Source organism: Actinoplanes philippinensis (genome assembly GCF_900113015.1).
GTDB classification, from domain to species: domain Bacteria; phylum Actinomycetota; class Actinomycetes; order Mycobacteriales; family Micromonosporaceae; genus Actinoplanes; species Actinoplanes philippinensis.
In genome coordinates this window covers 113250-170108 of the sequence record NZ_FONV01000017.1, presented here as the reverse complement: position 1 = coordinate 170108, position 56859 = coordinate 113250, and the positions used below count along the sequence as shown (strand labels likewise).

Genomic DNA, 56859 nt, shown 5'->3' with positions numbered 1-56859 from the left:
AGCCACATCGACGGCCGGTGCTCGACACCGTCCGGACCGACGTACGTTCGGCCGACTGTGCGCGCCTCCACCTTCTGCCGGGGCAGATCCGGCACGTCCTGCCGCCGCTTCGTCGACCGCACCCGCCGAGGCCCGCCGTCCTCGTCGCCCTGGGCGTCACGAGACCGGCCCGGAGCGATGCTGCCCCGCAACCCCTCCGCGGCGATCTCCTGCTCCACCGCGCCGATCGCCGTGTCGATGCGTTCGAGCTCCGCCGCGCGATCGTCGGGGTCCATGGTCGTGAGCTGGAGCGCGGCCCGCTCGAACTCGAGATGCGCCCGCGCGGTGATCAGGTCCCGCTGACGGGGTGTGGCCGGCGCTGGACCGGGCAACGGTTCGTCGGCCCGGTGCCAGCCTTCGCGGATCTGCACCTGCCGTAGCCGTCGTGCCCGTTTGGCGCAGGGCGGGCATTTGGCTTCCAGGGTGGCACCGCAGGGCAGGTCGACGAGTTCGGTCCTGCCGGTGGCCAGGTCGGTCCGGCGGAGCGCCACCGGATGGATGCAGACGCCGTGGTCGATGGCGAGGTCTTTGAGGGCGTCGACGGCGCGGGGGAGGGCGAGGCGGGCGGCCCGGGAGCCCGGCCGAGGCGTCGGTGGCTCGGCCGGGATGGGCAGGGTGGTGACGGTCATCGGGTCACCTGCCCGATGACCGGCACCCCGTTGGGCCGGGTGATCGGCCGGACCGGCACTGTCGGCACCACGGCAGGCACAGGCGGCGGAGCCGGGACGGTGGCCGGGACCGGGGCGGCGACCAGCTCAGGAGTCGTTGCCGGGCTGGTGAAGACGAGCTTGACCAGGGCCATGAACGCCAGCGCGGGCACCGCGGACAGCAGCCACCCCGACGGACTTGGCTGCGCCACGGCGAGCTGCGCGGACAGCGACAGGGTGCCGGCGGCGACGAGCAGGAACAGCGGGTAGCCGATCGGCCCATCGGTCCGGCGCCGCCGCTTGATCGTCAGCAGCGCCGCCACCGGGACGAGTTCGGAGATCACGGCGTTGACCCAGCCGAACGCGTCCGGCGTCCCGGCCGGGGCGTGGCGCATGGTCCAGTCGTGCACGTGGGAGAACGACGCCCACCCGGCAGCCAGGGCGACGGTGGTGAGGATCACGGTCAGGGTCAGGCCCTCCACGCGATCGGCGTTGAGCTTCACGCCGCACCTCCCGCAGTCTTCGCGTCGACCAGCCGCAGCCGGCCGTAGTCGTGGGCCATATCCCGTACGGTGTCGTCGTCGCAGTAGGTCAGCCGGACCCGCATCGGCGTCGGGTCGCCCTCAAGCACGACGTAGCCGGTACCGGGCTGGGTTTGGGGGATGCGGTCGCAGAGGGCGCCGCGGTCGCGCATGCCGTCGCCGAGGACCATGTCGACCTCGCCCGGCTCCGACAGCCGCAACCCGATCCGGGTCGGGAACAACCCACGGGCGGGCAGCACCTCTTTGCGGGGGTCCTGGATCGCGGCGACGACGTGGACGCCGACGGCGCGGCCCTGGGTCAGGACGATGCCGAGCGCGGCCTTGATCCGGTCCTTGAGCTGCCGCTCGGTCAGGTAGGCGGTCAGGTTCGCCAACTCGTCGATGACCAGCACGATCAACGGCTCACTCACCGTCGGAACATGCTGACGCGTCTGACCCGCCAACCTGGCCGCACGCTCCTGCGCAGTGGCCGCCGCCTGCTCGATCATGGCGGCCATCTCGGCGAAGTCCCGAGAGGCGAACCGAGCGAACAACGGCCGGCCGATCCCCAGCTCCATGCCGCCCTTGGGGTCCAGGCCCCACAGCTCGACCAGACCATCAGCTACGCCACCGGACAGCGCGCGGACGATCGACCAGATCACCGAGCCCTTCCCCGACCCGGTGGCACCGACGATCAGGACCTGCGTCCCGAACAGCCGCAGCCGGTATTCCTCGCCGTCTTCCTGGACGCCGATGGGCAGGGCGGTGAAGTCCGGCCGGTCCGGCACTGGCAACGGTTCGACCGTCTGGTGGAGGGAGTCGCCGCGCATGAGGACCAGGACCACGGTGGCGTAGGTCGGGCCGGGCATGGCCTTGACCTGCCGCACCCCGAACGTGTGCGCCAGCCGCTCGGAGGCTTTGGCGAAGTCGTCCGGGATCTGCCCGGTCACCATCCGCACCGTGACCTCATCGCAGCCCGCGCGGCAGCGCACGCGGCGGATCTGCGGGATGATCGTGCGCTTGTCGTAGGAGACCGACAGTTTCGCGGTGACCATCGCGGCCATCCACCGCCGCCTGTACACCAACCTGCGGACACGGGCGAGGATCGGCCACCAGCCGAACCGCAACCAGCTTGGCCGATGCCCGTACGCCCAGCCGAGCGCGACGACCGTGGTGCCGACGGCGAGCCCGGCGAGAGTCTGCCAGCCGTGGGCGAGGTAGAGCCAGGTCAGGCCGGTGGCGGGGAGGGTGGCGTACCAGTGGCGGACGTAGGTGGCGACCAGCCAGGACAGGGCCTTGATGGTCTCCCAGAAGACGACTGCCCAGATCGGCAGCCGGAAGACCGGAGTGCGGACGTTGAGCGGAGCGACCGGGATGGTCTCGCCGCGGATGATGTTGATCAGCGGCATGGTCAGCTCACCGCCTTGTCGTCACCGGCGTTGAGGGTGGCAAGGACTTCGCGGATGCTGGCGATGCGTTCGGCGTCGGTGACGTTCGGGATCAGCAGCGCCCACGCCTCGATCCGGCCGATCGCCCCGGCATAACGGCTGACGTGCTCCCAGCCGGAGAGCGCGTGCTCCCGCAGGGCCTCCTCATCGGCGGCGTCTTCGCAGTCGTCGCAGCGGTCGATGTCCGCGGTCAGGGGCTTGGTCTGGCTGCATCCGATGCAGGTACGCCATACGGTGTTGCTCGGTGTGGTGACGCGGGCAGCGTCGACTACCTTGGCCATTACAGCCGTCTCCTTTTGCAGGTGGGTGGTTGAGCGCCCGGGGCGGGGATGACTTCTTGGCGGTTGTTGGCCCCGCTCCCGGACGCGACTTCTCTGATCAGGCGGCCTGCGCACGGCTGGCCTGCTGCTGCGGTGCGGTCATGGCGCTGGCCTTGATCGACCAGGCCAGCCGCGACCGGCACTTATTGGCGCCGCCCTTGCAGCGCTGCGAGTCCACGTACGGCGTCAACATGACGTCGGTGAACTCGACCATCGGCGGGTAACCCGGCACCGCCGACGCGGGCGGAACTGGCTGCTGCGCGGCTACGACCTTGACCTTGAACTCCTTGGACGCGCCGAACTTCCCGGCCTCCGGGTCCAGGTCGAGGACCCGGACCAGCCAGACCCGTTCGCCGGTGTCCTTGTCGCGGAGCTGGTCGTCGCCCTGGCCGCGCTTGTCGAAGTCGGTGGCCGGCTCCACCCCAAGGCAGAGCACGCCATGCGGCGCCACGTAGTCCCACGGCACCGGCACCTTGATCGAGTTGGGAACCACTTAAACCTCCGTCAGAGTGTCAAGTCGTCAACTTGACTTGTCGTGTTTAGACGAGTTTAGCTCGCGCACGGCGATCGTCAAGGGCATCGATAAAGTTACTTGGGCTTGTGGCCTTCGAGGTTGAGGCTTCTGGGTGCCCGTCGATGAGGGATGCGGGCTGGCTGGGGTGCGTTGTGGGGCTGGTGGATTTGGAAGCCCGATAACACTGTCCTCCGGCGGTGGCCAAGCTCTTGGTTATGGCTCGTCGAAGGCTGATCGACGGTAGGACGCAGGCCCCGCTCGCCGGGAATTCTTGGATTGGTGCAGCGATGTTGCTGCTGGCGTCCAGGAGCCAAGTGCTGGCGACCGTCGAGAGCTCCCGCCTGGGTGGGAAATTTGTCCCTATATGGCAGATTTTTGCAGTTTTATGGCCTACTTTAGAAGGCGGGTAAGATTCGTCAACCGTCAAGGAATAGATTATGCGCACGACTCTTAAAACCTTCGCGACAGTTGCGGCTGCCATTGTTGTGATCGCCTTGCAGCCTGATCCCGCCGCGTCCTCGACGTCGGGGTGGGCAACGGGCGCAAGACCAGGCCCAAAGGCTATCTACAACATGGTCACCAACGAATGTGTAGACATTCCGAACTTCGGTCCCGGAACCATCGACGGGCCAGTTCTGCAGTATTACTGCAACTTGACAAATTCCGATAACCAGTTGTTCTACCTCGACTATGCGGGAACAAACTCGTCGAGCCGCACGCTTTACACCATCCGCAATGTGAAGGATGGGCTCTGCCTCGACGTCCCGGGCTTCGAGCGGGTATCCGCGGGCACGCTGGTAAGCGAATACCACTGCGATCGTTCGAGTCGCGACAATCAGGCGTTCTACTTGGGGTCAAACGGCTGGATCGTGAACGACAAGAGCGAACTCTGTCTTGACGTCGATGGGGTTCGTAGCGGTGGGCCAGGTGCTCGCATCACGCTCTACCACTGCCGACTCGATGACGATCACCGATGGAAGATCATTGATGGCGTGGCGTGATTCAGAAATTCTCTCGTAGAATTCTTGACGTGACTTTTAATCCAGCCCCATTGCCGATCAGCGGAGTGGGAAGGTGCTTTCGATCTCTTGCCGGTTGGCGGGGATGATGCTGTCGATGGCGAGCAGTGGCGTGCCGGTGCGGTCGTAGACGGTGACCAGCAGGGTGAGCACGGCGTCGTGGCTGGTGATGCCGAGGAGTTCCGCTTCTTCGTCGGTGGGCAGCCGGGCGGAGATCCGTTCGGTGGCGTGGTCGACGGTGACGGCTTTACGGCTGGTCAGGTGTTTGAGGACGCCGTCGGGTAGGGGTTCGCGGCGGCTGAGGTCGGTGCCGGCGGCGAGTTCGACGGGGATGTAGACGGCGGTTAGTTCGCAGGCGCCGACTTCGGCGGTGACCAGGCGGCGGCGCACGATGACCGGGGTGTCGGGTTCCAGGTCGAGAGCGGTCGCGGCCCGGTTCGGCGGCAGGATCGCGCCGACGCGCAGCAGGGTGACGGTGCCGTCCTCGCCCTGGTCGATGAGTTGCCGGGTGCGGTCCGGAGTGTGCTGGCCGCTGGCGGTGGGGGGCCGGCCTTTGACGTAGCGGCCTTTGCCTTGCTGGGATTCGATCCAGCCGTCTTGTTGCAGGATGCCCAGGGCACGCACGACGGTGGGGCGTGAGGTGTCGAACTCGGCGGTGAGCTGGGTTTCGCTGGGGATGGCGGTGCCGGGTGGGTAGGTGCCGTCCTCGATGCGCTCTTGCAGCGCGTTGACGACGACCGCGTATTTCGGCGGCGGCACGTTGATGGCCACTCGACTACTCCGCCCACTCATTGAGGCAACAACTCGACTTGTCAACACAGTAAAGCAAGATGCAGGCCGAAGGAACACCGCTGGGATGTCACCGCCACCACCAGGCCACCGCCCTGCGGTTCGACCATGACGGCGTCCAGCACGGTCAGGGGAGGCGGCGGATCATCGAGAGGATGACCGCCAGGTCCGACCGGGCAATCCACTGCATGATTCGCTGGCGCTCATGCTCGCGGCGCTCGATCCGGGCCGCCAGCTGGTCCAGGTCGACGCCGACCAGGGGCAGTTCACCGAGCCGATCATGGACGGCATAAAACGAGTCCCGCGGGATCCGCACGTAGCGCACCCATCGCTCGTTCATCGCGTGCAGGACCTGCCAGCCCGGAAACCGTGCCTCCAGCGCGAGCTGGGCTTTCAGTTGCCGGCGCAGGTCTTCGGCACCTGGCCACTCGTCCAGGCTCATCGCATCCATCGCAGGAACCGGTCGAACAGGTCCGCGGGATGCTGGCCGTCCAGCCCGGCGACCTTCTCCAACTCGTCCCACATCCGCATCGCCAACTGAACCCGGTCCGGAGTCGAGGCGACCAGGTAATCCCGCGCCGGCGTGCACGGCCACGGCAACGTGCACGCGAGACAGGCGTACGTCGCCGGGTCCGGCTGATGAGCCGCTCCCGCGGCCAGGGGATCGGTCATGCCGACCGCCGCCGCGGGCCGCCGGCCCGGTACTCCTGCGCCGGGGTCAGCCGCCCGACCCGCCCGACCTGAGGAAACACCTCGGTCGGCCGCGCCCAGCCCGGCGGTTGCGGCGCAGGCCGGGAACGGATCTGCGCGAGCCGCAACTCCAGACACGGCCACGGCAACCCACACGTACAACGGGAACGACGAAACCAGATCCGACGGGCTTTACGGTGCATCACGGCTTCCTCCGCTCGCAGTGGAGCCCGGCACAACCCACGAGCGCCTCAATGACCCGGAGTGGAACTGTCAGCACGAGCAGGGCGTGGAAATGCCGGAACAACAGATCGGCGATTCTCAGGACAGCGATCCGCGTGACCGGGACGTCCGAGCGGGGCGCATCGTTGAACAATCGGGGCAGGCCCGACGCACCATCCGCATGACCATCTCGTCGGTACGGATCACCCGACGCTGCGACGCAAGCCGCCAGCCGCGGCCCTCGCAACCACGACACGATCCAGAGATGTGTTCGTTGACCTGATCGCTCGTCATGCGTACAGCCTCGATCGAATGACCCTTTACGCCCATCGCAGCGCGGTATCCCTTGACGGGATGGGCTATCGGTGGTCCACGATGGATCTCTACGCGACATTGCCGCAGTTTCGGGGGGAAACTTCATTGAGGTCCGAGATTCCGGGCTCCTTGTGGAACCGGCCCGAGATGGTCACCGCCTTGCGTTCCCGCGCGATGGGCCGTGTCCTCCAACTCGTGCGCCAGCACGCCGGCCTCTCGCAGACCGCGATCGGCAGCCTGATCGGCATGAGCCAGGGCAAGGTCAGCGGCATCATGGCCGGCAGCCAGCACGTCACAACCCTTGAGGTGTACGAACGAATCGCCGACGGCCTCCAACTGCCCGACTCGGCCCGCACCACCCTCGGACTCGCGCCCCGCCATATCCCAGCCGGTGATGGTTCCGCCTCTAGATCACCGGGCACTCTGCGTCCCGCGCGTAGCGTGGAAAGAGATCGGCGACCGGAGGAGGACAACGCCGTGCGACGTCGCGAGTTCGTCGGCCTGACCGGAGCCGGCCTCTTCGGTGCCATCCTGGCCAGCGCCGACGTGGCCCCCGTACCCGCCACCGGCAGCACCCTCAACGACCTGGCCACCGTTCTGACCGAGCACCCGATAGCGCCCGCCGGCCCCACCGACCTGAACCGCCTGTCGGCCACGGTCGGCACCGCCAAGCGCGACTACCAGGCATGCAAGTACGGAGACGTACTCACCATGCTCCCGCCGTTGTTGCGATCACTGCGTGCCGCATCCGTCGCCGTCAACGACACTCACCGGCGTGAGGCGCATGCCCTGTCGGCGGAGGCGTACCACGTCGCCGCATCCATCCTGATCAAGCACGGTGACAAGGGCCTGGCCTGGCTCGCCGCCGACCGCAGCGTCCACGCCGCCGAGCAGACCGAGATCCCCCTGATGATCGGCTCCAGCGCCCGGATCATCACGCACGCACTCATGGACGGCGGCCACCACCGAGCTGCGGCCACCAACGCCAGCACCGCGGCCCAGCGCATGAACGCAGCCTTGACGCAGCCCACCGACGACGACCTCTCGGTCTACGGCTCCCTGCTGCTACGCGGCGCCATCGCAGCCGCCCACGACGGCAACCGGCACACCACCACCGAACTACTCGACGAAGCCGAACAAGCCGGCCACCGTCTCGGCCACGAAGGCAACCACATGTGGACCGCCTTCGGCCCCAACAACGTGCTCTGCCACCGCGTCAACGCCGCCATCCGACTCGGCGACGCCGGAACCGCCATCGACTACGCCCGCCGCGTCGACCTAGATGCCCTGCCCATCAACGAGCGCAAGGCAGCCCTGCTGCTCGACGCCACCCGAGCGTTCCTGATGTGGAGCAAACACGAGCAGGCCCTGCACATGATCCGCGCCGCCGAACAGATCGCCCCCGAAGAGATCACCCGGCGCCCCAACACCCGCCGACTCGTCGGCGACCTGGTCGCCACCGCCCCGATCAGCATCCGCCGCGAAGCCCGCGAATTCGCCGACAGCCTGGGAATCGCCGCATGACCACCGACCCGAAAGTCCTCTACATCATCGTCTGCGCCGCCGGCCCCGCCGGCGAGGTCGGCACTCTGGTCAAACTCGCGCAGGACGACGGGTGGACCGTCCAACTCATCGCCACCCCGCCAGCCCTCGACTTCATTGACATCCCCGCCCTGGAACAACAGACCGGCCGCCCCGTCCGCAGCCAGTACCGCAAACCAGGAGAACCACGAAGCCCACGAGCCGACGCCATAATCGTCGCCCCCGCCACCTACAACACCATCAACAAATTCGCCCAGGGCACCTCTGACACCTACGCCCTCGGCCTCCTCGCCGAAGCCCCCGGACTCGGCATCCCGGTCGTCATCCTGCCCTTCGTCAACAGCGCCTTAGCCTCCCGCGCACCCTTCCGCCGAAGCATCCAGCAACTCCGCGAAGAAACCGGAATCCGCGTGCTGTACGGACCTGAAGAGTTCGAACCCCACGAACCAGGCACCGGAGGCAACGCCTCGGCGACCTACCCCTGGCAGTTGGCACTACAACACGTCTAATCCGCTCTGTCATGCCCCCCCCATGAAGGACGCGACGTTAACTCACATGCCGAGTTGAGTGCGTCGCAAGAACCTCAGTCGGCGGCTTGATGGGAGTAAGGTCGCCGGATCCCATTGGCTTCCAGCGCCTCCTCGTAGAAGCGCAACACACTCGCCATTTCCTTGACGGCGTCTTCAAGATCGCCCCATGAGTCAGCGTCATCCCGAGCATCGTGTAGCCGGCTCACGGCATCCTGGAGCTGGCGGTACAACTCGGCGAAGGTGTCGCCTTGGACGTGAACTCCTGGGAATGCCCGGCCATCCAGCTGTGTCACCGCAAAGTTCCCGCGACGAGCCAAGACCCGCGCATGCTCCTCATCCACCTGCTGATCATCGCACCAGGATGCGACATCCTGGTGTCAGGACGAGGTTCACTCAACTGCCGCGAGTCGCGCGTTGCCACCCAGCGTCCGCATTTGCGCAATCGCTATCTGAGGCGCTTTCGTCGTGCAGCCAGTCGTTGCAGGAGGTCCGCGTATGCCTCTTGGGGCGAGTCTCCGCCGCCGGTCTCGTCGGCCCGTTCCGCGAAGAAGCCGGCGCACGTCGCGTCATCGGCATTCCAATCAGGCGACAGATCCTCTGGCCAGCACGCGAAAGCTACCCAGGTCCCGGGCTCATAGAGCCCGCCGTAGCGCGCTCGAACAATCGTCACCCGCTCTGGGTTGTAATCCACGCGTTCCACAATGCCAGATCCGATATGACCGGCTTCGTGGACTTGGCGCGAGCTGCACTCTCCTGCCGCTAACAAAGCGCGTTGTCGACACCTGCACCAGGTCAGACGCGTGTCTGTCGGGTGGGTCGTGCAGGCTCACATTGACCCTTCGTACTGCCGAGTTGTGCTGTTATGGATCAAGGCGCCGCGCAAGCGCGGCGCTGGCCGGATGCGCTCGGCCTGCTGGCGGGCTCCGCCCGGCATCGGCCGGCGCACCGGCCACTTCTCATTGTGTCCGGTGTTGATCTGGGCGAGAACGGCGACCTGACCTGAACGACGGGCTGCACGCGCCGAGACGCCAGCAACGCTGAGTCGTTACCGCCGATGGTGGATAGAACCGTATCCACAGTTCAGCGCTGGGTCTTCTTACGCTGGTGCTGTCTGCTGCCGTGCCAGATGCTCGACGAACTCGGCTGTGATCGCGTCGGCTGTGGCGACCAGATCGGTCATCAGCTTGTCAGGATGGGCTTCTTCTGTCTCTCGTGCTTCGTACAGCTTGACCGTGATCAGGGCGTTCCCGATGCGGATCGTCTGCCTCAGTTCGTCGACCTCCGGCGGCACCCGGTCATCGCCAGCGTCGACGATCACGACAGCGGCGCCGGACGGCGTCGTGCGTTCGGCGGCCCGGACCGCACCCGAAGGATCCGTTCGTGCCATGTTCAGGGACTGGTCGCGAGTTTTAGTGAAATCACGCTCGGCATATTCGTACGCGGTGTCGTGGGGTGTCGAACCGTCCAGATGGATGCGGATGTTCACGGTGACCCATGGAGCACCTGTCGGTGGGCGCCAGCCGCAGTCGACCCAGTCGATGATGGCGCTCTTCTCCGGGAGGAGCATCCATTGGCCCGTCCGGGACCCGGTGAATCTCGTGGACTCCGGAGAACTGAGAACCGGGCACTCCGTTCCCAACGATGAAAAGTACGAAGGCAGGCTGGTCGTCGTCGACGACGACGCTGGGTTGGGCTGTTCATGGGCGGTGCAGCCTGTTAGGGCCCCCAGTGCCACCCCCACAGAGAATATCGACCAGTACCGAATCATGCCGGAATTCTATCGATGGTCCGCTTGTCGATGGACACCGCGGCCTGCTCGTCAACGAACAGCCGATCGCGCATCCGGCGACCCACTTCTAGCGCCCACGAACCACCAACTTCGAAGACCATCGGTACGAATGATTCACGAAGGTAGCGTGCTGCCGCACGCCGAATGGTCACCGTGAAGTTGCTGCCGCGCCGCTTCGCGGCTTGCCACCGGGAATGGTGGTTCTGGTGGCGAGTGGTGCCGGGGCGCTGCGCGACGCAGGGCTAACCGTGCCACAAGATCAACGGGACCACATCGGGACCACATGAGCCCGCAAAGTGCTGTCAGACGTCAGAAGATGATCTAAAGGAACGCCAGCTCAGGGGATGATTTGACCGTACCTTGATCCATGATCTTGGATTGGGGGTTCAAGTCCCCTGGGCTCCACCACCCATTCTCGAACGCCGTCCGGATGCCGGGCGGCGTTTCTTGTTCCCGAGCCGGTTCTCGTGCTTCCTGCCCGAGGGCCCCTCCGCTTCTCGTTCGGAGGCTTCAGCTTTCTTGTCCATGGGGGCTCAGCCTTGTTCCATGGGGGCTCAGCGCAACGGTGAAGGCCTGGCGGCCGCCGGCCCTGCAGTCGGGATACCGGCAGGGCACTCCGGCTCGCAGCGGGCCCTGTCGGCCGGAAACTGCGAAAAATCTCGTCGCGCCTGCTCACTCACCGTGGAATGGCAGGTGTCAACCATGACGGGGGCGTTACGCACCTTCGATCTTTGATCTACTAGGTAGGTGAAACGCCGCTCGGTCCTGCTCCTTCCGCCGCTTGCCGCCCTCGCCGGGTGTGGTTCACCCGGTGTCGCCGAGCCGCGTCCGTCCACCGCCGCCCCGCTGGACTACAGCTGGCCGGATCGGCATCCCGGCCTGACGAGCGGGTTCTGTTTCACTCTGGTGCGCGGGATCACGCCGTACCCGCTCATTGAGAAACTGCACGGCGAGGAGCTGGAACGGGTGGAGTGGCCCCGGGTCCTCGGGCCGGGCGACGGCGAAGCCGGAGTGCGGACCAGGTTCTTCGTCGGCATGATCCGGACCGGCAACTGGACGGTCGTCGTGGAGGACAACGGCTCCCTTGGCGTCACCCCGCAGATCGTCCAGCCGCTGTCCGCCAAGCGGTGGGTATTCGGATACCGGGGTGGGGGCGGAAAACCGGGGCGTCTCATGATCTACCGTGACGGAGATCTCGCACTTGATCTCGACACCTCGGCTCCGGAGCGCGCCATCGGCAGCAAGGTCGACGAGATGCGGCCGGATCTGCTGGCAGCGGGCTTGTCCGGCAAGAACGGGCCGGCTGAACCGACGCCGGCGGCGCTCACCTTCCTCGCCGCCCGCACCCATATCAAGCTTGCTGAGGAATGGCTGAAGACTTTGTCATATCTGCTGGTAGCCGTTCCGAAGCCATAGATGTGTATTCGACCGTTAACGGTATGTGCCGGGTTATCCACAGAGGAATGACGAGAGCCTGCGCGGCACCGTTCATGCGGTTAGCCTGCATGTCGTGGATGAACGAAGACGGGCCGCCGCCGTGATCGTCCGAGACGGCCGTGTGCTGATGGTGCACGAGCGCAGCCGGCGATCCGGTGGCGGAGAGTGGTGGACCCTTCCCGGTGGCGGCCTGCGCCCCGGTGAGACGGCCGAGGAGGCTCTGCGGCGCGAGGTCTTCGAGGAGACCGGCCTTGTTGTCAGCAACGCCCGCTATGTGCTTGAGATGCCCTACCCGTCGGGCATGACGTCGGTCTTCGCGGTGACCGTCGCCGACGGCGAGCCGCGGGTCGGGCGAGATGACGGCTTCGGGCCCGAGCAGCTCGGGGTCGACTGGCTGCCGGTGCCCGAGCTGCCGATCGAGACCAACGGTGTGCCGGTGCCGCCGTTGATGGTGGTGCTGCCGACGCTCGACGGTCAGACCGACGGGGTCGAGTCCGCGAGCGGATCCCTCGCATCGACGGCCGGTGCGGGGGCGGGCGCCGGACGCGACGGGGACGTGACGGCCCGGCGGCGTTCCATGACGAAGTAGAAGCAGGCCGCGGTGTATCCGGCGGCCAGCAGGGCGCTGATGGCGCGCACCGGCAGTGCTGGGAACGGGGTCGTGGTGGTGGCGGCCGCGATGAGTGCCCAGCAGCCCAGCAGGATGGTGTTGACGGTGTCCGTGTGATACCAGACAACCTGCGATCGGCGGCGGGCCTGACGCTGGATCTCGACGACGAGAGCGTGCGCCATCACCAGTGCCAGCAGGCCCAGCAGCAGGACGGCGAAGATCGAATGATGGCCGCCGGAGACGGCTACCAGTGCCGTGGCGCCGGTCATCAACGCGAGGCCACTGACGGTCCCTACGCGCGCTTGCCGACGATCCTCCACAACCCCTGACGGTCGGCATGATCCGGTCGAATCTGAGCGCTTTCGCGGCTCTTTCTGGCGTGGGGCGCTGTCATGGCTGTGGAAATGGCTGCGTCTGGTGCTTTTCAGGACTACTGTCCGGTGGGCGTTATCGTCTCTTGCCGCCGGGGCGCTGTTGAGCGCCATGACAATTGATTCATTACTGTCGATATTGTCGCGCGATGTAGGTGTTCCTTCGGCGTGGAACGGGCGTTGTGTAGTGGTCCTGGCTCGCTGCGACCTTGGCTGGTGCCTGTGCGTTGTCTCGGTTGTCGGTGTAACCATTTCCCATCGGGTTGTTCCTCGGTTCGGTCACTGCCGTGATCCGAGCCGGTGGTCCGGCGTGCCGTGATCAACGGCGTGGGTGAGGATGGCGAGATGATGGGAAGCCTCCAGACCGAACCCGCCCAGTCCCGACCTGATCTGCTCGCCCCGCCGGTCGCCAAGGCGCTGGCGGTCTGGCCGCCCGAGGGGCCCATCGACGCCGACCAGGTGCTGGTGGCGCCGATCGATCCGGGGCTGGCGGACACCGCGGCTTTCTGTGAGGCGTACGGTGTGAGCCTCGCCGAGTCCGCCAACTGCGTGATCGTGGCCGGCAGTCGGAGCGGGGTCACCAGATACGCGGCATGCATCATCCTCGCCACCACCCGGGCCGACGTGAACGGTGTGATCCGGCGGCATCTCGACGTGCGTAAAGCCAGCTTCGCGCCGATGGACGAGGCGGTGTCGCTGACCGGGATGGAGCATGGCGGGATCACCCCGATCGGGCTTCCGGTCGACTGGCCGATCCTCGTCGATTCCCGTGTCGTGGCCGCGCCGCACGTGATCATCGGTTCGGGTGTGCGGCACAGCAAGATCGCCATTGCCGGCCCGGCTCTCGGCGCTCTTCCCGGTGCTGAGGTCATCGACGGCCTGGCTCGTCCGGCACCTCCAGTATTGTGACGATCATCTATGTCGTTTCACGTGAAACGTCATAGACCGGCGTTGGCGCTCTCGCGACGGGCTATCTCTTCAAGGGCGGACAGCAGAGTCGCGGTGTCGTGAGCGCCTGGGAGGGCGTACTTCCCGTCGATCACGAACGTCGGGACGCTGCTGATGCCGAGCGCCCGGGCCTCCTCGATGTCGGTGTTGACCGCGATGGTGGCAGCCTCCGACTCGAGGTGGGCCAGCGCAGCCGCGGAGTCCAGCCCGATCGAGCCGGCGACCCCGGCGATCGCCAGTAGGGAGCCGATGTCGATGCCCTCCGAGAAGTGGGCCCTCTGCAGCGCATCGAGCATGTCGGCCTGCCGGTCCTGTGTCGCGGCCCAGGCGATCAGCCGGTGTGCGGCGAACGTATTGGCGGCGACAGCCCGATCGAAGTCGAGCCTCAATCCCTCACTCGCGGCCATCGCCGTCACTCGCGTGAACAATTCCTCGGCGCGCTCCGGCCCGCCGAGCGTCTCAGTCATCACCTGCCTGACCGGGATTGGCTCGGGGACCGGTGCGGCGTTCAGCTGGTAGGCCCGATAGGTGACCGTCACGGCGCCGTCGAACAGCCGCAGCGCCCTCTCGAGTCGTGCCTTGCCGATGTAGCACCACGGGCAGGTCACATCGGACCAGACCTGAATGTCCACGTCACCCCGCCTGATGCGGAACGACCTGCTCGGCGACCTGACGCTTGAGCCGGGCCAGGATCGCCGTGCCCCCGCGCACCCGCAACGGACTGATCGCCTGCGCCAGACCCATCCGAGAATAAAGATCATCGGGTACGGCCAGAACCTCCGCCGCTGACGCCCCCGCCAAGCCCTCCGCCAGGATGCCGGCGAACGCGCGCGTGGTCGGCGCCTCGGGCGGGCAGTCGAACAGCGACGTCACGCTGCCGTCCGGCTGCACGATCGCCTTGAGGAAGAACTGGGTCTGACACTCCGGGACCTGCTCCATGCCCTCATGGCCGGCCAGCTCCGCGGGCAGCGGTGGCATCGCATCGGCGAACTCGAGCAGCATCTCGAGCACGACGTCACGAGGTGCGGTCGCGAACTCATCGACGATCTCAGCAAGCTTCGGCGGCATGTCACTCACACCATCGACCCTACGCGCCGATCTCCGGACCACCCGCCGTGCGCTGCCTCACCCCGCCGGATCCCGTGGCATGCGGCGGGCGCCCGCGTCGGCAGGAGCGGCGGGCAGCCGGCGGTAGGGGCGCCGAGTCATGCATCCCGGAACGGCAGCAGGCCCGTGGAGGCGGGAGTGGCGGGCTCGTGACGGTAGGGAGTAGGGCGGCGGGCCCGGGTCAGGCGGCGGCTGAGGAAGTCGGCAGCAGTGCTATGTCGCTGAGACTCAGGATGCCGACCAGCTTGCGGTCGGCGTCGCAGACCAGGAGACGGCGGACGCCTCGATCTCGCATGGCCTGCACCGCCTCCTCGACCGTTGCGCTCTGCTCGATCATCAGCAGCTCGCGGGTGGCGATCGCGCCCAGGGTCGTCGTGGCGGGGGAGAGCTTCTCGGCGATCGCCCGGACCACGATGTCCCGGTCGGTGACGATGCCGGCCATGGCTGGGCCCTCGGTGACGACGACATCGCCGATGCCCTGGTCGCTCATCACCTGAGCGGCCTCGACGAGCGGAGTGTCCTCGGGAAGGTAGATGACCCGCCGCGTCATCGCGTCCGCGACCAACCTGACCATTGCTCTGCTCCTCGCCCGCCGTTGCCTCACGGGGTTACCCGAGCTCCGTCGTGATTACACCAGCCACGTCCACAAGGGGCACTTCCCTCCGGTCCTGTGTACGCCGGTCGCGTACTTCCACGTACCCCTCGGAAAGACGGCGGCCGACCACGACGCACCGGGAGATGCCGATGAGCTCGGCGTCGGTGAATTTGACGCCCGCCGAGACGTTGGGCCGGTCGTCGACGAGGACCCGCAGCCCGGCCCGCGACAGTGAGCCGGCAAGGGTGAGGGCCGCCTCGACCTGGCCGTCCTTGCCGGCCGCGACGATGTGCACGTCGGCCGGGGCGATCGCGGCCGGCCAGGTGAGCCCGCGATCGTCGTGGTGCTGCTCGGCGATGGCCGCGACCGCCCGGGACAGGCCGATCCCGTAGCAACCCATGGTCGGTCGGGCGGGCTTGCCGTCGGCGCCGAGCACGTCGACCTTGAAGGCGTCGGTATAGCGGCGGCCGAGCTGGAAGATGTGCCCGATCTCGATGCCTCGGCGCATCGTGAGGCTGCCGTCGCCGCAGGCCGGGCAGGTGTCGCCGGGACGGACCTCGGCCGCCTCCACGGTGCCGTCGGGTGTGAAGTCGCGCCCGCAGACCACGTCGGTGGCGTGTTTGCCGGGCTCGTTGGCGCCGGTCAGCCAGGCGGTGCCTGGCGCGACGCGAGGATCCGCGAGGTAACGGATCTTGATGTCCTGCGGCCCGATATAACCTTTCACCAGGTCGGGACGGGAGTCGAAGCCGTCGAAGAGGACCGCGGTCGCCGGGGCCAGCGCCGCGTTGAGCCGCTTGAGGTCGACCTCACGGTCGCCGGGCAGGCCGATCGCCAGCAACTCGGGCTCGCGGCCGGGATGCTGCACGGTGACCACCACGTTTTTCAACGTGTCCGCGGCGGTCCAGTCGGTGCGGCCGCCGAGCGCCCGGGTGTTGGCGAGGTCGACGAGGGAGGCGATGGTGGGCGTCTCGGGAGTGTCGTGCACGGCGAGCGGGGGCGCGGTCACCTCGCGGGCGGGCGGGGCCGGGGTGACGACCGCCTCGGTGTTGGCCGCATAGTCACAGGCCGTGCAGCCGACGTAGGTGTCCTCGCCGACCTCGGCCGAAGCCAGGAACTCCTCGGACGCCGAGCCGCCCATCGCACCGGACACGGCAGAGACGATCGTGTGCTCCAGGCCGAGCCGCGTGAAGATCCGCTGGTAGGCGGCACGCATCCGGGCATATGCCTCGACCAGGCCGTCGTCGGTGAGGTCGAAGGAATAGGCGTCCTTCATGAGGAACTCGCGGCCACGCAGCAGACCGCCCCGCGGGCGTGCCTCATCGCGGAACTTCGTCTGGATCTGGAAGAGGATCAGCGGAAAGTCCCGATAGGACCCGGTCATGTCCTGTACGAGAAGCGTCACCATCTCCTCGTGTGTGGGCGCCAGCAGATGATCGGCGCCGCGCCGGTCCTTCAGCGTGAAGATGTCGTCGCCATACTCGGTCCAGCGGCCGCTCGTCTCGTAGGGCTCTCTGGGCAGCAGCGCGGGGAACGAGATCTCCTGGCCACCCGCTGCGGCCATCTCCTCCTGGACGATCGCGGCGACCCGATCGAGGACCAGCTTGCCGAGCGGCAGCCAGGTGTAGCCGCCCGGAGCGGCGCGACGGACGAACCCGGCGCGCACGAGGAGGCGGTGACTCGGCACCTCCGCGTCCGCCGGCTCCTCACGCAGGGTCTTGAGCAGCAAGGTGGACATCCGAAGCAACATGGAGCGAGCCTAGGCACCGGGTACGACGAAATCATCCGGTTATCCACATGTCACCAGCGTCACGGTCCGGGACCCGGCGGCAGAGCCCGGCGATCCGTGGCCTGGCCGCGATCGGCTGCGGATTAGCGCTAGCGTGACAGGCATGTCCGTTCCGAACGATCCGGCGCAGGCGCTTCAGGCGTACGCGCACCCTGACAAACTGGTCACCACCGAGTGGCTCGCCGCGAATCTGGACACTCCCGGCCTGGTCGTCGTCGAGTCGGACGAGGACGTGTTGCTCTACGACACCGGCCACATCCCCGGCGCCGTCAAGGTCGACTGGCACCTGGAGCTGAACGACCAGGTCAGCCGGGACTACCTGGACCCGGCGGCGTTCGCTGAGCTGTGCGCGGCCAAGGGCATCGGCCGCGACGACACGATCGTCTTCTACGGCGACAACTTCAACTGGTGGGCGGCGTACGCGCTGTGGGTCTTCAGTCTCTTCGGCCACCGCGACGTGCGGCTGCTTGACGGCGGCCGGCAGAAGTGGGCGGCCGAGGGCCGTCCCCTGACCAGGGAGAAGACGGTCCGCCCGGCAGCCGACTATCCGACACCGGTCCGCAACGACGCCGAGATTCGCGCCTTCCGTGACCAGGTGATGGGCCACATCTCCACCGGGCGGCCGCTCGTCGACGTGCGCTCTCCTCAGGAGTACACCGGTGAGCTCACTCACATGGAGGCTTATCCACAGGAGGGCGCGCTGCGCGGCGGGCACATCCCGGGCGCGGTGAGCAAGCCGTGGAAGTCGGCGGCCAACGAGGACGGCTCGTTCAAAGCGCACGACGAGCTGATCAAGATCTACCGGGACGAACTGGGGCTGGAGACGGCGGACGACATCATCGCGTACTGCCGGATCGGTGAGCGGTCCAGCCACACCTGGTTCGTGCTGCGGCACCTGCTCGGTTATCCGCAGGTCCGTAACTACGACGGCTCCTGGACCGAGTGGGGCAACCTGGTCCGCGCCCCGATCGCCAAGGGGACGGAGCCCGGCGGGCTCAGCTGATCTCACACCTGTCCTTCTCTGGCGGCGCCGCTTTTCCACAGGCGGCGCCGCTTTCGTGAACCAAATCCGGGGCCGTCGGCGATAGTCCAGATGTGCGACGGAGAAGACAGCGACCGATACCCCCGGTCAGCGAGCAGAGCAGCGATGCCGAGCTGCTGCAGGCCATCGCCGCCGGGCAGACGGCGGCGCTGCGCCTGCTGCACCACCGGCACGCCGGCTGGCTGCGCGCCCGGCTGCGACGGCGCTGCAGTGACCCCGATGCGGTCGACGCCGCGATTCAGGACACGTTCGTCGCGGTCTGGAAAGACTCCCATCGGTATGAGGAGACGACCGCCGACGCCGCTGCCTGGCTCTGGACCATCGCCGTCCGGCGACTCCTTTCCACGTTGCGCGGGCCGGCCCACCGCTGGCTGAGCGGCCCCACCGACGAGATCCCCGACACCGCCACCACCCCGTCCGCCGAAGAGCTGGTGCTGCTCGGTGTCGAGCACGGTGCCCTGGGCCCGGCCCTCGACCGGCTCTCCCCCGAGCTCCGCCGGCTCATCGAGGCCACCGCGCTCGACGGGCTCTCGGTTCGGGAGGCGGCAAAACTGCTCGGCATCGCCGAGGGCACCGCCAAGACACGTCTCATGCGCGCCCGGACCCGGCTGAGGGAGCTGCTGACATGACCACCGACTGGCATCTCGACCCAGGCCTGATCGAGCAGTATGAGACCGGTGCTCTCGAGCCGAGCCGGATCATGGCGGTGGAGGCGCACCTCCTGGCCTGCGCCGACTGCCGGGCGCTCATCCCGGCCGACGACGCCTGGCTGGCCGACAGCTGGTCGGCCGTCTACGACGACATCCATGCCCCGCCGGTCAGCCCGATCCAGCGGCTTCTCGCCCGTGCCGGGCTGCCCGAGCACCGCTTCCGCCTGCTCACCGCCACCCCGGCGCTGCGCTGGTCGTGGCTGCTGGCGACGGCAGCCGTGCTGATGCTCGCGGTCGCCGCCGCCCGGTTCAGCGGCGACGGCACCCTGCTGATCGGCCAGGCGTTCCTGATGGCGGCGCCGATCCTGCCGGTGACAGCGGTCTCCGGTGCCTACGGTCCACCCGCCGACCCGATGCACGAGATCACCGGCACCACGCCGGCCGCGGGTCCGGCGCTGGTGCTGTGGCGGGCCGTCTCGGTGATCGGAGTGGCCGTCCTGATGGCGACCGTCGCGGCGGTCCTGCTGCCCGGCCCGGGGTGGTATGCGGCGGCCTGGCTGCTGCCCGCCCTGCTGCTCTGCACCGGCACGCTGGCGCTGGCCACCGTCGTGTCGCTGCCGACCGCCGCCGCGGTTCTCGGCGGGCTCTGGGTCACCGGCGTGCTGGCCGCCGTCGGCACGAGTCAGGAGCAGGTCGTGGCATCGATGTTCGGTCCCACCGCACAGCTGGCCTACCTACTGTCCGCGGCCCTCGCTGCCGCCGTTCTGATCCTGCGGCGCCGCCGCTTCGACCTCGGGGAGAGCCGATGACCACCGTCACCGTTCAGGGCCTGGGCAAACACTACGGGGCGACGGTCGCGCTCGATGCCGTCGACCTGACGATCGAGGTCGGGGTGACCGGTCTCCTCGGGCCGAACGGCGCCGGCAAGAGCACCCTGCTGCGCTGCCTGGCCACGGCGATGGCCCCCGATGACGGGACGATCCGGGTGGGAGGGCTCGACCCCGCCGTGGCGGCACAGCGGACCGAGGTGCGACGGCGGATCGGCTATCTGCCGCAGAATCCCGGGCTGTATCCGAACTTCACGGCGTACGACCTGCTCGACTACGTCGCCGTGCTGAAGGAGATGACGGACAGCCGGCGGCGTAAGGCCGAGGTGCGGCGTGTGCTGGACGAGGTCGAGCTCACCGATCGAGCCAGGACCAAGGTTCGCAAACTGTCCGGCGGCATGCGTCAGCGACTCGGCCTCGCCCAGGCGCTGCTCGGTGACCCGGAGCTGGTGATCCTCGACGAGCCGACCGTGGGGCTCGACCCCGAGCAGCGGATGTTGTTCCGAGCCTTGATCTCCCGGCTCGGGGAGCGGCGGACCGTGCTGCTCTCCACCCACCAGACCGAGGATGTCGGCGCCCTGTGCGAGCGGGTCGTGGTGATGAGCGGCGGCCGGGTGGTCTTCGACGGCAGTCCCCGCGAGCTGGCCGTGATCGCCGAGGGGCAGGTGTGGCTCTCCGAGCGGCCACCGGTGGGCAATGCGGCGTACTGGCGGAATGCCGACGGCTTCTATCGGACGATCGGGCGGCAACCGGATGGTGCCGAGGCGGCCAGGCCGTCCATCGAAGATGGGTATCTGCTGTTGCTCGGTAACGCGGTGACCACCGAGGTGGCCCGATGACCGCCATCATGGAGCGTTCCGCGCATCGGGTTCCCACCCCGCTGGCGGCGACGACGGCACTGGGCCGGGCCGAGGCCGGTCGGTTGGTGCGAAGCCCGTTCTACTGGGGCGGGGCGCTGCTGGCGACGGCTCTCGGCGTCGCCTGGTCCTGGACGAGGATGCCCACCTGGGCCACCTTCGCGGAGAACAGCGGCATGAGCTCCCTGGTGCTGGCAGCGGGCTTGCTGATCGCTACCCAGCTGGCCGCCGGCCGGGATCAGCGGGCCGGTGCCGAGGAGAGCACCCGGACCATGCCGGCCGGTCCCGCCCGCCGAGGGCTCGCCATGCTGGTGTCGGTGCCGATCGCGGTGGCGACCGGCGCGGCGGTTCATCTCGTGTCGTTGCTTCTCCTGCTCCCGGCCTGGCCGGTCGGGGAGTTGGACCCGTGGGCCTCCGCCGTGGTGTTGCTGATCCCACCCATCGGCGCGGTCATCGGCGCCCTGGTGGGTCGCGTCTTCCCCGGCGTGGCGGCCGGGCCGCTCACCACCGCCGCGCTCTGCGCCATGCTGATCGCACTGCTGGCGCTGCCCAACTATCCGCAGGACTACGCCTCGGCGCTGTGGCCGGTTCCCGAGCCGTCGTGGGAGGTCGGAGCGCCCCGGCCGACCGGATGGCATCTGCTCTATCTGCTCGGCGTGCTGGTCGCGCTGGCCGCCGCCGTAACTTGGCGGGCATGGCCCAGGGCGTCGGTGACTGTGCTGATCACGGCCGTGGCCTGTGCCGGTGTGGCGGCGGAGCGGCAGACCGCGGCGGAAACACAGGTCATCAGCATGGACCTGGTCAACCAGTACACCGGGCCGGCGGTTCTGACCTGCCAGACGCATGACGAGGTCCGCTATTGCGCACTGCCGCATTACGAGGGCTGGATCGAGTATTGGCGCGAGGCGGTGGAGCCGGTCGCGGCACATCTGCCCGCCAATGCGCCCCGGCCCACGGTCAGGCAGATCGGCATGGCCTATGACCGACAGCCGATTACTCCCGGCATCCCGGAGATCATCGCCTCTGACTCGTGGGGCCGCACCGGGAGATGGGCGGCCGATTCGCGGACGAGGATGACCCGTGACTACGTGGGCGCCGCCGTCGGGCTTTACACGGACCTGCTTCTGTACTCCGACTGCGACGCCACCGGCCAGCACCGCACCGCCGCCGGGCTGTGGCTGCTCGCCCAGAGCCTGCCCGACGGCGTCGCCCAGGTGCGCAGAGGCGAGCTACGGATGCCCCGGGTGCGGTATGGCCAGGCGGAGCTGGCGGCAGCCGTGGCTCTGCTGGACCGGCCGTATGCCGAGGTCGCCGCTTATCTGGCGCAGCACTGGACGGAGTTGCGTGACCCGTCGTCGACGGCCCTGGCCGGGCTCGGGGTGACGCTGACCCCTCCGACGCTGCCAACGGCTGAGTCGCAGGGCGAGTCCCGCGGTGAAGGTGGTGTCTGCCGATGACGGTCAGGCTGCTCATTCCTCACCTGGCGCGTGCGGTGCCGTGGTGGCCGTTCGGGGCGGCCGTGGTCCTGGCGGTGCTGGCTCAGGTGTCGGTCTTCGCCGACGAACCGCTCGGCTGGGCGGTGCTGTCCGGATTGTGGCTGGCCGCGGGAGCGCTCGGCGCCGGAGCTGGGTTCGCTCTGCCGGATCTGATGGGGTCCACAGTGATCACTCCGGTGCCCCGGTGGGTGCGGCAGTGGCTGCGGATCGGATTGGTGCTGCTGCCGGCGGTGCTTGTTTGGGTGCTGATCTACGTCGGCGTGCGGGAGGCCGTCGAACCGGAACTCACCTGGCCGGAGGGGTTCGTGATCCTCCAGGCGGCGGTGTGTGGGTTGTTGCCGATCGCGGCCGCGGCGGTCGGGGCCCGTCACCGGGACACGGCGACCGGCGCTCTGGCCGGGCCGGCGGTGCAGGGAGTGTTGCTGGTGGGGAGCCTGTTCTTCGCCGGGCAGGAATCACCATGGGCGATGCCCGGACCCGCCGGTTGGACCGCGGCGCAGCATGGCTGGCCGGTCGCCCTGGTGCTGGCCACGCTGATCCTCCTGCTGGCCAACCGCGAGTCGCCGAGCCCAGCGAGCGCCTGACAGTCAGCGGCGACGAGGGGCGGCAGCGGCTGGAGGTGGTGGCTGATGTGGGGCGGCGAGGTAGACGGCAGCCTAGCGGCTGGCTGTGCGGCGAGGTGGATGGCAGCGCAGTGGTCGGCGGTGCGGCGAGATGGAGGGCAGGGAAGCGGCTGGCTGTGCGGCGAGGTGGATGGCAGCGCAGTGGTCGGCGGTGCGGCGAGATGGAGGGCAGGGAAGCGGCTGGCTGTGCGGCGAGGTGGATGGCAGCGCAGTGGCCGGCGGTGAGGCGAGATGGACGGCAGCGCAGCGGCCGGCGGTGCGGCAAGGTGATGGCAGGGCAGCGGCGAGCGGGTGTGGGCGGCTCGGCCCGAGTGCGACGGCGCGCCTGGGTGACCGGGCCGACGGGGGTCGTCGCGGTCGGGGATGGGCACGTTCAGGTGGAGGTGGTTCACCGAGTGATATCGGTCGGATTTTGTCGGTGGTAACCGGTACCGTGCCGCGCGTGAGCAACACGTTCCAGGTCGACCTACGGGGCATCGTCGATCTGCTCAGCCACCACCTCTACGCGAGCCCCCGCGTCTACGTCCGGGAGCTGCTGCAGAACGCCGTCGACGCGATCACCGCGGTGGGCCCCGAGCACTCCGGCGTGATCTCCGTCGTCTCCTCCGACGGCACCCGTGACGGCACGCTGCGGATCGACGACAACGGCATCGGCCTGACCGAGGCGCAGGTGCACGAGCTGCTCGCCACCATCGGGCGCAGTTCGAAACGGGATGAGCTGGGGTTCGCCCGGCACGAGTTCCTGGGGCAGTTCGGCATCGGGCTGCTCTCCTGCTTCCTGGTCGCCGACGAGATCCATGTGCACACCCGCCGCGAGGGCGCCGCTCCGGTGCTCTGGACCGGGTTCTCGGACGGGCGTTACACGGTCCGGGCCGGTGACGAGCGAGAGCCGGGCACCACTGTCACGCTGCTGCCGCGGCGCGGGGCCGAGCACTATCTGACCGGTGAAACGGTGACCGAGCTGGCCCGTACCTATGGATCGTTGTTGCCTTTCACGGTGACCGTCGACGGCCGCAAGGTGACCGCCGGCACGGTGCCGTGGGAGTTGCCCACCGAGTCCCGCCTGAGCTACGCCGAGCGGACTCTCGGCTTCCGGCCGTTCGACGTGATCGAGCTGAACGTGCCGGCGGCCGGCCTGACCGGCGCCGCGTTCGTGCTGCCCACCCCGGTCAATCCGGCGAGCCGCGGCGGCCACCGGGTCTACCTGAAGCGGATGCTGCTGTCCGAGACCGTCGAGGGCCTGCTCCCCGAGTGGGCGTTCTTCGCCCGCTGTGTCGTGGACAGCACCGAGCTGCGCCCGACCGCGAGCCGGGAGGCGCTCTACGACGACGGCATGCTCGCCGAGACCCGTGAGGCGATCGCCGATCAGCTCCGTGGCTGGCTGGTGCGGCTGTCGGCGACGGATCCGCGCCGGCTCGGCGAGTTCCTGAGCATCCACCACCTCGGTGTGAAGGCTCTGGCCCTGCACGACGACGAGATGTTGCGCCTGGTCGAGCAGTGGTACCCGATGCAGACGAACATGGGCGAGGTCACGCTGGCCGAGTTCCGTGCCCGGCACGGTGTGCTGCGCTATGCGGCCACCGCGGATGAGTTCCGGCAGCTGGCGGGGGTCGCGGCGGCGCAGGACATGGGCCTGATCAACGGCGGTTACGTCTATGACGCCGAGCTGATCCAGCGGCTCGCGGCGATCGATGCGGAGGTCCGGGCGGAGCGTCTCGACCCGACCGATCTGACGACCCGGTTCACCACTGTGGACGCCGAGGCGGAGCTGCAGATGCGCCCGTTCCTGGCGGCCGCCCAGCGCCGACTGGACCGGCTCGGCTGCGAGGTCGTGGTTCGCGCCTTCGACCCGGTGACAACGCCGGCCCTCTACCTGGTCAGCCGGGCCGCCGCTTTCCACGACGAGTTCACGGCGAGCCGTGACCAGGCCGATGACCTGTGGGGCGGTGTGCTGGACGCACTGTCCCGGACCGTGCCGACGGACCGGCCACAGCTGGTGCTGAACCATCGCAATCCCTTGGTCCGCCGGGTGGCCGCGCTGGGTGACGCCGAGCTGGCCGGCCTGGCCGTCGAGTCCCTTTACGGCCAGGCGCTGCTGCTCGGCCACCACCCGATCCGCCCCGCTGACGCGGCCCTGCTGACCACGTCTTTCCTGGGCCTGCTGGACAGAGCGGTGCCCGATGGTGGCAACGCCGGGGAGGAGACCCGATGAAGACAGCTCAGGACCTCTGGGATCTGCTCCACGAGGCTCAGCAACTGCCCTACGGCGCCGCCCAGATCGCCCTGGTCGACCAGTTGCTCCGGCACGTCGACACGACCGATGACGCGGCGTTGAGGTTCTCCGCGCGCCTGTTCGCGACTACCGCGTACATCTACGGCGGCGAGCCGGTCCGTGCGTTCCCGACCTTCTCCTGGTGTGTGGCCGATTTCGACCGCAATCCGAGCCCGTACCACGAACGCTGGATGCACAACCTGCTGTGGCTTTTCAAGAACATGGTCCACTCGATGACCAGGTTCCCGGAGCTGCCGCTGGAGCGGACGTATGCGGTGCTCGACGACATGGAGCGCCGTTACCGGGAGAGCGGTCACGGCCTGCAGCCGGTGTTCAAGCACCGTTACCTGGTCGCCCAGCATGTCGGGCTGACCGACGAGGCCGACGACTGGTTCCGCAAGTGGCAGGCCGCGCCGCGTAACTCGCTGTCCGATTGTGCCGGCTGCGACCCGACGAGCCTGGTCAACCACCTGGCCGGCGAGGGCCGCTTCGAGGAGGCGGTCGAGCTGGCCACCCCTGTGCTGGCCGGTGACCTGTCCTGCACCGAGCAGCCGCAGAGCATTCTGAGCGAGCTGATGGTGGTCTATCTGAAGACGGGCCGTCTGCAGGAGGCGGCGGACGCGCACCGCCGGTCGTACCTGGTCGAGCGGAACAATCTGGCCGACCTGTGGGGCATCGGCGACCACATCGAGTTCTGTGCGCGGACCGGCAACGAGCACCGCGGGCTGGAGATCCTTCAGCGGCACATCGACTGGTTGGACCGCGCGCCCTCGCCGGCCGCCGCGATGAGTTTCGCGGCGAGCGCGGTGCTGTTGCTGCGCCGGGTGACCGCGATCGGGCACGGCGACTCCCCGGTGCGCCGGGCGGGCCGGCCGGACACCACCGCGGCCGAGCTGGCCGGCGAGCTGGAGACGTTCGCTACCGGTCTGGCGGCCCGGTTCGACGCCCGTAACGGGACCAGCCACCAGAGCGAGGTGATCCGGGGGACGATGGCCGCCGAGCCGTACGGCGTGCAGGTCCCACTGTCCCCGACGGCCCGGCGCGCTCCGGCCGCCGTCCCGGCCCCGGCGCCGGTGGTCGTCGAGGAGCCGGTGGTTGAGGTCGACGACTCGGCCACGCCGGCCGAGCTGATCGACCTGGCGGAGCAGCACTACCGCGACGACCGGGGTGACGCGCTCCGCGCGGTTCTCGCGGCCTTCGACGCCCGGCACGACGACCCGGCGGATCCGGCGCTGGCCGGCCGCCTGTGGACGCTGCGGGGATACGTCATGCCCGACGACGCGGTGGCGGAGACCACGGCGGCCTGGGAGCGGGCGGCCGACCTGTTCACCGAGGCCGGCGACATGGTCCGGGCGAGTGAGGTGCGCGCCCGGCTGGCGTTGTATCAGGCACGCGACGGGGAGCCGAGCGCCGAGGTGCTGTCGCTGATCGAGTCGGACGTGGCGGTGCAGGAGGAGCACGGCGACCCGAGCGGCCGGGCGAGCGCGCTGATCCGCCTGTCGCACGTCTACCGGCTGCTGGGCCGGCTCGACGAGGCGAACGAGGCGGGCGACCGCGCCGACCGGTGTGCGGCGGAGACCGGTGACCAGCGCCGTCTCGCCTATCACGGGATGGTCCGTGCGCAGAACCGGGCGATGGCCGGCCGCGGCGAGGAGGCGGTCGAGGCGGCCCGGTCCGCGTGGGTGTTCTACCGCGAGCACGGCCCGATCCGGGAGGCCGCCGAGGCCGGCATGGTCCTGGGCCAGATCACCGACGATCCGGAGGAGGCGGTCTCCGCACTCGCCGCGCCGATCGAGTTCGGCCTGGAGGGCGCGCAGCTGCCGGCCCGGGCGAACCGTGGCCGGGCGCTGATGCGGCTGGATCGGGCGGCGGAGGCGATCGACGACTTCGTCGAGGCGGTGGCGCTCTGCGCGGAGGCGGAGCAGACCGAGGGTGGCCTGTTCGCCCGGCAGGAGCTGGCGCAGGCCTATCACCAGGCGGGTCGCCCGGTGGAGGCGGCGGAGGTGGCCGAGGAGGCGTTGCTCGGGTTCGACCGGCTGGGCTTCGAGGAGCCGGCCGCGGACACCCGGTTCCTGCTCGCCGCGGTCTACCGGGATCTGCGGGACGCCGATCGGGCGCTGGCGATCTACCGCGACCTGATCGAGAAGCTGGAGGGCAATCCGGCCGGCCGAGGCCAGGTCGGCGAGCAGGCCGGTCAGCTGCTCTACGACGTCGACCGGGACAGTGAGGCGGCGCTGACCTTCCGGGCGGCGGCCGAGTCCCTGCGTGAGGCCGGTGACCTGGTCGGCGAGCTGCGGCTGCTGCGTCGTCGGCTGATGGCGCTGAACTACGCCGACGAGGTGCCGGAGGCGGAGGAGGTCATCGAGCTGGCCACGCGTCGGTATGCCGAGCTGCCGGCCGAGCTGGCCGCGGAGCCCGGCGTGATCTGGGGCCGGTCGGTCTTCGCCTTCGAGGTCGGCAACCTGCTGATGCGCCGTGGCCGCTATGCGGAGGCCCTTCCGCACCTGTACGGTGCGCCGGAACGCCTGCGTGAGATCGGCGCCGTCGACGACGCCGACCGGGTGGAGGGGATGCTCGCCGAGGCGCTGCTGCGGTCGGGTTCGCCGAGGGAGGCGGAGCGGATCCTGGGGGCTCTGCTGAAGCGGATGCGGCCGGATGCTCCGACCCGTGAGCTGGCGAGTGAGCTTTACGACGAGGCCACGAATCAGCTGAACGACCGTTAAGCATGCCCGTGGTGAGGGGTTAGAGTGGCGAGGTGACGACGGTAGATCAGCGGCACCGGACGACCCCGCCGGCGCCGAGGCGGCGGTCGCGCCGCGACGAGATTCTGGAAATCGCTGTGGGGCTGTTCGCGTCCCGCGGCTACCACGGCGTGTCGATGGACGACATCGGCTCGGCTGCCGGCGTCACCGGCCCAGCGCTCTATCACCACTTCGCCGGCAAGGAGGCGATGCTGGTCGCCGCGCTGATCCCGGTCAGCGAGGGCCTGCTGGCGGGTGGCAAGGAGCGGGTCGCCCGGCATCCGGAGGACGCGCAGGCGGCGCTGGCCGACCTGATCGACTTCCACGTCGACTTCGCGCTGGCCAACCCGGCGGTGATCGCGCTGCACCTGCACGAGCTGGACCGGCTGCCGGAGGATCCGCGCCGGCAGATCCGGCGGCTTCAGCGGCTCTATGTCGAGGAGTGGGTGAGTGTGCTGTCCCGGGTGCGCCCGGAGCTGCCCGCCCCGGAGGCCCGGGTGCTCGCCCACGCGGCGTTCGGCTTGATGAACTCGACACCGTTCCTGGGTGGTGAGGTGGATCGGGTGCGCCGGGCCGCCCTGTTGCGGGACGCCACCATCCATGCACTGATCGGCCGCTGAGAAATTACGACAGCAAAACTAAACAATCGGGGTGAAGCGCCCACAAGGCAGTCTTACCTCAACGGAGAGAGCGCTCATGATCGAGTCACTGCTCATCGCCAACCGCGGCGAGATCGCCCGGCGGATCATCCGTACCGCCAGACGTCTCGGCATCCGCACGATCGCCGTCCACTCCGATGTGGACGCGGACATGCCGTTCGTCCTGGAAGCGGACGAGGCGGTGTGTGTCGGCCCGGCCAACCCGGCCCAGAGCTACCGCAACACCGAGGCGATTCTCGCCGCCGCCAAGTCGACGGGGGCTCAAGCCGTGCACCCCGGCTATGGCTTCCTGAGTGAAAATGCCGATTTCGCCCGTACCGTCGAAGCCAATGGCCTGGTGTGGGTCGGACCCGCCGCCGATGCGATCACGGCGATGGGCGACAAGATCAATGCCCGGAATCTGATGGCCGCGGCCGGCGTGCCGGTCGCTCCCGGATCGCCGGATCCGGCGGAGAGCGCCGAGGCCGCGCTGGCGGCCGCCGAGGCGATCGGTTACCCGGTGATGGTGAAGGCGGCAGCGGGCGGTGGCGGGATGGGCATGGCCGTCGCCGAGGATCCGGCCGCGCTCGCCGTGCAGTACGACAAGGTCCGCACCTTCGCCGAGCGGATGTTCGGCAGCGGCGACGTGCTGATCGAGCGCTACTTCCCCCGCGTGCGGCACGTGGAGGTGCAGATCCTCGGGCTGGCCGACGGCCGGGTGATCGCCCTCTCCGAGCGGGAGTGCTCGGTGCAGCGCCGCAATCAGAAGCTGGTCGAGGAGGCCCCGTCCCCGGCGGTGAGCCCCGAGTTGCGCGAGCGCATGCTGGCCGCCGCTGTCAAAGCCGGCGAAGCGGTCAACTATCGCAATGCGGGCACAGTGGAGTGTCTGCTCGACCCGGCGACCGGCGAGTTCTTCTTCCTGGAGATGAACACGCGGCTGCAGGTCGAGCACCCGATCACCGAGCTGATCCACGGCATCGACCTGGTGGAGGCGCAGCTGCGGATCGCGTCGGGTGAGGCGATCACCGTGGACACCGCGCGGACCGGCCACGCGATCGAGTTGCGCGTCAACGCCGAGGACCCGAAACGTTTCTTCCCCGGACCCGGCAAGATCACCACGTGGGTCGAGCCGGCCGGCGACGGGACGCGTGTCGATTCCGGTTTCACCGCGGGCAACACGGTCAGTCAGAATTACGACTCGCTGATGGCGAAGCTGATCGTCCACGGCCTCGACCGGGAGGACGCGATCGCCAAGGCGCGGGTCGCGGTGGCCGGCTTCGAGATCGCCGGTCCGAAGAACAATCTGCCGTTCTTCGCCGAGCTGCTGGAAAATCCCGAGTTCCTCTCCGGTGACTACGACACCGGCATCGTCGGGAGGATGCGATGACAGGCGTGTCGATCCGGGAGGTCGGTCCCCGCGACGGCCTGCAGAACGAGGAGCCGGTTCCGGCGGAGGCGAAGATTCAGCTGCTGGACGCGTTGAGCCGTACCGGCGTGGCCCGGATCGAGGCCGTCTCGTTCGTCCACCCGAAGGCGATTCCGCAGATGGCCGACGCCGACGAGGTGTGGGCGAAGGCGTGGCGCAACCCGGACGTGCGCTATTCGGCGCTGATTCCGAACTCCCGCGGCGCTCAGCGCGCGCTCGCCGCCGGTTTCCGGGAGATCGAGGTGGTGGTGTCGGCGAGCGACACCCACAACCGGCGCAATCTGAATCGGTCCACTGAGGAGTCGTTGGACGACATCGCCCAGCTCATCCCGCTGGTGCACGGGGCCGGCGCGACGCTCGAAGTGATCGTGGCGACCAGTTTCGGCTGCCCGTTCGAGGGTGACATCGATCCGGACCGGGTGGCCGGCATCGTGGCCCGGGTGCGCGCGGACGGCGCGGATCGCATCGCCTTCGGCGACACCACCGGCATGGCCACACCGCGGCGGGTTCGCGATCTTCTCACCGCGGTGCGGCCCGACCTGCTCCACTTCCACAACACGAGGGGTACGGGACTCGCGAACATCCTGACCGCCATGGACCTGGGCGTGACCGAGTTCGACGCGAGCGTGGGCGGCCTCGGCGGTTGTCCGTATGCCCCGGGCGCCTCCGGCAACGTGGCCACCGAGGAGGTCGTGCACATGCTGCATGACATGGGCATAGACACCGGAATTGATTTGGACGCCTTACTGGAAGCGGCCGTTCTGGCCGAACGCCTGGTCGGTCGCCCACTGCCGTCCGGTGTTCTCCGGGCCGGCCCGCGAACACGCCTCAGCGCTCTTTAATGCAGCCATTTTCCCGATATTCGGCGTGACTCCGGCTCTACCCCGTCGTTACCAATACCGAGTGACCAATGCGCACCAAATCGGTCACCTGTCGACGACGAGGGGTAGATCATGACGGACTGCGAGGCTGGGCGCGTCGAGCGCACGGCACGCCGGTCCGCGGTGGTCCCCCACGGCGGCTCCCCGCTCATGCCGTCCCACAGCCAGGGGGCGGAGCGGCGGCCGGAGCGCCGCGCCGGACGCACCGGATCCCGGTTGCTCCTGCGTGCACTCGTCGTCGGCGGGCTGGCCGGGGTGGCCTGGCTGCTCACCGGTTCCGCCGCGCAGGCCGCGGATCCGGGCGCGGGACCCTCCGGGGCGGCGCTCGGATCCCTGTCGGACGAGGTCGCGACGGCTGCCGGATGTGAACCCGCGGTCGGCGAACTCCTTGAAGCGGCCGTTCAGCCGCCGGAGGTCGCACCGGAACACCACCGGCGTCCGATTCTCACGACGTCGCTGGTCACGCTCGACGAGACGGCCGGCGCGCTGCCGCGTACGGCGTCCTCCTCCCCGCGCACCAGCGGCGGAACGGTGGACGACCGGACGCTGCCCGTGCCGCCGGAGGCCGTCCCGGATCCCGAGTCCGCCGATGCGACGGCGGATCGGCCGGCCCGGACGGCTCAGGCGTCGAGCACCCCCCGGCCCGATGATGACGGGCTCGCTCCGTGGCGGGCGCCCGGAGCGGTCACTGGCGCCCCGGCCCTGGTGCCGGGAGCATTCCCGAAGGGCGGCTCGACGGCCGTCCTTCCGGCACGGGTCGCGAAGGGTGCGGTGGGTTGTCACCGGCTCCCGGTCGCGGCCGATGTCGAGGCCCGGCGCAATGACGCCGTGGCGCCGACCGTATCCCCCGATTGACCGGTGGCGTAGTTCCACTTTCACCGGGCCCACACGATTCCTGAACCGTTTGCGCACAGGCGGCGAATCGTACGAGAGCCCGACCTTCACCCGAAACGCCCATGGGCTTCACCATGCCCAAAAAGAAATCACGCTGCCTATTTGTTGAAAGGCTTCCCTTTTCTGATGAAGAAGACTTGGGTCCGTAAGACTCTGAGTGTCGGAATCCTCGCGGCGGGCGCCCTGCTGCTGGCGCCGGCCGCCATGGCGCAGGCCGACATCGACCAGGCCACCTTCGGCAACCTCGGCGCCCTCAACGGCAACCAGCTCGCCATGCCGATGACCGTGCCGGTGAACGTGGTCGGCAACTCGCTCGGCATCCTCGGCTCGGCGCAGAGCTTCGGCGTCGGCTCGAACCAGGTCGGGGGCGGTAGCACCCACCAGATGTCGGGCGGCAACGAGGGCCTGCTGAACGGCAACCAGCTCGCGGCGCCGGTGACCCTCCCGATCAACGTGGCCGGCAACGCCACGTCCCTGCTCGGCGACTCCAGTGCGGAGGGCTACGCCGAGAACCGGGTGGAGAGCGCCAGTGCCATCGCGTCGGGTCTGCTCGGCGGGATCGTCGGTGGCGTCAGCCAGGTCAGCTTCGGCAACTTCGGCACCCTGAACGGCAACGAGGTGGCGATGCCGATCTCGATCCCGACCAGCGCCTGCGGCAACTCGCTGGCCCTGCTCGGTGCGGCCAGCTCGTACGGCACGTGCGGTGGCGGCGGTGGCTTCGGCTACGTCAGCCAGGCCGTGGACACGATCGTCGCTCCGGTCAGGAAGCACTTCGTGCGGTCCGACAACTACTCGAGCTGCTCCGCCTACGTGGCGGCCAGCCCGTGTGGTGGCGGTGGCGCCGCCGCCTACGACGTGGACGTCGTGGGCGGTTACGACGCCGGCGTGGTCTCCGGCTACGACGCCGGCTGCGACTCCGGCTGCGGTGGCGATGTCGATGTCGTCGCCGGTTACGACGCCGCCCAGTACGTCGAGCCGGTCGCGATCCCGGTCGACCAGTGCGGTAACTCGCTCGGCATGCTCGGGTACGCCAGCGCCTACGGCACCTGCGGCAACTACGTCGACACCGGCGTCGTCTACAGCCAGTCGGTCCAGTACGTGGAGCCGGTCCCGGTCGTTCCGGTCTACACCACCCCGGCGTACGTCCTCGGTGGCTCCGACTGCGTTTGCGCGCCCGCCCCGGCCTACGGCTACGGCTACGGCGACAACAACGTCGGCAAGGTCCACGTCCAGGGCCCGAAGGTGCACAAGGGCAACAAGGGCAACAAGGGTCCCAAGGGCGACGTCCGCGGTGACCAGGGCAACGCCGACAAGGGCCCGAAGGGTGACGTGCAGGGCGACGCCGGGTACGACCAGGGCAGCGCGCGTGACAAGGACGAGGCTCCGGCCGACGTCGACGACGCCGGTTACGAGAGCCCGGACCAGTACGGCGTGAAGCCGGGCGGCCGTGACGAGGAGAGGTTCACCGCGACCGGCTTCACCCGCGGCCTCGGCGCCCTGGGCACCCTCGACATGCTGGGCAACCTGCGCTGATCGAGCGCGGCGAAAGACCGGGTTGCGCCGGTCCCGGGCGCGACTCGCATCGGCTCCTCTGGGGCCGGTGACTGCCGGCGCTCCTCCACAGCGTCGGTGACAGTGAAAACGAACGGGAGTTCCCGAGTTCCGGGGACTCCCGTTCGCCATTGCTGCGGTCCATCAGGTGAGATAACCTAACGCTCGTTAAGCAAATCGCCCGCTACGGATGTGGAGGCGGCATGGACGGCGAGGCTCTGGCCGGAGCGCGCAAGCGGGTGCTGGCGGGCGGTGCGGAGCGCTACCACGCCGCCAACGCCGAGAAGGGCAAGCTCTTCGCCCGTGAGCGGATCGCTCTGCTGGTCGACGAGGGCTCCTTCGTCGAGGACGGCCTCTTCGCCAACAGTCTGGCCGACGGCCTGCCCGCGGATGGCGTGATCACCGGAGCCGCCCGGATCGACGGGCGCGACGTGTGTGTGATGGCGAACGACTCGACGGTCAAGGCGGGCTCCTGGGGCGCCCGTACGGTCGAGAAGATCATCCGCATCATCGAGCGCGCCTACCAGACCGGCGTCCCGATGGTCTACCTGGTCGACTCGGCCGGCGCCCGGATCACCGACCAGGTCGACCTGTTCCCCGGCCGTCGTGGCGCCGGCAAGATCTTCCACACCCAGGTCAAGGCGTCCGGCTCGATCCCGCAGGTCTGCGCGCTATTCGGGCCGTCGGCCGCCGGTGGGGCGTACATTCCGGCCTTCTGTGACGTCGTCGCCATGGTCGAGGGCAACGCGAGCATGTATCTCGGGTCCGACCGGATGGTCGAGATGGTCACCGGGGAGAAGACCACGCTCGAGGCGATGGGCGGCGCCCGTGTGCACTGCACCGAGTCGGGTGTCGGGCATTTCCTCTGCAAGACCGAGCGTGAGGCGCTCGACGTGGTCCGCACCTACCTGTCCTACCTGCCGTCCAACTGGACCGCCAAGCCTCCGGCGGCGGCCGCCGCCAACCCCGCCAAGGTCGATCTCGCCGGTCTGGTCCCGGTTTCCGAGCGCCAGGCCTTCGACATGCGGAGGTACGTGAAAGGCCTGGTCGACGAAAACTCGTACTTCGAGATCTGGGCTTTGTGGGCCCGTGAGCTGACCGTCGGATTCGCCCGTCTCAACGGCGAGGTGATCGGCGTGATCGGCAACAACTCGATGTTCAAGGGTGGGGTGCTGTTCGTCGACTCGGCCGACAAGGCGAGCCGGTTCGTGCAGCTCTGTGACGCCTTCAATGTGCCGCTGCTCTTCCTCACCGACGTGCCCGGTTTCATGGTCGGCACCGCGGTGGAGAAACAGGGCATCATCCGGCACGGCGCCAAGATGATCACCGCGATCTCGGAGGCCACGGTGCCGAAGATCTGCGTGGTGGTCCGTAAGGCCTATGGCGCCGGCCTCTATGCGATGGCCGGTCCTGGTTTCGATCCGGACGCGACGATCGCCCTGCCCACCGCCAAGATCGCGGTGATGGGCGCCGAGGCGGCGGTGAACGCCGTCTATGCCAAGAAGATCGCGGCGATCGAGGACCCGGAGGAGCGGGCCACGTTCGTCGCCGAGCGCCGCGCCGAGTATGAGCGCGACATCGACATCATGCGCCTGGCCAGCGAGCTCGTCGTGGACGCCGTGGTGGAGCCGGGCGACCTGCGGGCCGAGTTGGTGCGACGGTTCGCCGCCGCGCAGGGCCGGGACCGCTCCTTCTCACGGCGCCGGCACGGCGTCAATCCTGTGTAGAGAGAGGCTGAGATGGTCGACTTCCGGCTCGACAAGGAGTACGAGGAGTTGCGCGACAGCGTGCGGCAGTTCGCACGTGAGCAGGTCGCACCGGTCATCGCCGACCACTACGAGAAGAAGACCTTCCCGTACGAGGTCATTCGCCAGATGGGCAGCATGGGCCTGTTCGGCCTGCCGTTCCCGGAGGAGCACGGCGGGATGGGCGGTGACTACTTCGCGCTCTGCATCGCCCTGGAGGAGCTGGCCAGGGTGGACAGCTCGGTCGCCATCACCCTGGAGGCCGCGGTCTCGCTCGGCGCCATGCCCATCTACCGTTTCGGCACCGAGGAGCAGCGCAAACAGTGGCTGCCCCGACTGACCAGCGGTGCGGCGCTGGCCGCTTTCGGCCTGACCGAGCCGGGCGCCGGGTCGGATGCGTCGGGCACGCTGACCCGCGCGGTGCTCGACGAGAGCACGAACGAATGGGTGATCAACGGGACGAAGGCGTTCATCACGAACTCCGGTACCGACATCACCTGCCTGGTCAACGTCATGGCGGTGACCGGCACGAACCCGGACGGCAGCAAGGAGCTGTCGACGATCATCGTGCCGTCGGGGACGCCCGGTTTCACGGTCGCCCCGGGGTATTCGAAGGTCGGCTGGTGCGCGTCGGACACCCACGAGCTGTCCTTCGACGACGTCCGGGTGCCGGCGGCCAACCTGCTCGGCGAGCGCGGCCGGGGGTACGCCCAATTCCTGCGAATCCTCGACGAGGGCCGGATCGCGATCGCGGCGCTGTCGGTGGGCCTGGCCCAGGGTTGTGTCGACGAGTCGGTGACCTACGCCAAGAACCGCACCGCCTTCGGCCACGCGATCAGTGACTACCAGGCGGTCAAGTTCCTCATCGCCGACATGGACCTGCGCGCGCACACGGCCCGGCTCGGCTACTACGACGCGGCGGCCCGGATGCTGGCCGGCGACGACTTCAAGCGCTACGCGGCGATCGCCAAGCTGAACGCCAGCAACGCCGCCATGGAGAACAGCCGCTGGGCCACCCAGGTGCACGGCGGATACGGGTTCATGAACGAGTCGGCGGTGGGCCGTTTCTACCGCGACGCGAAGATCCTCGAAGTCGGCGAGGGCACCTCCGAGGTGCAGCGCATGCTCATCGCCCGGGGCCTCGGGCTCTGATCGCCCGCTACGCGGGCAGTGCGCTCTCCGCGCTGCCCGCGGTCGCGCACGGGTTGACCGCGTCGCGGATCGTGCGCAGCGCGTCGAGCAACTCCGTGAGCTTCGTCTCAGGGAGCAAGCCGACATACCACCGCTGGACCAGCTCCAGATGCCCGGGCAACACGTCGGAGAGACGCTGCATGCCGGTGTCGGTGATCACCGCGTACGAACTGCGCCGGTCGCTCGGGCAGGCCTCCCGCCGGACCAGGCCGGAGCGCTCCATGCGATCGACGACGCGGGTGACGCCGCTGGTGGAGAGCGTGGTCTGACCGGCCAGGTCGGTCATCCGCAGGCGGTGGCCGGGGGACCGGGCGAGCCTCATCAGCACCTCGAACTCCACCTGGGAGAGGCGGTGCTCCTCGATCTGCGCGGCGAGCCGGTTCATCAATCCCGTGTACGCCTCGGCGAACAGTCCGACTGCGGTGAGGCGTGGGTCGTCCAGATCTTCGTTCACGATGTCGACTCTACCAGGCACTTGACAGAGGGAATATTGCCCAGCATATAGTTGCTCCGTCAGACAAGCATCCCCACGACGCCGAGAGAAGGCAGTGTCATGACCGTCAGCACCCGTGAGTTCGAAGGCCTCCAGATCCCCGCCGCCGGCACCTACGAGCTGGACGCGGCGCACAAGCGGGTCGGGTTCGTGGTCAAGCACCTCATGGTCAGCAAGGTCCGTGGCCAGTTCGCCGAGGCGACCGCCACCATCGTCGTCGGGGAGAACCCGCTCGACTCCTCGGTGAGCGCCACCATCAAGACGGGCAGCGTCGAGACCGGCCAGGTCGACCGCGACAACCACCTGCGCACCGGCGACTTCTTCGAGGTCGAGAAGTACCCGACGATGGAGTTCCGCAGCACGGGTGTGAAGTCGCACGCCGGCGCCGAGTTCGTTCTCGACGGCGAGCTCACCATCAAGGACGTGACCCGGCCGGTCGAGCTGATCGTCGAGTTCGAGGGTGCCACCACCAGCCCGTATGGCCAGCACGTCTTCGGCTTCAGCGCGCACACCGAGATCGACCGCGACGACTGGGGCCTGTCCTGGAACGTCGCCCTCGAGTCCGGCGGCTTCATGGTCAGCAAGAAGGTGAAGATCGAGATCGAGGGCGAGGCCGTCCTGCAGCAGCCGGCCGCCTGACGATCCACATTCGATGAGCGCCGCCCGGACGCCGGGCGGCGCTTTTCGAATGTCTGGCGGTCCTCCGCGTGAGATGGCAGGCTAACCGAACGCATGCGTTCGTTCACAGAGCGGTGATCGACGTCCGGTTCGTCCTCAGCCGTCCCCGGGAGGGATCATGGGCAAGGATCTGGTGACCGCCGTCTTCACGCCGCATGACCGGGTCCTCTTCCGTGGAAAGGTGCGCCGCTGCCTGGACGTGCTGTCCGGCATGCTCGACACCGTCCCGTTCCAGGCCGACGGCCCCACGGCCGGCCTGGAGATCGAGATCAACCTCGTCGACGCCGACGCCCAGCCGGCCATGCGCAACGCGGAGATCCTCGCCGCCCTCGGTGATCCACGATTCCAGCCCGAGCTGGGCCGTTTCAACCTCGAACTGAACGTGCCGCCCCGCGGGCTGTCCGGGGAGGGCCTGGCCGAGTTCGAACAGGACATACTGGACGCCCTGCGCGGCGCCGCCGATTGCGCGGGCAAGGACGAGAGCCGTCTCGTGCTGGTCGGCATGCTGCCCACGCTCACCCAGGAGCACGTCGTGCCGGCCAACCTCTCCGACAACGAGCGGTTCCGCGCCCTCGACGCCGAGATCGCCGGCGCCCGCGGTGACGACTTCCACATCGACATCCGTGGCGCCGAAAGACTCGTGACCAGCAGCGACACCATCGCTCCGGAGGCGTCCTGCACCAGTACGCAGTTTCACATCAAGGTCGCGCCGGACCGGTTCGCGCGCTACTGGAACGCCTCACAGGCCATCGCCGGGGTGCAGGTCGCGCTCGGCGCCAACTCGCCTTTCCTCTACGGCCGCCGACTCTGGGCGGAGACCCGCATCCCGTTCTTCGAGCAGGCCACCGACGCGCGGCCGGACGAGTTCAGCGCGCAGGGCGTACGCCCGCGGGTCTGGTTCGGCGATCGGTGGATCGATTCCATCCTCGACCTCTACGAGGAGAATGTCCGATATTTTCCACCCCTGCTGCCGGAACTCAGCGAGGAGGATCCGGTTGCGGTCCGCAATTCCGGCAAAACCCCTCAGTTGTACGAGCTACGCCTGCACAACGGCACCGTCTACCGCTGGAACCGGCCGGTCTACGACGTGTCCGGCGGCCGGCCCCACCTGCGGGTGGAGAACCGGGTGCTGCCGTCCGGGCCGACCGTCGCGGATCTGGTGGCCAACGCGGCGCTCTACTTCGGACTGGTCCGCGCCCTCGCCGAGGAGGAGCTGCCGGTCTGGTCCCGTCTCGGCTTCGCCGCCGCCGAGGCGAACTTCCGGGCCGGTGCCCGGTACGGCATGGAAGCGTCCCTGACCTGGCCGGGAGTGGGCGAGGTGCCGGTCGCCACGCTGATGCTCGACATGCTGCTGCCGCAGGCGTACACCGGCCTCGACCTGCTCGGGGTGTGCCCGGCCCAGCGCGACCGGCTGCTGGGAATCATCGAGGGCCGCTGCCGGACCGGCCGCAACGGGGCGACGTGGCAGACCGCGGCGGTCCGGGCCGCGGAGGATCGTGGCCTGAGCCGGCCGGCGGCGCTGCGCGAGATGACCCAGCACTACGTGGATCACGAGCGCACCAACGAGCCGGTCCACACCTGGCCGCTCTGAGCCTGTCTGTGCTACTTCCCGGACTGCGGCTTGTCGGGGTTGATCCTGGCCACGGTCGGGTTCGCCGGTGGCGGCGTGATCGTGGGACGGGCCGGTTCGCCGTTGCCGTTCTTGCGTTTCGCCGGAGCCCGGCCGGTGGGCCGCGCAGCCGCGGCGATCTCCGGATCGACGGCGGGTGGCGCGGCCGGCTTCGGCGCTGCGGCAGGTGCCGGCGCTTTCGGCGGGGCGGGCGCGGGTGCCTTCGGTGGGGCGGGTGCCGCCGCTTTCAGTGGGGCGGGAGCGGGTGTGGCCGGTTTCGGTGGGGCGGTCGTCCGCTGTGCCGGTGTGGCGCGGCCGGCGACCTTGTCCCTCGGCGGCTCGGTCGTCCTGTCCGTCGAGGTCTCGGCGGACGGCAGGGCGGGCTGCTCCCTCCGGTCGAGGCGGTTGCGCCGGCCCCTCGCGACCCCCACGGTCAGGGCCGAGCCACCGAGGCCGGCCAGGACGGCGTAGGGCGCGATCAGATACGCCGACTCGATCGGCCCCATCGCCTCGGTCAACAGTGGAGCCAGCGTGAGGAACGAGAACGCCACCAGCAGCGGCCCGACCGCGCCGGAGATCGCCGTGCCCAGCCCGAGCTCGCCCCGCCACGCCGCCGGGACGGCCGCGACCAGGCCGATGCCGAACGCCGCGACCAGGGTCAGCAGGGCGCTCGGCCAGTAGATCCCGCCATACTGCACCGGACTGACCGACTCGGCGAACTGCCAACTGGTCAGATAGGTGGCGAAGTCGCGCCCGGTGACCAGCTCGGCCACCACACCGGCGATCGCCAGCGCCCACAGCCACAGCGCGGTCCCGATCAGGTTGGTCGCGACCGGGCCGGACGAGACCGCCCAGAACGCGACCACCAGCCCGGCCAGCAGACCGGCCGTCGCGTAGCCGGCGGCGACCGCCTGGGGGGACAGGGAGCCGGTGCGGACCGCGTCACGAGCCGGCAGCGCCACCAGCGCGACGATCACCAGGGCGCCCAGCGCCGCCGCGGCCGACAGTGCGAACCGCCACAGTCCACGCCAGCGGTCCGAGCGCTCGGCCCGCATCCGCCCGGCGATCACCGCCCCGAGGACTGTCGCGCTCGCCGTGATCCAGGTCGCCCAGCCGAGGCTGCCCAGCCAGACACTGTCCGCCTCGGTTGCGGTCACCGGCCACGCGATGACGCCCAGCCCATAACCAAGACCCAGTTGCGCGGCGCCGGCGCCGGCCGCGATCCCGGCCGCCGTGGCAGCCTGTGTTGTCCAGCCCTTCTCGGCCATGCCGGGCACTGTACTGCTCCTCGCCGATGTCTGTGAAATGCGCTTTCCGCTGGTGGAAACCGTCTCGACCAAGCAAGATTCGGTACCTTGACGCTGCGATGAGCGCGGATGTACGGAGCGGAGGGAACCCGGTGATGCCTGAGGAGCACGATCCGGACCCGACTGCCGACCGTTCCGAATCAGCCGATCGGGACGGTGAGGTGTGGACCGGGCGGGCCGGCGTCCGGCCGTACGGCGCGGTGCCGCGGAACACCTACGACCAAGAGGGTGACTGGGCCGATCCGGCGCAGATCGAGCCCTCCGGTCGGTGGTGGACGCCGATCGCGGTGGGGACCGTCGCGGTCGCTCTGCTGGCGCTGCTCGGCTTCGGCGTCGTGGTGATCATGCAGAGCTCCGGTGACGATGTGGATACTCCCGGTGCCACCCCGACGGCCGCTCAGCCGCCGGCCGTGAACGATGGGGGTGCGGCCACGCCGACGGTGGCGACCGCGACGAGCGCTGCGCCGACGACCGATGCGGCTGATCAGGAGGCGAATGTGCCGGCGCTGCGCGGCATGCCTCTCGCGGATGCGCAGGCGGCGCTGGAGCGTTCCGGTCTGGGCTGGCGGGTGCTCCGCCGGGAGAGCGACGCCGAACCGGACACGGTGATCGACTGTGATCCCGCGGAGGGCCAGCAGGTGCCGTCGGACACCAGGGTGACCCTGATAGTCGCGTCGGCGAGGGCGGGCGCGCCGACCACGTCGACGCCCGTGAACACCGCGCCCTCGAGCGGCGCTGCTGATTAGCGATTCGTGGTGCGGATCGTCCGGGTCGGCACCACTCCCGGACGGGGTCCCGGCTGACGGCCGTTACGCGCCCGCGGATCGGGCGCCTTTCCGACCGGCCGCAGGCCGTTGACCTGTACGAAGATGGATCGGCGTTCGACCGCGTCACCGGCCGAGTTCAGCTCGTAGCCGTCCAGCCAGACCCAACCCTCGTAGGTCGGCCAGTCGTGCACCCGGATGACCCGGAACAACATCGGTGATGCGAACTGAACGCTCGCCGCCTTCGTCACGTGGATGACATCACCGGACCGAGGTAAAACCACGTCATCTCCTGCCCTGAGACTCGTGTGGGATGTGGATGGTGACAAGTGCATCAGTTTGCCGTCTAGATGCACTTTTGCAAGCCTTCGACGGATTTGACCATCGAAGGAGGTTGCGGAACGTCACTATCGCCGAACAGCCCCACCCGTGTCGGGGCGGAAGTCCACAGGGGACTGCCAAAGGCTCGGCGCCCCGTGATGGACGTCGTATGGTGCGTTTTGTCGATTTTGACCCCGTCCCTCAAGAACATTAAGTGACGCTGGCCATACGGAAAGATTGCACCACCAGTCCTGTCGATGCAAGTTGCATGTCACGCTTCCGTGATTCTCTGTGATCATCCACTGTGCTTGAACGATCATGAACGGGTCGGAAGACTGGGCTGGTGAATCGACGCCGCAGTCCCACCCTTCGTCGACGCCGCCTCGGTGTGGAACTGCGCAGACTTCGTGAGGCGGCCGGCGTGACCATCGACGTGGTGGCGGAGCGGCTGGGCTGTTCGCCATCCAAGATATCCCGCATCGAAACCGGACATACCAGTGCCACGACGGCCGACGTAAGCGACATGTTGGCTTTTTATGGTGTGAATCCGGACATAGCGGAGAGTCTCGTCGGAATTGCTCGAGACGCTCGCCAGAGAGGCTGGTGGCATCCGTATTCAACCGTCCTGAACAGCACTTATGTGGGTTTCGAAGCCGAAGCTAGATCAATTAGGACGTACGAGCAGCAGGTGATTCCCGGCCTATTGCAGACCGAGGAGTACGCACTCGCTCTCATTGGATCCGCCCGATGGGATGACACCGACCAGAGAATCGCGCAACGCGTCCGCGTCCGCATGCAACGCCAGTCGTTGTTGATTCAGGACGATCCAATCGATCTTTGGGTGGTACTCGATGAAGCGGTGGTGAGTCGTCCGGTCGGTGGTGACGAGGTCATGCGCGAGCAGCTGTTGCACCTGCTCGAAGTGACTCTTCTCCCGAACGTGACTCTCCAGATCCTGCCGTTCGCTGTCGGCGCACACGCCGCCATGGACGGCGCGTTCGCGATCCTCGACTTCCCCTCGGACGGTGACCCCGACCTGGTGTTCGCGGAGAACGCGGCCGGCGGGCTCTTCCTGGAGAAGGACGACGAGATCCGTACGTACCGGGAGGTGTTCGACACCATCCGGGCTGCCGCGCTCGATCCGGATTCGTCCCGCAAGATGATCAAAGTGCTGGTAGAGGAGCCATTGTGGAAATCGAGGCGAAGGGCCTCCGAGTCGATCTGAACCGCGCTCGGTGGTTCAAGAGCACGCGAAGCGGCCCCAACTGCGACAACTGTGTCGAGGTCGCGTTCGTCGGTGAGGCGATCGCGGTGCGGGACTCGAAGAATCCGTCGGGACCGGCGCTGATCTTCACGACGGCCGAGTGGGACGCGTTCGTGGGTGGAGCCAAGGACGGCGAGTTCGACCTCTGAGAACGTCGGCACGGCCGGCCCGGTACGGGCCGGCCGTTGCTATTTGCCCGATTCGGCGTCGCTGTGTGCGAGTCGCCTCGTTGAAAAGGCCGGGCGCGGACCGGACCGCGCTGTGGGCCGGGACACATCACCGGCTGGCTTTCAGAGCTGCCTCAGACCCTCTGAGACAGCTCTGAGGGCCAGCCCGAACGAGGCAAGGCAGACAGATGACGATTGGTTCCGACAACCTCAGCAACGGTTCGTCGACGGCGCAGGACAGATTCAGCGGCGGGGTGAGCGCGTACCGGCAGGGCCGGCGGGAGGCTTTGGCGGCCGACAACGACAGCGATCTGGTATCGCGTAACGCCGCGGGGCTGCCGACCCGGTCCCCCGGGCGCAACCACACCAGCATCGAGCCGTCCGGCTCCCTCGACCGGTCCTCGCGGCTGCCGTCCCTGGACCTGCAGGGCCTCAGCGACCCGGTCCTGTCGGCCGGCTGGGCCGACTCGTCGAGCCAGTCGATGGCCGATCACCCGCTGCTGCGCGGCCTGCTGCTGGAACTCCCGGCCCGTGGCACCCTGCCGCCGTCCGAGTGGCTGGACCGCTGGTTCGAGGCGGCGCGCTCCATCCTGGAGCTGCTCTACGTGCAAGAGGCCAAGCGCCACTGACAAGACTGTCGAACCCGGTGTGGCTCTGACCGGTGTCTCACACTCGTTGAGACACCGGTCAGAGCCACACCGGTCGGCATTGCGGCACCGCGATCAGCGTGCGCCGACCGGGGCGCGGTCCCGGTCGCGCTTCAGGGGCGCCATCACGAGCGGGGCCAGGCGGCTGTGCCGCAGGGCGGCGCGGATGCCGATCACGGCCACTGCCAGCACGATCGCGATGGCGGCGATGCCGGCCGTCGCGGTGGCCTGCCCGCCGGGCAGCGCCACCAGGCCGGCCGCAATCGGCAGGCCGACCAGCGCGGCCAGGCCGGTGATCTGCAGGGGCGCGGCCAGCAGCGGGTGGGCGGCCGCCGCCCGCAGAGCCGGTGGCACCGGCGTGCGCGGTGCGGTGGAGAACGCCCCGGCGCCACGCCGGACCCAGCCGAGCCGCCGCACGGTCGCGGTCAGCACGAGCAGGGCCGGGACGGCCGGGAGCAGCGCCGCCGTCGGGGCCGCCGACACGCCGGGCATGAGCTCGGAGACCAGTGGCACCGCGGCGAACACCACGACGCCCGCGCCGACCAGCGCGGAGAGCAGCCCGGCACGGCGCCGGAGCTGGCGCGCGCTGCCGGCGGTGGGCATGCCGTCCGCCAGCAGCCCGGCGGTGAGCCAGACGGCGGCGAGGATGCCGATCAGGATGACGTCCACAGCGGTGTTCACATCGACAGCGTTCACCGTTCGTGACGGTTGCGAAACCGGGATATGCCCGGAAGCGGTACCCCTACGGGTTCGGTGTCACGTTGTGTACGTGGTCAATTGCACACTGTGGATGACTTCACGGACTATGTGGACGAAGGCGGGCGCTCTGTGAGTGACCTGTGACACGCTGTCGGAAACAAGATCCGAGCGGTCAGACGGCGAACTCGTGCACCGGGACGGTCGACGGGGCCGGCGGGGTCGCCTTCCACAGGCCGAGCTTCTGCGCGCCGAGGCGGCTCAGGTAGGCCGGGTTCAGCAGGATGTAGCGCCGCCACAGGCGCTTGGGCTCCAGGCCGAGACGCCACAGCCACTCCAGCGCATACTTCTGCATCCACGCGGGCGGGTTCTTGAGAAGGCCGGCGTGATAGTCGAACGCCGCACCCACCGCCAGCAACGGCATGTCGAGCAGCGGCCGCATGGCGTAGGTGAAGACCTCCTGCCGCGGGCACCCCAGCCCGACGAGCACGACCCGGGCGCCGGATGCCTTGATCCGCTCAGCGATCGCTTCCGGCTCCCCCGGCTGTGACTTACGGAACTTGGACGCCTCGACGCCGGCGATCTTCAGCGCCGGGAACATCCCCTGCAGTGCCGGCACCAGCCGCTCCAGAGTCGGCTCGGTCGACCCGTACAGATAAATGGGCAGGCCCTCGGCGGCGGCCTGCTCGACGACCTTCAGGGTCAGAGTGGGCCCATACACCCGATCGGTCAGCCCGGCCCGGTGCAGCAGGTTGAGCGCCCACCGGACCGGCTGCCCGTCCGGCGTGACGAGGTCGAAGGAGTTGAGCCGCGCGTTGTGGGCCGGATCCTCGACCCCGGTCATCACGCCGTGCACGGCCAGGGCGGTGACCGCGAACGGCCGCTGCTCGCGGGCCGCCTCGATGATCCGAGCCGTAGCAGTCGCATAGTCAGTGGCATCCACAAGCACACCGAGAACGTTGCGCTTGCCCTGCCCGACACCAGCACCAGTCGCCGTCACGACCGCACTCCACCCTGAAGACCGAATAAAGCCGCGAGCATAACGCTCCTACCACCTTCACCCGAAAGGCGACGAAGCCTCAGGCCCGAACCCGGGACACGTAGCCGTACCCCCAAAGGTTCTGCCCCTGAAGAGGTAACCGTGACCAACCCACCAACCGCCACGTGCCCACCCGCCGCGCCCACCGTGATGCGGGGTGTCCGGGGGCTCGGCCCCCGGAGCAGAAAAGACGAGGGCGACCACGGTCCGCGCTTTCCGCGGACAGGGTCGCCCAATTCGCTCTCGTGGGGATGGGGGGAGTTGAACCCCCACGTCCTTTCGGACACACGGACCTGAACCGTGCGCGTCTGCCATTCCGCCACATCCCCATGTGACTTGCCTCCAAGATCATACATCTGACCTTTTCGGCTGAAGCCGGCCGGTCGGGCCTGCTTCTTGTTACTGGCTGCGACAGACTACGCTGTCGCACGTCACCTAGCGAGTTGATATCGCCCCGGCAACGGAGGAAACACTAGCACGGCGTTCCGGGGCGCCATACGAGGGTCAGAAGTGCCGGCTGCTCTTGGGCTACAGATGCGCAAGCGGTCGCCGGATACCATCATGTCCTCGGAACCCGAGGAGGAGCCGGTGAGCGTGCTGCAGCGCTTTGAGAAGCGATTGGAAGGCCTGGTCGAAGGGGCCTTCGCCAAGGTCTTCAAGGGTGTCGTGCACCCTGTGGAGATTCTGAATGCCATGCAGCGGGAGGCCGAGGCGCACAAGGCCATCCTGGCCGGTGGTCGCACTCTCGTGCCCAACCGCTACGTGATCGATCTGTCGCCCTACGACCACAGCCGGCTGGCGCCCTATGCCGCCGCGCTGGCGCAGGAGCTGGCGCAGTCCCAGGCCGAGTTCATCGGTGAGCAGGCCTGGACCGTGTATGGCGATGTGATCGTCGAGATCGAGCGGGGCGACGGCCTGGACACGGGCATGTTCCGTGTCACCGCGGAGGTGTACACGGGTGGCGAGGTCGCCCCGGTGCAGCAGCCCGCGTATGACGCCGGCCCGCAGTATTCGCCCTACGACCAGCAGGGTGGTGGCTACCAGCAGCATCACCACGGCGGTCCGCGCAGTGTCGGCCTGGTCTCCGGTGACGGGCGGACCTACCCGCTGCAGATGGGCTCGACGGTGATCGGCCGTGGCGACCAGGCCAACCTGCGTCTGCCCGACGTCGGCATCTCGCGCCGGCACGCCCGGCTGGACTACGACGGCAACCAGGTCGTGCTGACCGACCTCGGCTCGACGAACGGCACCATGGTCAACGGCCAGCGGGTGTCCGCCGTCGCGCTCAACCCGGGCGACATGATCCAGCTCGGGACCACCACGCTCACCTTCCGAGTGGACGGCTAGCGACCTTGCCCGAATTCGTCCTCACCGTCGCCCGGTTCGGATTTCTCATCCTTCTGTGGATCTTCGTGTTCACGGTTGTCGGGGTGATCCGGCGGGATCTCTTCGCGGGCGGCCGGACCAAGAGCATCGTCGCCAGCCCTCGGGGGGTGGGTGGCGCGGTGCTGCAGGGCCGGCCGGCGAAGGTGAAACGCGGTAAGGCAGCGCGGCAACTGGTCGTGACTGCCGGCAACCTGGCCGGCACGAGGATCACTCTCGGTGAGGCCCCGATCACGATCGGGCGAGCCGAGGATTCGACGCTCGTCATCACCGATGACTTCGCGTCGGCTCGGCACGCCCGCCTGGTGCCTCGTGAGGGCCAGTGGTTCGTCGAGGACCTCGGCTCGACCAACGGCACGTACCTTGATCGCGGTAAGGTCTCCGGACCTACTCCAGTCCCCCTTGGCGTTCCGATCCGGATCGGGCGCACTTCCCTCGAGTTACGGCCATGACCCTGACCCTGCGCTATGCCGCTCAGAGCGACCGCGGTCTGATCCGAGACCTGAACCAGGACTCCGTCTACGCCGGGCCGCGACTTCTTGCTGTCGCGGACGGCATGGGCGGCATGGCCGCTGGTGACGTCGCGTCCAACATCGTCATCGCTGCGATGGCCCATCTCGACGACGACGTCCCCGGGGACGCCATGGTCGACGCTCTGCGGCATGCCGTGGGGACAGCCAATCAGCAGCTCCGCGACACCGTCGACGCCAATCCGCAGCTGGAGGGGATGGGGACCACGCTGACCGCGGTCCTCTTCTCCGGCAGCAAGTTCGGGATGGTGCACATCGGCGACTCCCGGGCCTACCTGCTGCGCAAGGGCGAGTTCGCGCAGATCACCAAGGACGACACGTACGTTCAGATGCTGGTCGACGAGGGCCGAGTCAGCCCGGAGGAGGCGAGCAGCCATCCACAGCGCTCGCTGCTCACCCGGGCGCTGGACGGCCGCGACATCGACCCGGAGTATTCGGTTCGCCAGGTCCTCAAGGGCGACCGCTACCTGATCTGCAGCGACGGGCTCTCCGGCGTGGTCAGTGGCGAGACCATCGGGCAGACCATGCGCGAGCTCGCCGATCCGAAGGCGTGTGTCGAGCGGCTGGTGCAGCTGGCGCTGCGCGGCGGCGGGCCGGACAACATCACGGTCATCATCGCCGATGCCACCGACGCCGACATCATGGAGCAGGCGCCGATCGTCGGTGGCGCCGCGTCACTCGACCGGGGTAACACCACTGTCGCGGACAGCTCCACCTCGGCGGCCCGGGCCGCGGCGCTGAAGCCACCGCCCCGACCGGCGCAGCCGGAGCCGACCGGCTACGAGCGTGACGCCGAGCCGACCGGTCACCCGGTGCGGACCGCCGTGATGCTGCTGGCCCTGCTCGGTGTGCTCGGCGGCGGCCTGTGGGTCGGCTGGCGGTACACCCAGGATCAGTACTATGTCGGGGCCACCGAACAGGGTCAGCTCGCCATCTTCCAGGGCGTGCCGGGCCAGATCGCCGGCCTGGACCTGTCGACGGTGAGCGAGACCAGCACGGTTCGGCTCGAAGACCTCACGACGGCCGCCCAGGAGCGGGTCGAGGAGGGCATCCACGCCAAGAACCAGGCTGCCGCCCGGACCACTCTGGCCGACCTGACCAGCGAGGATCCGTCAAACCCGAACCTCAAGCCGATCTGCACCGCTGCCGGCACGGCGCCCTCGACCGCGGCTTCGTCGAGTCCCGCGCCCAAACCGAGCGGGTCCGCCTCCGCTCCGGCTGCTTCCGAAAGTGCTCCGCCGACGGTCGATCCGGTCGGGTGCCGGACCGTCGACTGAGCACGGCCTACAGTCTGGGGAAGATTCTTGACCGCGTCCGCCGTACCGGCTCCACCGCCCGCTTCCACGGGCGAGATGTCGCGTATCCGGGGATTGAAGACACGCCGCAACGCCGAGCTCGGTCTGCTGGTGTTCGCCATGCTGCTGGTCGCCGCGTTCGGGGCGACGGTGGAGGCCAACCAGTTCGACGAGATCCGGGCGAATTTCTGGGTGCCGGCCGGCCTGATCGGCATCCTGTTCTTCGGCCTGCACATGGTGGTGCGGTTCACCGCGCCGTTCGCCGACCCGGTGCTGCTGCCGGCGGTGGCGCTGATCAACGGCATCGGCGTGGCGTTCCTGCGCCGTCTCGACCTCGAGAACGCGATCGCCAACAAGCTGGCCATCCCGGGATTCTTCGCCGAGACCAGTGGCCGTCAGCTGGCCTGGACGCTGCTGTCGCTGATCCTGGCGGCGGTGCTGCTCCTGCTGCTGCGCGACCACCGGGTGGTGTCGCGGTACGCGTACACCCTGGGCCTCGTCGGCATCGTGCTGATGATGATCCCGGCGGTCCTGCCCGCCAGCCTCTCCGAGGTGAACGGCGCGAAGCTGTGGATCCGCCTCGGTCCGGTCACGATCCAGCCCGGTGAGTTCGCCAAGCTGGCCCTGGTGTCGTTCTTCGCCTACTACCTGGTCCGCAAGCGCGAGGTTCTGTCGCTGGCCAGCCACCGGGTTCTCGGCGTCGACTTCCCGCGCGGCCGCGACCTCGGCCCGGTTCTGACGGTGTGGCTGTTCAGCCTCCTGGTGCTGGTCTTCGAGAAGGACCTCGGCACCGCGCTGCTCTACTTCGGCCTCTTCGTCGTCACCCTCTACGTCGCGACCGAGCGGTCCAGCTGGCTGATCATCGGCCTGGTCCTGTTCTTCGGCGGCGTCTACGTCGCGTATCTGCTCGGCGAAACGGTGGGCGGTCCGTTCGCGAACTTCTACGACCGGGCCGAGATCTGGCTCGACCCGTTCGCCGCGAAGAACTACGAGCGGGAGAGCGGGAACAGCTACCAGCTGGTCCAGGGCCTGCTGGGTCTGGGCACCGGCGGCCTGTTCGGCACCGGCCCGGGGGCTGGATCGCCGTTCAAGGTGCCCGAGGTCCGCACCGACTTCATCTTCGCCGGCCTGGGTGAGGAGATCGGCCTGTTCGGCCTGGCCGCCCTGCTGATCATCTACCTGTTGATCGTGGAGCGCGGCCTGCACGCGGCCCTGGCGGTGCGTGACTCGTTCGGCAAGCTGGTCGCCGGCGGTCTGGCCTTCACCCTCGGCCTCCAGGTCTTCGTGATCCTCGGCGGCATCACCGGCCTGATCCCGCTGACCGGCCAGACCACACCGTTCCTCTCCGCCGGTGGCTCCTCGCTGATGGCGAACTGGTTGCTGATCGCCATGCTGCTACGGATCTCCGACGCGGCACGCCGGCCCGCGAACACCCCGGCGGAACGAGCCAGCGGACCGAAGAAGGCCCCCACCCAGCTGCACGGCGCCATGACGGAGGTGATCAAGCCGTGAACGCCCCTCTCCGACGTGCCGGTGTCGTCATCCTCGTCCTGTTCGCGCTGATCTTCGGCAAACTGAACTGGGTTCAGGCGTACAAGGCCGACGAGTACCGCAACGACGCCCGCAACAAGCGAGTCCAGATCGCCGAGTACGAACGGCCCCGTGGCGTGATCCAGGCGGCCGGCGGCGAGACCGTCGCCCAGAACACCGAGACCGAGGGCGAGCTCAAGTACCAGCGGATCTACCCGAAGAAGGAGATCTACGCGCCGGTGCTCGGCTACAAGCCGGTCAATCTGAGCGCGGTCGGGGTCGAGCAGTTCGAGAACGACATCCTCTCCGGCTCCAGTGACAAACTCTTCGCCGACCGGCTCAGCGACATGTTCACCGGTGACAAGACCGGTGGCGGCAACATCGTGCTGTCGCTGATCCCGCGTGCGCAGGAGGTCGCCTGGAAGCAGATGACCAACAACCAGCGCGGCGTGACCAAGGGCGCGGCGGTCGCGATCGACCCCAACACGGGCGCGATCCAGGCGATGGTCTCGATGCCCAGCTACAACCCGAACCCGCTGGCCAGCCACGACGACAAGGTCGCGTTCGAGGCGTACAAGAAGCTCGACGCCGACAAGGACCAGCCGTTGCTGAACCGGGCCGTGGCGAACACCCTGCCACCCGGCTCGACCTTCAAGGTGCTGATCTCGGCGGCGGCCCTGGAGAACGGCTACAACGTCGACAGCGAGATCCCGGCGGGCGGCGTCTACCAGGAGGGTGGCGCGACGATCAAGAACGCCGAGGACGAGATCTGCCCTGACAGCGAGGTCACTCTCAAGACCGCGCTGACCCAGAGCTGTAACACCGGCTACGCGAAGCTCGGCGTGAAGCTCGGCCGCGATGTGGTGATCGACACAGCGAAGAAGTGGGGCTTCGAGGACGAGGCGCTGCACGTGGGCGACCTCGAGGCGGCCGACAAGGGCCTGCCGGTGGCGGCCAGCCGGACCGGCCCCATCGCCAACGAGGACGGCACCGTCGACAAGTCCGCGCTCGCCCAGTCGTCGATCGGTCAGCGGGACGTCCGGATGACCCCGCTGCAGGGTGCGCTGATCGCCGCGACGGTCGCCAACAACGGTACGCAAATGCGGCCCTACCTGGTGCAACAGCAGCTCGACGCGGACCGGCGGACGATCTACACCGCCAACCCGAAACCGCTTCGCCAGCCGACCAGCTCCGGCGTAGCCGAAGGCCTCAAAGAGATGATGATCAGTGTCGTCGAGAACGGCACCGGCAAGAGCGCTCAGATCAGTGGCTTCACCGTCGGCGGCAAGACCGGTACCGCGGACACGTCCGAAGGCGCGAATCCGCACGGGTGGTTCATCGGCTTCGCGTACGACGAGGACGGTAAGGCGGTGTCCGCGGTGTGCGTCATGCTGGAGAACGTGCCCGGTGGCCATGCCAGCGGCGAGGCAGCCCGGATCGCCGGGCTCATCATGAAGGCCGCGGCGGGCCGGGGAGGGGACTGACATGATCCGGCCCGGGGTCATGCTCGGTGGGCGATACCGCTTGGAGGAGCGGATCGCCGGCGGTGGCATGGGCGATGTCTGGCGCGGCACGGACGACGTGCTGGGCCGGACCGTCGCGGTCAAGATCCTGCTGCCCGCGCTGCTCGACGAGCCGGGCTTCGCCGAACGGTTCCGTGGCGAGGCGCGGACCATGGCGACCATCAACCATCCCGGCGTCGTGGACGTCTACGACTACGGCAGTGACCAGCAGATCGCCTTCCTGGTCATGGAGTATGTCGAGGGCGACGCACTCTCCCGGACCCTGAGCCGGGTCGGCCGCCTGACGCCGGCGCGGACCATGGCGCTCGTCGCGCAGGCCGCCGACGCGTTGCAGGCGGCGCACGGCAACGGCATCGTTCACCGAGACGTCAAACCAGGCAATCTTCTGGTACGGCCGAACGGCACCCTGGTCCTCACCGACTTCGGTATCGCCCGTTCCGCCCTGGTCGGACAGCTGACGGTGGCCGGCGCGGTGCTCGGCACGGCGTCGTACATCTCTCCCGAGCAGGCCGCCGGTGACGTCGCGACCGCAGCGTCCGATGTGTATGCGCTCGGCGTCGTGGCGTACCAGTGCCTCTCCGGTCATCGCCCGTTCGACGGGGCCACCCCCATCGAGATCGCGATGAAGCACGTGCGGGAGACGCCGCGCCCGCTTCCGGCCGACATACCGCCCGCGGTCCGCGCCATCGTGGAACGAGCCATGGCCAAGGACCCGGCCGCCCGCTGGCCGAGCGCCTCGGCGATGGCCGCGGTGGCCCGGCAGGCGGCGTCGTCGCTGACGACCGCGCAGCAGCCGGTCGCCCCGCAGTCCGCTCCGCCGGTGCACAACTCGCATCCGACGAGCGCGCCGCCGAACCGTCCGCAGTCGGGTGGGCCCACGTCGGGCGCCGCACGTGCGGCGGTGCCACGGCCGGTGTCCGGTGCTCGGGGCGCGGCATCCGTGCCGTCGGCTCCGCCGGTCTCCCAGCCGATGTCGCCGGCGCCTCCGCCGTACCGGCCGCAGTCGGCGCCGCCGGCGAACGCGTACCATCCACAGCCGTCAGCCGCGAAGCCGGAGAGCTCCTTCGGTCGTCAGGTGCTGGTGGTCCTCGCCGTGGTGCTGGCTCTGCTGGTGCTGCTCTGCGCCGGGGTCATCTCTTTCCTGTTACGACATGGCAACGGCATCGCCGCCCCAAGCAGCACGCTGGGTCATCACAGCAGCTCTGGGGCTATCCTCCGCTCGGGCGTGGTCGTCGACCCTGTGTCGGTGGCGTCGTACCGTCTTAGAAAGGCCGATACCCAGCTCGGCTGGATCCGACCGAACGAAGGACGACAGACGTTATGACGGCGCAGGCCCGCCTGCTCGGTGGCCGGTATCAGGTCGGTGAGCTGCTCGGATACGGCGGCATGGCCGAGGTGCACCGGGGGCGTGACCTACGCCTCGGGCGCGACGTCGCCATCAAGATGCTCCGGACAGACCTGGCCCGCGACGCCACGTTCCAGGAGCGGTTCCGTCGTGAGGCACAGAACTCGGCCGCCTTGAACCACCCGGCGATCGTCGCCGTCTACGACACCGGCGAGGAGATCTCGGCGACCGGCGAGAAGCTGCCGTTCATCGTGATGGAGTTCGTCAACGGGCGGACCCTGAAGGAGGTGCTCGCTCAGGAGCAGCGGCTGCAGCCACGCCGCGCCCTGGAGATCATCGCCGACATCTGCGCCGCACTGGAGTTCAGCCACCGGCACGGGATCATCCACCGGGACATCAAACCCGGCAACGTGATGATCACGCAGAACGGCCAGGTCAAGGTGATGGACTTCGGCATCGCCCGGGCCCTCGCCAGCGGCGCCACCACCATGACGCAGACCAGCGCGGTCATCGGCACCGCGCAGTATCTCTCCCCCGAGCAGGCGCGCGGCGAGTCCGTCGACGCCCGCTCGGATGTCTATGCGGCAGGTTGTGTCCTCTTCGAACTCGTCATCGGGCACCCGCCGTTCGTCGGCGACAGCCCGGTCAGCGTCGCCTACCAGCACGTCCGCGAGGAGCCGCGGGTTCCCAGCTCGGTCAACCGCGAGATCCCGCCGGACATCGACGCGATCGTGCTGAAGGCCCTGGCCAAGAACCCGCTGAACCGCTACCAGAGCGCCCAGGAGATGCGCGCCGACGCGCTGCGTGCCGTCTCCGGCCGCCCGGTGATGGCGACCCCGGTGATGAGCCAGGCGGAGACCGTGGCGATGCAGGGCGGCCCGCGCCAGTGGCCGCCGCAGGGCGCCACCACCATCCAGCGGCCGATCCCGGCGTCGATGGGCGCTCCGCAAAAGCCGGAGAGCCGGTCGTCGTGGGTGATGGCGGTGGTCGCCGGTCTCGCGGTCCTGGTCGTGGTCGTTCTCGGCGTCGCCCTGGCGATGTCGAAGTCCAACAACAACGACAACAACAAGACCAACACGCCCGAGACCGCCGTCATGCCGGACCTCAAAGGGTTGAAACCCGCCGAGGCCGAGGCCGAACTCACCCGGGTGGGTCTGACCCAATTCACCGCCCAGGCCCCGGAGACCAAGAACGACTGCGACGGCACGGTCGTCGGTCAGGACCCGGGAAAGGGCGCGACGGTCGAGAAGACCGCGAAGGTCAGCTACAAGGTCTGCAACGCGCCCGACCCGGTGGAGGTGCCGAAGGATCTGATCGGTGGCACCGCCAATGCCGCCGAGGCGCGACTGACCAGTCTCGGTCTCCGGGCCGACATCCAGTCGGTGAACAGCTCCGCCGAGAAGGACCGCGTACTCGACGTCGAGAAGGCTGGATCCGAGGTCGACCCGGGCACCACGATCACCGTCAAGGTCTCCAACAACGCGCTGGTGAAGGTGCCGGACGTGGAGAACAAGCCGTTCGAGGGCGCACAGGCGCTCCTCGAGGCCCAGGATCTGATCGCCGAGCCGAGTTTCGTGCAGGCCGACGGCGTCCCCGGCACCGTGATCAGCCAGGACATCAAGCCCAACAAGGAAGTCAAACGGAACACGAAGGTCAAGCTCACCGTGATCGGCGAGCCCGACCCCAATCCGGACCCGAGTTCGTCGAGCGGCACCGGCGAGGGCGGCGGCGAGGAACAGCCCTGACCGACTGATACGACGAAGGCCGGTGACCCGTGAGGGACACCGGCCTTTCTCGTACGGTCGCGGCGGTTACGCGGTGGCGAAGGCGGCCCGGCGACGGCTCTCCACCTCGGCGGCCAGCGGCGGCGCCTTCTCCAGCGCCGACGGCAGACCACACGAGGCGAGCCAGTTCGCCAGCATGGTGTGACCGCCTTCGGTCAGCACCGACTCGGGGTGGAACTGCACGCCCTCGATCGGCAGCTCACGGTGCCGCATCGCCATGACGACACCCGAGTCGGTCGTCCCGGTCACCTCGATCTCGGCCGGCAGCGTCTCCGGCAGCACGGCCAGCGAGTGGTAGCGGGTCGCGGTGAACGGATCCGGCAGACCGGCCAGCACGCCGGCGCCCTTGTGGTGCACCTCGGACGTCTTGCCGTGCAGCAGCTCCGGAGCACGGGCCACGGTCGCCCCGAACGCGGCGCCGATCGCCTGGTGGCCGAGGCACACGCCGAACATCGGGATCGTCCCGGCGTACTCCTTGATCACATCCATCATGATCCCGGCGCGGGTCGGCTCGCCCGGGCCCGGCGAGAGCAGGATGCCGGCCGCACCGAACCCGGCCACGTCGGCGACCGAGATCTCGTCGTTGCGGCGCACCTCGCACTCGGCGCCCAGCTGACCCAGGTACTGCACCAGGTTGAACACGAACGAGTCGTAGTTGTCGATCACCAGAATGCGCACGTCATCACCTGCTGGGGCTCGGATGGGGCTGGTTGGAGGTGGTGTCGTAGGGAACCTCGTCGGGACCCTCGTCGCCTGGAATGGTGGCACCGGAGTCCTCCCCGGTGCCGGCCTCGACCTGCACGTCGTCGAACGGCAGGAACGGGGTGGCCCACGGAAAGACCACATACCAGAGCAGGGTCCCGATCGTCGCTATCAGCACGAGCGAGAAGGACAGCTTGCTCCAGACGCCGCCCGGCAGCTTGCGCCAGATCCACGCGTACATCGCCGTCAGGGGGCTTTCATCTCGGCCGGCATGCCGGCGTCGGGCAGGGCCTGATCCCGGGGGACCGTCTTGACCAGCTCGGCGTGGATGATCAGGCGCTCGTAGTTGTTGAATTTCGGGTTGCAGGTGGTGAGCGTGAGCAGCGCCTGGGTCGGTTTGGCCTTGGGCTTGCCCGGCACCGGGGCGACCACCTCGACCTGGTTCGGCTTCACGACCTCCTGCTGGTAGACGTGGTAGACGTACCAGCTCTCCCGCGTCTCTACACCGATGACGTCGCCGTCCTGCAACTCGTCGAGCCGCCAGAAGATCTTCCGGACCCGGTGACCGGCGACCGAGAAGTTGCCGACCTGGCCGGGCTTCGCGGTGTCCGGGTAGTGGCCCGGCGCGTACCGGATGTCGTCGGGCTGGACGCCGTCGACGACCACCCACTTCTTGTCCAGCTTCGGGATGTAGAGCCGGCCCACCAGATCGGCGCCGGGCGCCTTCGGGGCCTTCACGGCCGAGCTCGCGGTCGGGGCCACCGTCGGGTCGGCCCACGCCTGATCCAGCTCCGAGCCGAGAGTGTCCTGCTCGGCATCGACCGCAGCCGAGTTGCCGAAGACCTGATAACCGGCGAAGAGCAGCACCACGAGACCGAAAGTGATCATCAGCTCGCCGGACGTGCGGATGCCGGTGCGGATCCGGGAACCCACGGTCGGGCGGGTCAGCTCGGAGTAGACGCTCTTGTAGCCCTCGTCGGTCTGTTCGGGGCGCAGCTTGACCACGCGCTCACCGCGTTTCGCCTTCGTGTCCTCGGCCGGTTCAGCCTCGGTCTCCTCGGGAACGCCGCCGGAGTGCGCCGCGGCGGGTGACACCGACGCGGCTCCCAGAGCGGCGTCCGGACCGGCCGCATCACGCGCGGCCTGCGCTGCGGCGCCGGGCGGAGGAACTGCGGGCGCGGCCGGGCGGGCGGGAGTCACCGCTGGCAGAATCCCGGTCGGAGCATCGATGGTACGGATGACAGCGGTCACGCTCGGATCCCGCGTGGGCCCGGCCGTCCACGCCGGAGCCGACTCACCCTGCCGATCGCCGCCCTGCCAGTCACCACCCTGCCAGTCGCCGGGCAGCCTTTCGCCGGCGTGCCGGTCGGCACCCTGCCAGTCGCCGGGCAGCCGGTCACCGGCCTGCTTTTCGCCGGCGTGCCGGTCGCCACCCTGCCGGTCGCCACCCTGCCGGTCGTCGGCCTGCCTGTCACCGGCCTGCCTGTCGCCGGGCAGCCAATCGGCCGGGGCAGTTGGAGTGCCGGCCTGCTCCGGGGGAGGCCAGCCGGTGCCGGATCCATAATCGGTCCGAGACCAGCCTTGCTGCGCGCGGCCCTGCTGATCGGCAGTGGGCGCCCACGCCGTCGTCGCGCCGTCGTAGGAGCCCGCCGTGTTGAGCGCCTGAGGGTGCGAACCCGCGGGCGCTGCCAGCGGATCCGTCGCCACGG

The 56859-nt window shown here is 68.7% G+C and carries 58 protein-coding genes and 1 tRNA gene (2 of these 59 running past the window's edge); 34 read left to right on the top strand and 25 right to left on the bottom strand.

Annotated elements, in window-relative coordinates; genetic code table 11:
* From BM290_RS38010 to BM290_RS37990, 5 genes are all read right to left on the bottom strand, one after another.
* Positions 1-668, bottom strand: the 5' portion of a protein-coding gene (locus BM290_RS38010; RefSeq protein WP_093620798.1) for a replication initiator. It extends 1126 nt beyond the left edge of the window; only the first 668 of its 1794 coding nucleotides appear in the window; the start codon lies at positions 666-668; the stop codon falls past the left edge of the window.
* Positions 665-1189 carry a DUF2637 domain-containing protein gene (locus BM290_RS38005; protein ID WP_093620797.1) on the bottom strand — a complete coding sequence of 175 codons (525 nt, stop codon included), beginning with the start codon at positions 1187-1189 and terminating at the stop codon, positions 665-667. The genes BM290_RS38010 and BM290_RS38005 overlap by 4 nt, the downstream gene beginning before the upstream one ends.
* Entirely contained in the window at positions 1186-2616 is a 1431-nt protein-coding gene (locus tag BM290_RS38000; RefSeq protein ID WP_093620796.1) for an FtsK/SpoIIIE domain-containing protein, read from the bottom strand. Before BM290_RS38000 ends, BM290_RS38005 begins: the two co-directional genes overlap by 4 nt.
* Before the next feature lie 2 nt (positions 2617-2618).
* Positions 2619-2936, bottom strand: a complete 318-nt coding sequence (locus tag BM290_RS37995) for a hypothetical protein (protein WP_093620795.1) — start codon at positions 2934-2936, stop codon at positions 2619-2621.
* A 97-nt stretch (positions 2937-3033) separates the two neighbouring features.
* A complete protein-coding gene (locus BM290_RS37990) occupies positions 3034-3468 on the bottom strand; it encodes a hypothetical protein (RefSeq protein ID WP_093620794.1) in 435 nt (144 codons plus the stop codon).
* Positions 3469-3926: 458 nt separating this feature from the next.
* Between BM290_RS37990 and BM290_RS37985 the strand changes: the two genes are divergently transcribed.
* Positions 3927-4490 (top strand): RICIN domain-containing protein, encoded by a 564-nt coding sequence (locus BM290_RS37985; protein WP_093620793.1) that lies wholly within the window; start codon positions 3927-3929, stop codon positions 4488-4490.
* Positions 4491-4547: 57 nt separating this feature from the next.
* On the opposite strand, the gene BM290_RS37980 is transcribed toward BM290_RS37985, so the two are convergent.
* From BM290_RS37980 to BM290_RS37970, 3 genes are all read right to left on the bottom strand, one after another.
* Positions 4548-5279, bottom strand: coding sequence for a GntR family transcriptional regulator (locus BM290_RS37980; protein ID WP_093620792.1), 732 nt, complete (start codon positions 5277-5279; stop codon positions 4548-4550).
* A gap of 145 nt (positions 5280-5424) precedes the next feature.
* Entirely contained in the window at positions 5425-5739 is a 315-nt protein-coding gene (locus BM290_RS37975; RefSeq protein ID WP_143134073.1) for a hypothetical protein, read from the bottom strand.
* Positions 5736-5969 (bottom strand): hypothetical protein, encoded by a 234-nt coding sequence (locus tag BM290_RS37970; protein WP_093620790.1) that lies wholly within the window; start codon positions 5967-5969, stop codon positions 5736-5738. Before BM290_RS37970 ends, BM290_RS37975 begins: the two co-directional genes overlap by 4 nt.
* Before the next feature lie 507 nt (positions 5970-6476).
* Between BM290_RS37970 and BM290_RS37965 the strand changes: the two genes are divergently transcribed.
* Positions 6477-8048 carry a helix-turn-helix transcriptional regulator gene (locus BM290_RS37965; RefSeq protein WP_143134072.1) on the top strand — a complete coding sequence of 524 codons (1572 nt, stop codon included), beginning with the start codon at positions 6477-6479 and terminating at the stop codon, positions 8046-8048.
* Positions 8045-8575, top strand: coding sequence for a flavoprotein (locus BM290_RS37960; RefSeq protein ID WP_093620788.1), 531 nt, complete (start codon positions 8045-8047; stop codon positions 8573-8575). The genes BM290_RS37965 and BM290_RS37960 overlap by 4 nt, the downstream gene beginning before the upstream one ends.
* 74 nt (positions 8576-8649) lie before the next feature.
* Here BM290_RS37960 and BM290_RS37955 read toward each other — a convergent pair whose 3' ends face one another.
* The 3 genes from BM290_RS37955 to BM290_RS48780 form a co-directional block, all read right to left on the bottom strand.
* Complete coding sequence (locus BM290_RS37955; RefSeq protein WP_093620787.1) at positions 8650-8937, bottom strand: DUF6959 family protein; 288 nt, start codon at positions 8935-8937, stop codon at positions 8650-8652.
* A 755-nt stretch (positions 8938-9692) separates the two neighbouring features.
* Positions 9693-10163, bottom strand: coding sequence for a hypothetical protein (locus tag BM290_RS37950; protein ID WP_093620786.1), 471 nt, complete (start codon positions 10161-10163; stop codon positions 9693-9695).
* Between the two features lie 197 nt (positions 10164-10360).
* Positions 10361-10537 (bottom strand): hypothetical protein, encoded by a 177-nt coding sequence (locus BM290_RS48780; RefSeq protein ID WP_177320067.1) that lies wholly within the window; start codon positions 10535-10537, stop codon positions 10361-10363.
* Between the two features lie 595 nt (positions 10538-11132).
* On the opposite strand from BM290_RS48780, the gene BM290_RS37945 reads away from it, so the two are divergent.
* On the top strand, positions 11133-11801 hold the full coding sequence (locus BM290_RS37945; protein ID WP_093620785.1) for a DUF6461 domain-containing protein: 669 nt from the start codon (positions 11133-11135) through the stop codon (positions 11799-11801).
* 94 nt (positions 11802-11895) lie between these two features.
* Positions 11896-12411 (top strand): NUDIX domain-containing protein, encoded by a 516-nt coding sequence (locus BM290_RS37940; protein ID WP_177320066.1) that lies wholly within the window; start codon positions 11896-11898, stop codon positions 12409-12411.
* On the opposite strand, the gene BM290_RS37935 is transcribed toward BM290_RS37940, so the two are convergent.
* The gene (locus BM290_RS37935; protein ID WP_239143890.1) at positions 12297-12701 is read right to left on the bottom strand and encodes a hypothetical protein; all 405 of its coding nucleotides are present in this window, start codon (positions 12699-12701) and stop codon (positions 12297-12299) included. The genes BM290_RS37940 and BM290_RS37935 overlap by 115 nt on opposite strands.
* Positions 12702-13151: 450 nt before the next feature.
* Here BM290_RS37935 and BM290_RS37930 point away from each other — a divergent pair, with 450 nt between their 5' ends.
* The gene (locus BM290_RS37930; protein ID WP_093620832.1) at positions 13152-13712 is read left to right on the top strand and encodes a YbaK/EbsC family protein; all 561 of its coding nucleotides are present in this window, start codon (positions 13152-13154) and stop codon (positions 13710-13712) included.
* 29 nt (positions 13713-13741) lie between these two features.
* On the opposite strand, the gene BM290_RS37925 is transcribed toward BM290_RS37930, so the two are convergent.
* From BM290_RS37925 to BM290_RS37910, 4 genes are all read right to left on the bottom strand, one after another.
* Positions 13742-14383 (bottom strand): DsbA family oxidoreductase, encoded by a 642-nt coding sequence (locus tag BM290_RS37925; RefSeq protein ID WP_093620783.1) that lies wholly within the window; start codon positions 14381-14383, stop codon positions 13742-13744.
* 1 nt (position 14384) lies between these two features.
* Complete coding sequence (locus BM290_RS37920; RefSeq protein ID WP_093620782.1) at positions 14385-14828, bottom strand: SufE family protein; 444 nt, start codon at positions 14826-14828, stop codon at positions 14385-14387.
* 211 nt (positions 14829-15039) lie between these two features.
* Positions 15040-15432, bottom strand: coding sequence for a CBS domain-containing protein (locus BM290_RS37915; RefSeq protein ID WP_093620781.1), 393 nt, complete (start codon positions 15430-15432; stop codon positions 15040-15042).
* Between the two features lie 34 nt (positions 15433-15466).
* Positions 15467-17200: a proline--tRNA ligase gene (locus BM290_RS37910; RefSeq protein ID WP_093620780.1), complete on the bottom strand. Its 1734-nt coding sequence runs from the start codon at positions 17198-17200 to the stop codon at positions 15467-15469.
* 142 nt (positions 17201-17342) lie between these two features.
* On the opposite strand from BM290_RS37910, the gene BM290_RS37905 reads away from it, so the two are divergent.
* From BM290_RS37905 to BM290_RS37835, 15 genes are all read left to right on the top strand, one after another.
* Positions 17343-18242, top strand: a complete 900-nt coding sequence (locus BM290_RS37905; RefSeq protein WP_093620779.1) for a sulfurtransferase — start codon at positions 17343-17345, stop codon at positions 18240-18242.
* A gap of 92 nt (positions 18243-18334) precedes the next feature.
* Positions 18335-18910 (top strand): RNA polymerase sigma factor, encoded by a 576-nt coding sequence (locus BM290_RS37900; RefSeq protein ID WP_093620778.1) that lies wholly within the window; start codon positions 18335-18337, stop codon positions 18908-18910.
* On the top strand, positions 18907-19740 hold the full coding sequence (locus BM290_RS37895; RefSeq protein WP_093620777.1) for an anti-sigma factor: 834 nt from the start codon (positions 18907-18909) through the stop codon (positions 19738-19740). The genes BM290_RS37900 and BM290_RS37895 overlap by 4 nt, the downstream gene beginning before the upstream one ends.
* Positions 19737-20597 carry an ABC transporter ATP-binding protein gene (locus BM290_RS37890; protein ID WP_093620776.1) on the top strand — a complete coding sequence of 287 codons (861 nt, stop codon included), beginning with the start codon at positions 19737-19739 and terminating at the stop codon, positions 20595-20597. The genes BM290_RS37895 and BM290_RS37890 overlap by 4 nt, the downstream gene beginning before the upstream one ends.
* A complete protein-coding gene (locus tag BM290_RS37885; protein WP_093620775.1) occupies positions 20594-22072 on the top strand; it encodes a hypothetical protein in 1479 nt (492 codons plus the stop codon). Before BM290_RS37890 ends, BM290_RS37885 begins: the two co-directional genes overlap by 4 nt.
* Positions 22069-22695: a hypothetical protein gene (locus BM290_RS37880; RefSeq protein ID WP_143134069.1), complete on the top strand. Its 627-nt coding sequence runs from the start codon at positions 22069-22071 to the stop codon at positions 22693-22695. Before BM290_RS37885 ends, BM290_RS37880 begins: the two co-directional genes overlap by 4 nt.
* A gap of 481 nt (positions 22696-23176) precedes the next feature.
* The gene (locus BM290_RS37875; RefSeq protein WP_093620831.1) at positions 23177-24946 is read left to right on the top strand and encodes an HSP90 family protein; all 1770 of its coding nucleotides are present in this window, start codon (positions 23177-23179) and stop codon (positions 24944-24946) included.
* A complete protein-coding gene (locus BM290_RS37870; protein WP_093620773.1) occupies positions 24943-27729 on the top strand; it encodes a tetratricopeptide repeat protein in 2787 nt (928 codons plus the stop codon). The genes BM290_RS37875 and BM290_RS37870 overlap by 4 nt, the downstream gene beginning before the upstream one ends.
* Before the next feature lie 32 nt (positions 27730-27761).
* Positions 27762-28367, top strand: a complete 606-nt coding sequence (locus BM290_RS37865; protein WP_093620772.1) for a TetR/AcrR family transcriptional regulator — start codon at positions 27762-27764, stop codon at positions 28365-28367.
* 76 nt (positions 28368-28443) lie between these two features.
* On the top strand, positions 28444-29772 hold the full coding sequence (locus BM290_RS37860) for an acetyl-CoA carboxylase biotin carboxylase subunit (RefSeq protein ID WP_093620771.1): 1329 nt from the start codon (positions 28444-28446) through the stop codon (positions 29770-29772).
* Positions 29769-30653 (top strand): hydroxymethylglutaryl-CoA lyase, encoded by an 885-nt coding sequence (locus BM290_RS37855; protein WP_093620770.1) that lies wholly within the window; start codon positions 29769-29771, stop codon positions 30651-30653. The genes BM290_RS37860 and BM290_RS37855 overlap by 4 nt, the downstream gene beginning before the upstream one ends.
* 111 nt (positions 30654-30764) lie before the next feature.
* A complete protein-coding gene (locus BM290_RS37850) occupies positions 30765-31547 on the top strand; it encodes a hypothetical protein (protein ID WP_093620769.1) in 783 nt (260 codons plus the stop codon).
* Positions 31548-31712: 165 nt separating this feature from the next.
* Positions 31713-33119 (top strand): chaplin family protein, encoded by a 1407-nt coding sequence (locus BM290_RS37845; RefSeq protein ID WP_093620768.1) that lies wholly within the window; start codon positions 31713-31715, stop codon positions 33117-33119.
* A gap of 221 nt (positions 33120-33340) precedes the next feature.
* Entirely contained in the window at positions 33341-34864 is a 1524-nt protein-coding gene (locus BM290_RS37840) for an acyl-CoA carboxylase subunit beta (RefSeq protein WP_093620767.1), read from the top strand.
* 12 nt (positions 34865-34876) lie between these two features.
* Positions 34877-36034, top strand: coding sequence for an acyl-CoA dehydrogenase family protein (locus BM290_RS37835; RefSeq protein ID WP_093620766.1), 1158 nt, complete (start codon positions 34877-34879; stop codon positions 36032-36034).
* Between the two features lie 7 nt (positions 36035-36041).
* Here the strand turns inward: BM290_RS37835 and BM290_RS37830 are convergent, their stop codons facing one another.
* The gene (locus BM290_RS37830) at positions 36042-36527 is read right to left on the bottom strand and encodes a MarR family winged helix-turn-helix transcriptional regulator (protein ID WP_177320065.1); all 486 of its coding nucleotides are present in this window, start codon (positions 36525-36527) and stop codon (positions 36042-36044) included.
* A gap of 99 nt (positions 36528-36626) precedes the next feature.
* Between BM290_RS37830 and BM290_RS37825 the strand changes: the two genes are divergently transcribed.
* Together BM290_RS37825 and BM290_RS37820 are read left to right on the top strand one after the other, a co-directional pair.
* Entirely contained in the window at positions 36627-37205 is a 579-nt protein-coding gene (locus BM290_RS37825; protein WP_093620765.1) for a YceI family protein, read from the top strand.
* 157 nt (positions 37206-37362) lie between these two features.
* On the top strand, positions 37363-38835 hold the full coding sequence (locus BM290_RS37820; RefSeq protein ID WP_093620764.1) for a glutamate-cysteine ligase family protein: 1473 nt from the start codon (positions 37363-37365) through the stop codon (positions 38833-38835).
* A gap of 11 nt (positions 38836-38846) precedes the next feature.
* On the opposite strand, the gene BM290_RS37815 is transcribed toward BM290_RS37820, so the two are convergent.
* Positions 38847-40121: a Hansenula MRAKII killer toxin-resistant protein 1 gene (locus BM290_RS37815; RefSeq protein WP_093620763.1), complete on the bottom strand. Its 1275-nt coding sequence runs from the start codon at positions 40119-40121 to the stop codon at positions 38847-38849.
* 134 nt (positions 40122-40255) lie between these two features.
* Here BM290_RS37815 and BM290_RS37810 point away from each other — a divergent pair, with 134 nt between their 5' ends.
* Positions 40256-40906, top strand: a complete 651-nt coding sequence (locus BM290_RS37810; protein WP_177320064.1) for a Stk1 family PASTA domain-containing Ser/Thr kinase — start codon at positions 40256-40258, stop codon at positions 40904-40906.
* On the opposite strand, the gene BM290_RS37805 is transcribed toward BM290_RS37810, so the two are convergent.
* Complete coding sequence (locus tag BM290_RS37805; RefSeq protein ID WP_093620761.1) at positions 40903-41259, bottom strand: hypothetical protein; 357 nt, start codon at positions 41257-41259, stop codon at positions 40903-40905. The two genes, BM290_RS37810 and BM290_RS37805, sit on opposite strands and share 4 nt — an antisense overlap.
* Positions 41260-41588: 329 nt before the next feature.
* Between BM290_RS37805 and BM290_RS37800 the strand changes: the two genes are divergently transcribed.
* The 3 genes from BM290_RS37800 (at position 41589) to BM290_RS37790 (ending at position 43305) form a co-directional block, all read left to right on the top strand.
* A complete protein-coding gene (locus BM290_RS37800; protein ID WP_093620760.1) occupies positions 41589-42470 on the top strand; it encodes a helix-turn-helix domain-containing protein in 882 nt (293 codons plus the stop codon).
* A complete protein-coding gene (locus BM290_RS37795; RefSeq protein ID WP_373871115.1) occupies positions 42440-42658 on the top strand; it encodes a DUF397 domain-containing protein in 219 nt (72 codons plus the stop codon). The genes BM290_RS37800 and BM290_RS37795 overlap by 31 nt, the downstream gene beginning before the upstream one ends.
* A 206-nt stretch (positions 42659-42864) precedes the next feature.
* Positions 42865-43305, top strand: coding sequence for a hypothetical protein (locus BM290_RS37790; RefSeq protein WP_093620758.1), 441 nt, complete (start codon positions 42865-42867; stop codon positions 43303-43305).
* Positions 43306-43398: 93 nt separating this feature from the next.
* On the opposite strand, the gene BM290_RS37785 is transcribed toward BM290_RS37790, so the two are convergent.
* From BM290_RS37785 to BM290_RS37775, 3 genes are all read right to left on the bottom strand, one after another.
* On the bottom strand, positions 43399-44019 hold the full coding sequence (locus BM290_RS37785) for a hypothetical protein (RefSeq protein WP_093620757.1): 621 nt from the start codon (positions 44017-44019) through the stop codon (positions 43399-43401).
* A gap of 175 nt (positions 44020-44194) precedes the next feature.
* Entirely contained in the window at positions 44195-45019 is an 825-nt protein-coding gene (locus tag BM290_RS37780) for a WecB/TagA/CpsF family glycosyltransferase (RefSeq protein WP_093620756.1), read from the bottom strand.
* 285 nt (positions 45020-45304) lie between these two features.
* Positions 45305-45387 (bottom strand) — tRNA-Leu (locus BM290_RS37775).
* Between the two features lie 232 nt (positions 45388-45619).
* Between BM290_RS37775 and BM290_RS37770 the strand changes: the two genes are divergently transcribed.
* From BM290_RS37770 to pknB, 7 genes are all read left to right on the top strand, one after another.
* On the top strand, positions 45620-46405 hold the full coding sequence (locus BM290_RS37770) for an FHA domain-containing protein (protein WP_093620829.1): 786 nt from the start codon (positions 45620-45622) through the stop codon (positions 46403-46405).
* A 5-nt stretch (positions 46406-46410) separates the two neighbouring features.
* Positions 46411-46893, top strand: coding sequence for an FHA domain-containing protein FhaB/FipA (locus BM290_RS37765; protein ID WP_093620755.1), 483 nt, complete (start codon positions 46411-46413; stop codon positions 46891-46893).
* Positions 46890-48248: a PP2C family protein-serine/threonine phosphatase gene (locus BM290_RS37760; protein WP_093620754.1), complete on the top strand. Its 1359-nt coding sequence runs from the start codon at positions 46890-46892 to the stop codon at positions 48246-48248. The genes BM290_RS37765 and BM290_RS37760 overlap by 4 nt, the downstream gene beginning before the upstream one ends.
* A 75-nt stretch (positions 48249-48323) precedes the next feature.
* Positions 48324-49778 carry an FtsW/RodA/SpoVE family cell cycle protein gene (locus BM290_RS37755; RefSeq protein ID WP_177320063.1) on the top strand — a complete coding sequence of 485 codons (1455 nt, stop codon included), beginning with the start codon at positions 48324-48326 and terminating at the stop codon, positions 49776-49778.
* Positions 49775-51280, top strand: a complete 1506-nt coding sequence (locus BM290_RS37750) for a peptidoglycan D,D-transpeptidase FtsI family protein (protein ID WP_093620752.1) — start codon at positions 49775-49777, stop codon at positions 51278-51280. Before BM290_RS37755 ends, BM290_RS37750 begins: the two co-directional genes overlap by 4 nt.
* Before the next feature lies 1 nt (position 51281).
* Complete coding sequence (locus BM290_RS37745) at positions 51282-52643, top strand: serine/threonine-protein kinase (RefSeq protein ID WP_093620751.1); 1362 nt, start codon at positions 51282-51284, stop codon at positions 52641-52643.
* Positions 52640-54409: a Stk1 family PASTA domain-containing Ser/Thr kinase gene (gene pknB / locus BM290_RS37740; RefSeq protein WP_093620750.1), complete on the top strand. Its 1770-nt coding sequence runs from the start codon at positions 52640-52642 to the stop codon at positions 54407-54409. The genes BM290_RS37745 and pknB overlap by 4 nt, the downstream gene beginning before the upstream one ends.
* 66 nt (positions 54410-54475) lie before the next feature.
* On the opposite strand, the gene BM290_RS37735 is transcribed toward pknB, so the two are convergent.
* The 3 genes in view from BM290_RS37735 to BM290_RS50345 are tightly spaced (at most 5 nt apart) and all read right to left on the bottom strand, a layout consistent with a single transcriptional unit that may run on beyond the window.
* Positions 54476-55126, bottom strand: coding sequence for an aminodeoxychorismate/anthranilate synthase component II (locus BM290_RS37735; protein WP_093620749.1), 651 nt, complete (start codon positions 55124-55126; stop codon positions 54476-54478).
* A 4-nt stretch (positions 55127-55130) separates the two neighbouring features.
* The gene (locus BM290_RS37730; protein WP_093620748.1) at positions 55131-55391 is read right to left on the bottom strand and encodes a hypothetical protein; all 261 of its coding nucleotides are present in this window, start codon (positions 55389-55391) and stop codon (positions 55131-55133) included.
* Positions 55392-55396: 5 nt separating this feature from the next.
* Positions 55397-56859 carry the 3' portion of a class E sortase gene (locus BM290_RS50345; protein WP_239143891.1) on the bottom strand. The gene runs 1513 nt beyond the window's last position, so the window shows 1463 of its 2976 coding nt (coding positions 1514-2976); its start codon lies beyond the right edge, outside the window — the gene reads right to left on this strand; its stop codon occupies positions 55397-55399.

Bases quoted from the DNA above. Each gene is read 5' to 3' on its own strand.
- BM290_RS38000 (WP_093620796.1), bottom strand. From the start codon at position 2,616: ATGCCGCTGATCAACATCATCCGCGGCGAGACCATCCCGGTCGCTCCG.
- BM290_RS37995 (WP_093620795.1), bottom strand. From the start codon at position 2,936: ATGGCCAAGGTAGTCGACGCTGCCCGCGTCACCACACCGAGCAACACC.
- BM290_RS37985 (WP_093620793.1), top strand. From the start codon at position 3,927: ATGCGCACGACTCTTAAAACCTTCGCGACAGTTGCGGCTGCCATTGTT.
- BM290_RS37975 (WP_143134073.1), bottom strand. From the start codon at position 5,739: ATGAGCCTGGACGAGTGGCCAGGTGCCGAAGACCTGCGCCGGCAACTG.
- BM290_RS37970 (WP_093620790.1), bottom strand. From the start codon at position 5,969: ATGACCGATCCCCTGGCCGCGGGAGCGGCTCATCAGCCGGACCCGGCG.
- BM290_RS37960 (WP_093620788.1), top strand. From the start codon at position 8,045: ATGACCACCGACCCGAAAGTCCTCTACATCATCGTCTGCGCCGCCGGC.
- BM290_RS37950 (WP_093620786.1), bottom strand. From the start codon at position 10,163: ATGCTCCTCCCGGAGAAGAGCGCCATCATCGACTGGGTCGACTGCGGC.
- BM290_RS37935 (WP_239143890.1), bottom strand. From the start codon at position 12,701: ATGACCGGCGCCACGGCACTGGTAGCCGTCTCCGGCGGCCATCATTCG.
- BM290_RS37930 (WP_093620832.1), top strand. From the start codon at position 13,152: ATGGGAAGCCTCCAGACCGAACCCGCCCAGTCCCGACCTGATCTGCTC.
- BM290_RS37915 (WP_093620781.1), bottom strand. From the start codon at position 15,432: ATGGTCAGGTTGGTCGCGGACGCGATGACGCGGCGGGTCATCTACCTT.
- BM290_RS37910 (WP_093620780.1), bottom strand. From the start codon at position 17,200: ATGTTGCTTCGGATGTCCACCTTGCTGCTCAAGACCCTGCGTGAGGAG.
- BM290_RS37905 (WP_093620779.1), top strand. From the start codon at position 17,343: ATGTCCGTTCCGAACGATCCGGCGCAGGCGCTTCAGGCGTACGCGCAC.
- BM290_RS37895 (WP_093620777.1), top strand. From the start codon at position 18,907: ATGACCACCGACTGGCATCTCGACCCAGGCCTGATCGAGCAGTATGAG.
- BM290_RS37890 (WP_093620776.1), top strand. From the start codon at position 19,737: ATGACCACCGTCACCGTTCAGGGCCTGGGCAAACACTACGGGGCGACG.
- BM290_RS37885 (WP_093620775.1), top strand. From the start codon at position 20,594: ATGACCGCCATCATGGAGCGTTCCGCGCATCGGGTTCCCACCCCGCTG.
- BM290_RS37880 (WP_143134069.1), top strand. From the start codon at position 22,069: ATGACGGTCAGGCTGCTCATTCCTCACCTGGCGCGTGCGGTGCCGTGG.
- BM290_RS37870 (WP_093620773.1), top strand. From the start codon at position 24,943: ATGAAGACAGCTCAGGACCTCTGGGATCTGCTCCACGAGGCTCAGCAA.
- BM290_RS37860 (WP_093620771.1), top strand. From the start codon at position 28,444: ATGATCGAGTCACTGCTCATCGCCAACCGCGGCGAGATCGCCCGGCGG.
- BM290_RS37855 (WP_093620770.1), top strand. From the start codon at position 29,769: ATGACAGGCGTGTCGATCCGGGAGGTCGGTCCCCGCGACGGCCTGCAG.
- BM290_RS37850 (WP_093620769.1), top strand. From the start codon at position 30,765: ATGACGGACTGCGAGGCTGGGCGCGTCGAGCGCACGGCACGCCGGTCC.
- BM290_RS37845 (WP_093620768.1), top strand. From the start codon at position 31,713: ATGAAGAAGACTTGGGTCCGTAAGACTCTGAGTGTCGGAATCCTCGCG.
- BM290_RS37840 (WP_093620767.1), top strand. From the start codon at position 33,341: ATGGACGGCGAGGCTCTGGCCGGAGCGCGCAAGCGGGTGCTGGCGGGC.
- BM290_RS37835 (WP_093620766.1), top strand. From the start codon at position 34,877: ATGGTCGACTTCCGGCTCGACAAGGAGTACGAGGAGTTGCGCGACAGC.
- BM290_RS37825 (WP_093620765.1), top strand. From the start codon at position 36,627: ATGACCGTCAGCACCCGTGAGTTCGAAGGCCTCCAGATCCCCGCCGCC.
- BM290_RS37820 (WP_093620764.1), top strand. From the start codon at position 37,363: ATGGGCAAGGATCTGGTGACCGCCGTCTTCACGCCGCATGACCGGGTC.
- BM290_RS37815 (WP_093620763.1), bottom strand. From the start codon at position 40,121: ATGGCCGAGAAGGGCTGGACAACACAGGCTGCCACGGCGGCCGGGATC.
- BM290_RS37810 (WP_177320064.1), top strand. From the start codon at position 40,256: ATGCCTGAGGAGCACGATCCGGACCCGACTGCCGACCGTTCCGAATCA.
- BM290_RS37805 (WP_093620761.1), bottom strand. From the start codon at position 41,259: ATGCACTTGTCACCATCCACATCCCACACGAGTCTCAGGGCAGGAGAT.
- BM290_RS37790 (WP_093620758.1), top strand. From the start codon at position 42,865: ATGACGATTGGTTCCGACAACCTCAGCAACGGTTCGTCGACGGCGCAG.
- BM290_RS37770 (WP_093620829.1), top strand. From the start codon at position 45,620: ATGTCCTCGGAACCCGAGGAGGAGCCGGTGAGCGTGCTGCAGCGCTTT.
- BM290_RS37760 (WP_093620754.1), top strand. From the start codon at position 46,890: ATGACCCTGACCCTGCGCTATGCCGCTCAGAGCGACCGCGGTCTGATC.
- BM290_RS37755 (WP_177320063.1), top strand. From the start codon at position 48,324: ATGTCGCGTATCCGGGGATTGAAGACACGCCGCAACGCCGAGCTCGGT.
- BM290_RS37745 (WP_093620751.1), top strand. From the start codon at position 51,282: ATGATCCGGCCCGGGGTCATGCTCGGTGGGCGATACCGCTTGGAGGAG.
- pknB (WP_093620750.1), top strand. From the start codon at position 52,640: ATGACGGCGCAGGCCCGCCTGCTCGGTGGCCGGTATCAGGTCGGTGAG.
- BM290_RS37730 (WP_093620748.1), bottom strand. From the start codon at position 55,391: ATGTACGCGTGGATCTGGCGCAAGCTGCCGGGCGGCGTCTGGAGCAAG.